This window comes from Streptomyces sp. PSU-S4-23, assembly GCF_055632315.1.
Window position 1 is genome coordinate 6,722,092 of the sequence record NZ_JBVMUU010000002.1, and the last position, 56,745, is coordinate 6,778,836.

A 56,745-nucleotide genomic window follows, 5' to 3' on the forward strand; every position below is an offset into this window, starting at 1 on the left:
GCGCCCCGGCGGCAAGCCGGTCGCCCTGCTCCCCGCCGCCGGTCCCGGCCCGGTCTCCGCCGTTCGCTGCACACTCGACGGCCATGACTGCACGCTGCTCTCCCAGCGCTCGGCCGACGGACGGGTCGCCTTCGCCGCCTATCCCACCGAACAGGAGTCGTCCGGTGCCTGGTGGACCGGGTCGGGCCCGCACCTGCCGGCGGGTGCCCGGGTGGCGGTGGCCGAGGACGCCGGGGGACGCGTCGTGGCCGCGTCGCTGACCGAGGACGGAGAGCTCCGCCTGGCCCGTCAGAAGGACGAGCCGGGGCTGGCACTGGCGGCCTGGCAGACGGTCTGACGGGCCCGACGGCAGAGCCCCCGCCACGGGCGGGGGCTCTGCCGCGTGCGTGCGGTGCCTACGCGGGAACCGACGCCATGCCCGGCGCCAGGAACTTCCTGCCGTTCACGCGCTCGGAGACACCCTCGCGGTCCAGGTACGGCGTGATGCCGCCCAGGTGGAAGGGCCAGCCGGCGCCCGTGATCAGGCAGAGGTCGACGTCCTGGGCCTCGGCGACGACGCCCTCGTCGAGCATCAGGCCGATCTCCTGGGCCACCGCGTCCAGCACCCGGGCGCGGACCTGCTCCTCGGTGAGGACGGTGTCTCCCTGCTTCAGCAGCGCGGCGACCTCCGGGTCCAGCTCCGGCTTGCCGCTGTCGTAGACGTAGAAGCCGCGCTTGCCCGCCTCGACGACCGCCTTGAGGTTCGGGGAGACCTTGAACCGGTCCGGGAAGGCGCCGTGCAGCGTCTGGGACACGTGCAGGCCGATCGCCGGGCCGACCAGCTCCAGCAGCACCAGCGGGGACATCGGCAGACCGAGCGGCTCGACGGCCTTCTCGGCGACCTCGACCGGGGTGCCCTCGTCGATGACGTTCTGGATCTCGCCCATGAAGCGGGTGAGGATGCGGTTGACGACGAACGCTGGGGCGTCCTTCACCAGCACCGCCGTCTTCTTCAGCTTCTTGGCGACGGCGAACGCCGTGGCCAGCGACGCGTCGTCGGTCTGCTCGCCGCGGACGATCTCCAGCAGCGGCAGCACCGCGACCGGGTTGAAGAAGTGGAAGCCGACGACCCGTTCGGGGTGCTTGAGCTTCGACGCCATCTCCGTCACCGAGAGGGAGGAGGTGTTGGTGGCCAGGATCGCGTGCGCCGGTGCGACCGCCTCGACCTCGGCGAACACCTGCTGCTTGACGCCGATCTCCTCGAACACGGCCTCGATGACGAAGTCCGCGTCACGGAAGCCCTCGGCCTTGTCCAGGACACCGGAGACCAGCGCCTTGAGGCGGTTGGCCTTGTCCTGGTTGATCCGGCCCTTGCCGAGCAGCTTGTCGATCTCGGCGTGGACGTAGCCCACTCCCTTGTCGACGCGCTCCTGGTCGATGTCCGTGAGGACGACCGGGACCTCCAGGCGGCGCAGGAAGAGCAGCGCCAGCTGAGAGGCCATCAGGCCGGCGCCGACGACACCGACCTTGGTGACCGGGCGGGCCAGGTTCTTGTCCGGGGCACCCGCCGGGCGCTTGCCGCGCTTCTGGACCAGGTTGAACGCGTAGATGCCGGCACGCAGCTCCCCGCCCATGATCAGGTCGGCGAGGGCCTGGTCCTCGGCGTCGTAGCCCTGCTGCAGGTCGCCGTTCTTCGCCGCGGCGATGATGTCCAGCGCGCGGTAGGCGGCCGGGGCCGCACCGTGCACCTTGCCGTCGGCGATGAAGCGGCCGCGCTCGACGGCCTGGTCCCATGCCTCGCCGCGGTCGATCACCGGGCGCTCGACCTCGATGTCGCCCTTGAGGACCTGCGCCGTCCACAGCAGGGACTGCTCCAGGAAGTCGGCGCCCTCGAAGAGGGCGTCGGCGATGCCGAGCTCGTGGACCTGCCGGCCCCTCAGCTGCTTGTTCTGGTTGAGCGAGTTCTCGATGATGACCGAGACGGCCTTGTCCGCGCCGATCAGGTTCGGCAGCAGGGTGCAGCCGCCCCAGCCGGGGACCAGGCCCAGGAAGACCTCGGGGAGCGAGAACGCCGGGAGCGCCTGCGAGACCGTGCGGTACGTGCAGTGCAGGCCGACCTCGACGCCGCCGCCCATCGCCGCGCCGTTGTAGTACGCGAACGTCGGGACCGCGAGGGCCGACAGCCGCTTGAAGACCTCGTGGCCGCCCTTGCCGATGGCCAGCGCGTCCTCGTGCCGCTGCAGCAGCTCGACGCCCTTGAGATCGGCGCCGACCGCGAAGATGAACGGCTTGCCGGTGATGCCGACGCCGACGATCTCGCCGGCCGCGGCCTCCTTCTCGACCTGGTCGATCGCGGAGTTGAGGTTCGCGAGCGACTGCGGGCCGAAGGTGGTCGGCTTGGTGTGGTCGAAGCCGTTGTCCAGGGTGATGAGGGCGAACCGCCCGGCCCCGAGCGGCAGGTCGAAGTGGCGTACGTGCGCCTGGGTGACGACCTCGTCCGGGAACAGCTCGGCCGCGCCCTTCAACAGCTCAGCGGTGGTGCTCACTTGTCCCCCTCGAAGTGCGGGTTTTCCCAGATGACCGTCGCGCCCATGCCGAAGCCGATGCACATGGTGGTCATGCCGTAGCGGACCTGCGGCTGCTCCTCGAACTGGCGGGCCAGCTGGGTCATCAGGCGGACACCGGAGGAGGCGAGCGGGTGGCCGAAGGCGATGGCGCCGCCGTACTGGTTGACGCGTTCGTCGTCGTCGGCGATGCCGTAGTGGTCGAGGAAGGCCAGGACCTGGACGGCGAACGCCTCGTTGATCTCGAACAGGCCGATGTCGGAGATGGACAGGCCCGCCTTGGCGAGGGCCTTCTCCGTCGCCGGGATCGGGCCGTAGCCCATGACCTCCGGCTCGACGCCCACGAAGGCGTAGGAGACCAGACGCATCCTGACCGGCAGGCCGTTCTCCCGCGCGAAGTCCTCGGAGGCGATGATCGAGGCGGTGGCGCCGTCGTTGAGACCGGCCGCGTTGCCCGCCGTGACCCGGCCGTGGACGCGGAACGGCGTCTTGAGGCCGGCCAGGTTCTCCAGGGTCGTGCCCGGGCGCATCGGCTCGTCCGCCGTGACCAGGCCCCAGCCGGTCTCGCCGCCGTCCGGGTCGGTGCGGCGCACGGAGACCGGCACCAGGTCCTGCTGGATCTTGCCGTTGGCGTACGCCTTGGCGGCCTTCTCCTGCGAGCGCACGGCGTACTCGTCGGCGCGCTGCTTGGTCAGCTGCGGGAAGCGGTCGTGCAGGTTCTCCGCGGTCATGCCCATGAACAGGGCGGACTCGTCGACCAGCTTCTCGCTCACGAACCGCGGGTTCGGGTCGACGGCCTCGCCCATCGGGTGGCGGCCCATGTGCTCCACGCCACCGGCGATGACGGCGTCGTACGCGCCGAACGCGATGGAGCCCGCCGTGGTCGTCACGGCCGTCATCGCGCCCGCGCACATGCGGTCGATCGAGTAGCCGGGCACGGACTTGGGCAGGCCCGCGAGGATGCCCGCGGTGCGGCCGATGGTCAGGCCCTGGTCGCCGATCTGGGTGGTCGCCGCGATGGCGACCTCGTCGATCTTGTGCGGGTCGAGACCCGGGTTGCGGCGCAGCAGCTCCCGGATGGCCTTCACGACGAGGTCGTCGGCGCGGGTCTCGTGGTAGATGCCCTTCGGGCCCGCCTTGCCGAACGGGGTGCGGACGCCGTCGACGAAGACGACGTCCCTGACGGTACGAGGCACGATGGCTCTCCTCCAGGGTGCGGGATGGCACAGCTGCCACGCGCTGAGCGCGCGCTCAGCACTATGCTACTTACGAGTAACCAGGCTGCCCAGTCCAGAGGCCCCAAGCGGTGAAGGTCACACCTCCGGCGGTCGCGCCGGACGGCGTCCGTGCCGCCGCGGCCCCCGCGTCCCTGCATGTCGTGCCCCTCGCGGACGCGCTGTCGTGCCGGTCACTCGGCGGATCCCGGCGTGATCCCGACGCCGGTGTTCCGCTTCCGGGCGTCCCTCCGCCAGCCGGGGCGCGGTGACGGCCCCGCCTCCGGGGGCGCGCCCGCCTCCGGGGGCGCGCCCGCCTCCGGGGGTGCGCCCGCCTCCGGGGGTGCGCCCGCCGCCGGGGAAGGGGCCGCCGCCGGGGAAGGGGCCGCCCCGCGGAGGCGACCCCGGTCCGGGCCTGCTCCGGACCGCCCGTCGCCCCCGGCCGGCAGGCGTCCCTTCAGGGGCGCACCGCCCTCAGTCCTTCCCGGACAGCGCCGCCACCAGAACCGGTGTGACCAGCTCGATCTGCCACTGCCGGGCGCCGTGGCCGAGCAGCGCGGCGGCCACCGTGTCGGGGTCGGCCGGCTTCGGCGGCTCCCAGCACACACGCCGCACGGTGTCCGGAGCGACCAGGTTCTCCTGCGGCATGTTCAGCCGCTCGGCCAGCGCCGAGACGCCGGCCCGGGCGGCGGACAGCCGCGCCGCGGCGGCCGGATCCTTGTCGGCCCACGCACGCGGCGGCGGGGGTCCGGTCACCGGCTGGCCGGGCTGCGGCAGCTCCGCCTCGGGCAGCGCCCTCGCACGGTCGATCGCGGCCTGCCACTGCTCCAGCTGCCGTCGGCCCATGCGGTGCCCGAAGCCGTTCACGGAGGCCAGGGCGTGCATGTTCGGCGGCAGGGCCAGCGCGGCCTCGATGATCGCGGTGTCGCCGAGCACCTTGCCGGGCGAGACGTCCCGGCGCTGTGCGATCTGGTCCCGGGTCTGCCACATCTCCCGGACGACGGCCATCTGCCGGCGGCGGCGCACCTTGTGCATGCCCGACGTACGGCGCCAGGGGTCCCTGCGCGGCTCCGGCGGCGGCGCGGAGGCGATCGCCTCGAACTCCTGCAGCGCCCACTCCAGCTTGCCCTGCCGGTCCAGCTCCTTCTCCAGGGCGTCCCGCAGGTCGACGAGCAGCTCGACGTCGAGGGCGGCATAGCGCAGCCACGGTTCGGGCAGGGGGCGCGACGACCAGTCGACGGCCGAGTGGCCCTTCTCCAGGACGAAGCCCAGCACGTTCTCCACCATCGCGCCCAGCCCCACGCGCGGGAACCCGGCCAGGCGGCCGGCCAGCTCGCTGTCGAACAGCAGCGTCGGCATCATGCCTATCTCGCGCAGGCACGGGAGGTCCTGGGTGGCGGCGTGCAGCACCCACTCCGTACCGGAGATCGCCTGGCCCAGGCCCGACAGGTCGGGGCAGGCCGTGGGGTCGATCAGCGCCGTGCCCGCGCCCTCGCGGCGCAGCTGCACCAGATAGGCGCGCTGGCCGTATCGGTATCCGGACGCGCGTTCGGCGTCCACGGCGACGGGGCCGGTGCCGGCGGCGAAGGCGGTGATCACCTCGTTCAGCGAGACATGGTCGGCGATCACGGGCGGAATGCCGTCCCGCGGCTCAAGCAAGGGGATCGGCGCCGCTTCGACATCGTCCGGAGGGGCGCCTCCGGTGGCTCGCAGTGGGATCTCTGCTGCGGTCTCTTGGGCGTCGGTCACCTGTCAAGGGTATCCGTGTATGGACCGCACCCGCCGACGGAACGTTCCGTCGGCGGGTGCTGGAGGGTCGTAAACCGGTCATGTGTTATGCGTGTCAACGAGGGTTCCGGTGTGGCAGGTGATCCGCGGGACGCGGGGGCGGCGGGGGATGCGGGGCGGGAAGAGGGGCGGCGGGTGGGGAAGTCGGGCGAGGGCGGGAGGGGGCCCGGAATCGGGTCGGCGGCGGCTCGACACGGACGCGGGCCGGGGCGTGCCGCGGGGCCGGGTCAGTGGATGATGCCGGTGCGCAGGGCCACGGCCACCATCCCGGCGCGGTCGCCCGTGCCGAGCTTGCGGGCGATACGGGCGAGATGGCTCTTGACGGTCAGCGCGGACAGGCCCATGGAGACGCCGATCGCCTTGTTGGACTGGCCCTCGGCGACCAGGCGCAGCACCTCCACCTCGCGGCCGGACAGCTCGCGGTACCCGCCCGGGTGGCTCGGGGCGCCCGGGGGGCGGCGGTGCAGACGTGCGGCGGCGGCGCCGATGGGGGCGGCGCCGGGGCGGGTGGGGAGCCCGACGTTCGTCCGGGTGCCGGTGACGACGTAGCCCTTGACTCCGCCCGCGAGGGCGTTGCGGACGGCGCCGATGTCGTCGGCGGCGGACAGGGCGAGGCCGTTGGGCCAGCCCGCGGCGCGGGTCTCCGACAGGAGGGTGAGCCCCGAGCCGTCGGGGAGGTGGACGTCGGCGACGCAGATGTCGCGCGGGTTGCCGATGCGAGGACGGGCCTCCGCGATGGACGACGCCTCGATGACGTCGCGCACTCCGAGCGCCCAGAGGTGGCGGGTGACGGTGGAACGGACCCGTGGGTCGGCCACGACCACCATGGCGGTCGGCTTGTTCGGGCGGTAGGCGACCAGGCTTGCGGGCTGCTCGAGGAGAACGGACACCAGGCCTCCTGGGGGTGCGGGACGGGGCCGGCTCTGGGGATGAAGCCGGGACGAACCGTGCTTTCAAGGTCACAGTCGTCTTCGGCATCAAACTCGTGCTCCTTTAGAGAATGATCACGATTTGGTGAGTAACAATCCGTGCAATTCGGACGCGCGAGCGATCGACTGAGACCGAGTCGGTTCGCTCCTTTATCGATATGGGGCCGAAAGTGGCCGTATCGACAAAGAGATGGCAAGGAGGCCCGTCCATGGGTTGACGCCGGGCGTCAGCGGGACTGCGGCCCCCGCCGCTGCGGCAGCGTCACCACCGAGCCGTCTCCGGGGCCCGCCGGGGGCAGGCCCGCCACCTGGGACAGCAGGTCGCACCAGGAGGCCAGGTGGGCGGCCGTGTCCGGGACGCCGCCGATGCCCTCCCGGGGCGTCCAGGAGGCGCGGATCTCGATCTGCGAGGCGGCCGGGCGCGCGGCGAGCCCGCCGAAGTAGTGCGAGCTCGCGCGCGTGACGGTGCCGCTCGGTTCGCCGTACGACAGCCCGCGGGACTGGAGCGCCCCGGTCAGCCACGACCAGCACACATCGGGCAGCAGGGGGTCGGCGGCCATCTCCGGTTCGAGTTCCGCGCGCACCAGCGTCACCAGGCGGAAGGAGCCCTGCCACGCCTCGTGCCCGGCCGGGTCGTGCAGCAGGACGAGGCGGCCGTCGGCCAGGTCGTCCTCGCCCTCGACGACCGCGGCCTCCAGCGCGTACGTGAACGGGGCGAGGCGCTGTGGCGGGCGCGTCGGCTCGACCTGGATCTCCGGCCGCAGCCGCGCGGCCCCCAGCGCGTCGACCGCGGCGCGGAAGGGCAGCGGAGCCGTGTCCATCGCATTCGGGTCCCCCTCCGTCGCGTCGTCCATTCCGCCAGCGCCGTCCGTCAGTCGTCCCTGAGCCGCAGCCATGCGGGGAAGAGTAAGGGCAGGAAAGCGGGTTCGCAGGGAGAGACACCCGTTGCCTGCGGCGGTTGGCCGGGAACGGCGGGATGCCGTTGCGGGCGTGTCCCGGCCCTCGGCAGCGCGCCGCCCCCGGCGCCCCTCACCCGCGCGGCGTGGGAGACTTCTGGCGTGAGTGTCAACGACCGCCCCGCGACGGGCCAGCCCACAGCGACGTACGACTCCGCCTTCCTCAGGGCGTGCCGGCGCGAGCCCGTGCCGCACACACCGGTGTGGTTCATGCGGCAGGCCGGGCGCTCCCTGCCCGAGTACCGCAAGGTGCGCGAGGGCATCCCCATGCTGGAGTCCTGCATGCGGCCCGAGCTGGTCACCGAGATCACTCTCCAGCCGGTGCGCCGGCACGGCGTGGACGCCGCGATCTACTTCAGCGACATCGTCGTCCCCCTCAAGGCCATCGGCCTCGACCTCGACATCAAGCCCGGTGTCGGCCCGGTCGTCGCCCAGCCGATCCGCTCCCGCGCCGACCTCGACCGGCTGCGCGACCTGACCCCCGAGGACGTCTCCTACGTCACCGAGGCCGTGCGGCTGCTCACCGCCGAACTGGGCGCCACCCCGCTGATCGGTTTCGCGGGCGCGCCCTTCACGCTGGCGAGCTACCTCATCGAGGGCGGCCCCTCGCGGACGTACGAGCACACCAAGGCGCTCATGCACGGCGACCCGCGGCTGTGGGCGGACCTGGTGGACCGGCTCGCCGACATCACCGCCGCCTTCCTGAAGGTGCAGATCGAGGCGGGCGCCTCCGCGATCCAGCTCTTCGACTCGTGGGCCGGTGCCCTGGCCCCCGCCGACTACCGCCGCTCGGTGCTGCCGGCCTCGGCCAAGGTCTTCCGCGCGGTCGAGGGGTACGGGGTCCCCCGCATCCACTTCGGCGTCGGCACCGGCGAGTTGCTCGGTCTGATGGGCGAGGCCGGCGCGGACGTCGTCGGCGTCGACTGGCGCGTTCCGCTGGACGAGGCGGCCCGCAGGGTCGGCCCCGGCAAGGCACTCCAGGGCAACCTCGACCCGGCGGTCCTCTTCGCCCCGCAGGAGGCCGTCGAGGCCAAGACCCGCGAGGTGCTCGACGCCGCCGCCGGTCTGGAGGGCCATGTCTTCAACCTCGGCCACGGCGTGCTGCCGTCGACCGACCCGGACGCCCTCACCCGGCTCGTCGAGTACGTCCACGCGCAGACGGCGCGCTGAGCCGCCCCGCCGCACCCGCTTCGGAGCACACCGCCCCCGCCGCACCCGCTCCGGCGCACACCGCCTCCGGCGCACACCGCCCGTCGGCTCACCAGCCGGGCCGCGCGCGCCTGCCCCACAGCAGGCCGCGCGGCTCGGGCGGCGGCGGGGTGCCCGGGCGCAGCGGCCAGGCCAGGGCCATGCCCACCACGAAGCCGACGACATGGGCCGCATAGGCCACGGTCCCGGCCGAGGAGACACCGCCCCCGGACGAGTAGACCGCCTGCAGCGCGAACCAGAAGCCGAGCACGATCCACGCCGGCAGCCGCAGCGGCAGGAAGATCAGGAACGGCACCAGGACCCAGACCCTGGCCCGGGGGTAGAGCACCAGATAGGCGCCCAGCACGCCCGCGATGGCCCCCGACGCGCCGATCAGCGGGTCGCTGGAGGTGTCGTTGAAGTACGCGAAGCCGTACGCCGCCGCGTACCCGCAGACGAGGTAGAACAGCGTGAAGCGGACATGGCCGAGGCGGTCCTCGACGTTGTTGCCGAAGATCAGCAGGAACAGCATGTTGCCCAGCAGATGCAGCCAGCTGCCGTGCAGGAACATCGCCGTGAAGACCGACGCCGGCGGTGACTTGTGGTACTCCGGTGGCGCCACCACACAGCCCGCGCCGTGCGGACCGACGCCGATCTCGCCGGTGGGGACGAGCCGCGGCAACTGGTCGTGGATCAACTCCCTCGGCACCGCCGCGTAGTGCTCCAGGAACGCCTGCAGGTGGCACAGCTGCGACAGATCGCTCCGGCCCGCCACCGAGCCCGCTATACCGGGGGTGAGCAGGAAGACGACGAAGTTGGCCGCGATCAGCGCGTACGTCACATAGGGCGTACGGCGCACCGGGTTCACGTCACGGACGGGGATGACCACAAGGAAGTAGTGCCCTGGACCGGCCGGACGAATCGGTGAACGCGGCGGCGCGCGCGTCCGTATGTCTCCTCAACCGCCCGCGGTGCGGGGAAGGCGTGTCGCGGGGACGACGTGAGGAACAGGCGATGAACGACCGAGTTACTCCTCCGATCCACGCTCTGCCCGACGGTGAGGCCGAGGTCGCCCTGGTGATCCGTCTGCCCTGGGAGGACGTCGCCCGGCTCGGTCAGGAGGCCGGGCGGCTCGCATCCCAGATGCAGCGCCCCGTGACCCTCGACGAGGCCGTCAGCCACCGCCTGCGCTCCACGCGGCCGGCGGCCCACGCCAAGCCGGCGGGCGCCCAGCCGCAGCCGGCCGCCATGGCCTCCAGCGCCTCCGTGTCGTCGTTGCCCGCCCGGCCGCCGGCCGAGCAGGCCCGGCAGGCGATCGAGCGGATCAACGGGGGCGGCCAGCACGAGACGGCCTGACCGTTCGCGGCCCCGTGACGTCGCGGTCCCGCGCGCACGGGGCGGCCCGGTCACCCGCGGTTCTTCCGCACCGCCGCAGCCGCCTTCCGCGCCGCCACCAGAACCGGGTCCCACACCGGTGAGAACGGAGGCGCGTAGCCCAGGTCCAGGGCCGTCATCCCCTCGACCGTCATCCGCGCGGTCAACGCGACCGCCGCGATGTCGACGCGCTTGGCCGCGCCCTCCCGGCCGACGATCTGGACGCCGAGCAGCCGTCCCGTGCCGCGCTCGGCGAGCATCTTCACGGTCATGGGCGAGGCGTTCGGGTAGTAGCCCGCGCGGCTGGTCGACTCGATGGTGACCGTCTCGTACTGCAGGCCCGCCCTGCGCGCGTCCTTCTCACGCAGGCCGGTCCGGGCGATCTCCAGGTCGCAGACCTTGCTCACCGCCGTGCCGACGACGCCGGGGAACGTGGCGTATCCGCCGCCCGCATTGGTGCCGATGACCTGACCGTGCTTGTTGGCGTGCGTGCCCAGGGCGATGTGCCGCTCGCGCCCGGAGACCAGGTCCAGGACCTCGACACAGTCGCCGCCGGCCCAGACGTCCTCGTGGCCGCGCACCCGCATCGCGAGGTCGGTGAGCAGCCCGCCGTGCTCGCCGAGCGGCAGCCCGGCCGCCTTCGCGAGCGCCGTCTCCGGGCGTACGCCGATACCCAGGACGACCACGTCCGCCGGGTACTCGGCGGCCTCCGTGCCGACCGCCCGGACCCGCCCGTCGTCCCCGGTGAGGATCTTGGTGACCTCCGCGTCGTTCACCATGGTGATGCCGAGGCCCTCCATGGCGCGGTGCACGAGCCGGCCCATGTCCGGGTCGAGCGTGGCCATGGGCTCGCTGCCGCGGTTGACGACGGTGACCTCGTGGCCGCGGTTGATCAGCGCCTCGGCCATCTCCACGCCGATGTAGCCGGCGCCGACGACCACCGCGCGGCGCCCCCGCGTGGCGGTCAGCGTGTCCAGCAGCGCCTGGCCGTCGTCCAGGGTCTGCACCCCGTGCACCCCCGGTGCGTCGACGCCGGGCAGGTCGGGGCGGACCGGCCGGGCGCCGGTCGCGATCACGAGTTTGTCGTACCGGGTCCACCCCTCGGTCCCGGAATCGACGTCCCGCGCGCGTACCCGCCGCCCCGCGACGTCGATCTCCACGACCTCGGTGCGCATCCGCAGGTCGATGCCGCGAGCCCGGTGCTCCTCGGGCGTCCGGGCGACCAGTTCGTCCCGCGTGGCGACGTCGCCGCCCACCCAGTAGGGGATGCCGCACGCCGAGAAGGAGGAGAAGTGGCCGCGTTCGAACGCCACGATCTCCAACTCGTCGGGGCCCTTGAGGCGGCGCGCCTGCGACGCGGCGGCCATGCCGGCCGCGTCGCCGCCGATGACGACCAGGCGCTCCCGCGAACGGTTCGTACGGCTCATGCTCATGCGGACACGCTACGGGGACGGGCCGTCTCAGTTCCGCTCACCCCGTTCTTCCCGCCGCTGGACGGGCCCGGGTGCCGTACCGGCCACGGGAAACGGGCCAGGCGCGGCCGGAGCGGCAGCGGCGGTAGCAGCGGCAGTGGCAGCGGCAGCGGGAACGGACGCGGGCGCCGGGCGGCGCGGCAGCCTGGGGCGCACGAACCGCACCCACACCACCGCCAGCAGGGCCGCGAACACCGCGAACGGAAGGGCCGCGCCGATCGCCAGGGCGATCCAGCGCAGCATCGTCACGAAGACGTCCCAGCCGCCCGCCAGCGCGTCCACGAACCCGGGCCGGTCGTCCTTCGACGCCTTCCTCACCGGCGTCTGCGACAGGGAGAGCGTGACGGTGGCCAGACTGGTGCGGTCCTTCAGCGACGCCTGCTGGGCCAGCAGCGCCTCCAGATCGGCCTCACGGGAGCTCAACTCCCCTTCCAGCGCGACGACATCACTGAGCCTGGTGGCCCTGTCCATGAGCTCGCGCACCCGCGCCACACTGGCACGCTGCGACGTGATGCGGCTGTCCACGTCGACGACCTGACCGGTGACGTCCTCGGCCCTCGCCGTGCGGTCGACCAGCCTGCCCGCACCCTGCAGCCCGGTGAGCACCTCGTCGTACTTCGCGGTGGGCACGCGCAGCACGAGCCGGGTGCGTTCATGGCCCTCGGCGTCGCGGCTGGTGCTCTCGCTGCCGACGAACCCGCCCGCGTTCTCGACGGTCGTCCGGGCCTCGTCGAGCGCCTTGGGCACGTCCTCGACCTGCACGGTGAGGGACGCCGTGCGGATGATGTCGTTCGCGGGCAGCTTCGGCGCGGCCGTGCGCGCCCGTGAGGCGCCGCCGCCGGCGCTGTCGGCGGCGCCCTGCCGCCGGCCGTCCGGCGCGGCGGCCTTGGCCCCGCCGCCACCGGCGGCGCTCTTGTCGTCGGCGCCGCCGGCGCTGCAGCCGGCGACCGCCAGCGTGGCGGCGAGCAGCGCCGCGGCCAGCATCCTGACCGGTCGTACCGAGCGTGGAGGAGTGTGCATGTGGTCCTACCCCCGAGGGTCGTCGTGACGGACGCCTCTTCGACGCCGGGCCAGCGCGGAACGTTGGCCGGATCCGGTCCCAATGGGGTCACGTTCGGGACTCGGCAGGGACACCTGGCCCATGGGGGAGGGCCTATCGGGTCTGAGAGGCTGGGGGCATGAGCGCTACGGAGAACCGCGCGGGCGCGCGGCATGTCGTCGTCATAGGAGGCGGGATCGCGGGCCTGGCCGCCGCCCACCGGCTGCTGGAGCGCGGTGCGCGCGTGACGGTGCTGGAGGCGTCGGACCGGGTCGGGGGCAAGCTGCTGCCCGGCGAGATCGCGGGCGTGCGCGTCGACCTCGGCGCCGAGTCGATGCTGGCGCGGCGGCCCGAGGCGGTGGCGCTCGCCCGTGAGGTGGGCCTCGCGGACAGCCTCCAGGCGCCGGCCACCGCCGCCGCCTCCCTGTGGACCCGCGGTGCGCTGCGCCCCATGCCCAAGGGGCACGTCATGGGCGTCCCCGGCACCGCGTCCGCCCTGGCGGGCGTGCTGTCCGAGGAGGGGGTGCGCCGCATCGAGCGCGAGAGGGAGCTGCCGCGCACGGAGGTCGGCGACGATGTGGCGGTGGGGGAGTACGTGGCGGAGCGACTCGGCCGCGAGGTCGTCGACCGCCTCGTGGAGCCCATGCTCGGCGGGGTGTACGCGGGTGACGCGTACCGCATCTCGATGCGCTCGGCGGTGCCGCAGCTCTTCCAGGCGGCCCGCACGCACGACTCGCTGACGGAAGCGGTCCGCGAGATGCAGGAGAAGGCGGCCGCGGCCCCGCGGACGGGCCCGGTGTTCATGGGCCTCCACGGCGGCGTCGGCACGCTTCCGCTCGCCGTCGCCGAGTCGGTGGCGGCACGGGGCGGCGACATCCAGCTGAAGACCACGGCGGACCGGCTCGACCGCACCCCCGACGGCTGGGAGGTGCTGGTCGGGAACGACCCGCTGCGGGCGGACGCGGTGGTCCTCGCGGTTCCCGCTCCCGAGGCCGCCCGTCTGCTGAGCACCGTGTCCCCCGGGGCCGCCGCGGAACTGCGCGCCGTCGAATACGCCTCCATGGCCCTCGTCACCCTGGCCTACGACCGCGCCGACGTCACCCTGCCCGAGGGCAGCGGCTTCCTCGTGCCGCCGGTCGACGGGCACACCATCAAGGCGTCGACCTTCGCCTCCCAGAAGTGGGGCTGGCTCGCCGACGAGGACCCGAACGTGGTCGTGCTCAGGACGTCCCTCGGCCGCTACGGCGAGACGGAGATCCTGGAGCACGAGGACGCCGACCTCGTGTCCGTCTCGCGCAGCGACCTGCGCGAGGCGACCGGCCTGGACGCCACGCCGCTGGAGACCCGCGTCACCCGCTGGCACGACGGCCTGCCGCAGTACCCGGTCGGCCACCACGCGCGCGTGGCCCGTGTCCGCGAGCACATCGCCGGGCTCTCGGGACTCGCCGTGTGCGGCGCGGCGTACGACGGGGTCGGCATCCCCGCCTGCATCGCGAGCGCGAACGCCGCCGTGGACCAGCTCGACGGCGACCTGGGCGGAGCGCGGGAGCTCACCGCCCACCCGGTGCAGAGCCTTCACGGCGGAGCAGGAGAATAGGCGCATGAGTGACGACGCCCCCACCACCGAGTCCGGCAGGATCCCCAACAAGGGCAAGCTGGCCAAGGACCTCAACGAGGTCATCCGCTACACGCTGTGGTCCGTCTTCAAGCTGAAGGACGTGCTGCCCGAGGACCGCGCCGGTTACGCCGACGAGGTCCAGGAGCTGTTCGACCAGCTCGCCGCGAAGGACGTGACCGTCCGGGGCACGTACGACGTGTCCGGACTGCGCGCCGACGCCGACCTCATGATCTGGTGGCACGCCGAGAGCAGCGACCAGCTGCAGGAGGCGTACAACCTCTTCCGCCGCACCAGGCTGGGGCGTGGGCTGACGCCGGTCTGGTCGAACATGGCGCTGCACCGCCCCGCCGAGTTCAACCGCTCGCACATCCCGGCGTTCCTCGCCGACGAGACGCCGCGCAACTACGTCAGCGTCTACCCCTTCGTGCGCTCGTACGAGTGGTACCTGCTGCCGGAGGAGGACCGCCGCCGCATGCTCGCGGACCACGGCAAGATGGCCCGCGGCTTCCCGGACGTGCGGGCCAACACGGTCGCCTCGTTCTCCCTCGGCGACTACGAGTGGCTGCTGGCCTTCGAGGCCGACGAACTGCACCGCATCGTCGACCTCATGCGCCATCTGCGCGGCGCGGAGGCGCGAAGGCACGTGCGCGAGGAGATCCCGTTCTTCACGGGCCGCCGCAAGTCGGTCGCGGAACTCGTCGCCGGGCTCGCCTGACCGCGCCCACCGGGGCACGGGCACCGTCCCGTGCCCCTGGCGTCCCGTGCCCTCGGCGCGCAGATCCGCTCCGCTCAGCGTCGCAGCAGGACCCGGCGAGCGGCTCGGGCCAGCCGGGCCGCGGGATGCCGGGACGGCGGGGTCGGGCCGGAGCGCTCCAGCCACCAGGCACGCAGCCGGCGCCGCGCCTCGGCGTCCTCGGGCCGCCCGGCGAGCAGCAGATGCCCGGCGAAGTCGAGGGCGTCACGGCGGTAGCCGCCGGTCATCGGACGGCCCTGGGCGTACGCCAGGAAGGCGTCCCGGTACGCCTCCTTGAGGATCCCGGGCAGCTCCGGCGCGATCTTCGCCACGACGCCGGCCCGCTTGGCGGCGAGGGCGCGCGCCTGCACCCCGAGCCGCACGCGGTCGAACCCCTCGGGCACGGGCGTGCCGGCGACGAGGGACGACAGCAGCGCGGCCTGGGCCAGCGCGATCCGCTGCCGGGCGGGGCCGGTGTCGCCGCCCGCGGCCGGCGCCGTGGTGCCGTCCGCCGTCCCCGGCGCGGCAGGCCGCCGTCCCTCCGTCACCACCGCCCTCATCACCGCCGTGTCCACCGCCGTGTCCACCGTCTCCCGGATGGCGGCCAACTCCCGCTCCAGTTCGGCCGCTTCGGGGAAGTTGTCGTCGCGTTCCAGGAGCACACCGGGCGGCGTGGCGCGGGACGCGAGGTCGGCCAGGATGTCGAGGACCGGCCGGGGCACGGGGTGGGCGTGGCTGTCGTGCCAGACGCCGTCGCGTTCGAAGCCGCCCGCGACATGGACGTACGCGATGGCCTCGACGGGCAGCTCGGCCAGCGCCCCGGCCGGGTCCTCACCCCGGTTGACGTGGTTGGTGTGGAGGTTCGCGACGTCGATCAGCAGCCGTACGCCGGTGCGGTCGGCCAGCTCGTACAGGAACTGGCCCTCCGTCATCTCCTCGCCCGGCCAGGAGATCAGCGCCGCGATGTTCTCCACGGCGAGCGGCACCGGCAGCGCGTCCTGGGCGATGCGTATGTTCTCGCACAGGACGTCCAGCGCGTCGCGGGTGCGCGGGACGGGAAGCAGGTGCCCGGCCTCCATCGAGGGCGACGCGGTCATCGGGCCGCCCGCCCGCACGAACGCGATGTGCTCGGTGACCAGCGGCGAGCCCAGCGCCTCGGCCCGCTCCGCGAGGGCGGCCAGCCGTGCCTCGTCGGGACGGTCGGCGCCGCCGAGGCCGAGGGAGACACCGTGCGGGACGACCGTGACACCGCGCTCGCGCAGGCGCCGCAGCGACTCGGGCAGGTGCCCGGGGCACACGTTCTCGGCCACGGTCTCCACCCAGTCGATGCCCGGCATGCGCTCCACGGCGCCGGCGATCTCCGGCCGCCATCCGATGCCCGTTCCCAGTCGCTTCATCGTCCCCTCCCACCACGGATCCACCGGGACGTGGGGTGCGGTCCCCGACCGCACCGCGGTGGCCCCACGTCCCCGTCGACGGGCTGCCGCTGCCGGTGTGACCGAGTCATGGCCCCGGCCGCCCGCCCCGAACCCCTCTGCGGGGACGTTCAGAGCAACATTTGAGGTTGCCTCCGCGCTGCCCGCCGCCGTACGGGTGCCGGCGGGTGCCGGAGGGCGGTGGTGCGCACCGGTGGCGCCGGAGCGCCGCGGGCCCGTCAGGCCCGGCGCAGGGCCGGATGGTCCGCCACCACCGTGCAGCTGCCGGGGGCGATCTCCGTGAACCCCGCGTCCCGCACCGACGGCAGCCCCGAGCCGGTGAGTTCGCGCCACCGCTCGGGGGCGGCGGTGCGGACGGCGAGGGCGAAGCCCGCGTCGCGCCAGGACACACGCCCCTCGTCGGGCAGGGCCCACCAGGCGAGTTGGGCGCCGTGGCCGGCCTGGGCCATCGCCTTGCCCGCCGACATCTCCAGCTCCGGGTTCAGCCACAGCACGGGGGTCTCGGGGCCGGCCTCGACCGGTGGCTCGGGGTCGTCCAGGTCCGTGCCCGACACCTGCAGCCGGGCCAGGTCCTTGGGCCAGCCGTCCAGCGGGACGGGCGGGAAGACGCGCACCTCCGCCGACTTGCCCGTCACGGTGATGCCCGGCAGCGCCGCGGCGCGCCGCCACTCCGCGCCCCGGGCCCGCCGCACCACCTTGCGGATCCGCGCGTCCTGCCAGTCCCGCATCGCCCGGGCCCACTCGCCCCCACCCAGCGAGCGCTCGTCGCTGAGGATCACGAGCACGGCGCGCGCCGCGGTCTCCAGCGCGTCCGTACGCGCCGGGGGAGCGGCGCGCTCGATACGCACGACCAGCGGCAGCACGAACTGCGGCGCCTCGTCGCGCGCGTTGTGCTCCGCGCGGACGGGGCCGTCCTGGGGGGAGGCCGCCGCGGCGGCCGGAGTCCGGTCACTGCTCACGGCCTCCAGTCTGCCAGGCGCAAGATCGGGCCATCGGGGCACGGAGGCGGCGCAATCACCCTGCGTACCTTCCTCCGGGTGCGCGAGGATGCCCCCATGCACCGTGATCTACGCCTGACGGGCGTCGGCCGCCGTTACGGCCTCCGCGGCCCCTGGGTGCTGCGGGGCGTCGACCTCACGGTGCCGCCCGGCTCGCTGGTCCGTGTCGAGGGTGCGAACGGCAGCGGCAAGTCCACGCTCCTCCGCGTGCTCGCCGGCATCGACGCGCCCACCGAGGGCCGCATCACCGGGCGTCCGCGCACCGCGTACGTCCCCGAACGCTTCCCGGCCGCCCTTCCTTTCACGGCGTCCGGCTATCTCACCCACCTCGGCACCGTCCACGGCCTGTCCCGGCCCGCCGCCGCCCGCGCCGCCGAGGAGTGGCTCGAACGCTTCGGCGCCGCCGTGTACGCCCGGACGCCGATGGCGGAACTCTCCAAGGGCAGCAGCCAGAAGGTCGCCGTCGCCCAGGCCCTGCTGGCCGGGCCCGACCTGCTCGTCCTGGACGAGGCATGGACCGGTCTGGACGCCGCCGCCCGCGCGGAACTGGACCGCGCGGTCGCCGAGCGCACCGCCGCCGGCGCCGCGGTCGTCTTCGTCGACCATGATCCGCACCGGCTCGCGAGGGCGGCCGACGCCGCGTACCGCGTGGGTGGCGGGGGACTCGATCCGCTGCCGGACCACCGGACTTCGCCGTCCCCGGCCGGACCGTCCGTGGTCGTCGAGACTCGGGGAGCGGCCGACGCCCAACCGCCCGCCGACGCGCTGGCGATGACGACGTCGGTGGCCCGGACCCCCTCCGGCACCCTGCGTCTCACCGTGCCGGCGAGCCACTCCGACGTGCTGCTGCGCGCCCTGCTGGGCGCACGGCCACCCTGGCACGTGGTGAGCCTCGGCCCCGCCGCACCCCTCCTTGCCGACGCCGCACCCCGCGCACCAGAACCAGAGGCCGACGACCGCCGATGATCCCGCTCCTGCGCTACCAGACCGCCCTCCTTCTGCGCTCCCAGCGCTGGCTTCCCCCGTTCCTCCTGTACGCCGTCTTCCTCGCGATCGGCGTCCAGGGCGGGCAGCCGGTGCTGGACTCACTCGGGTACGCTGCCGCCGCCCTGTTGCCCGTCGCTGCCTGGCTCGTCCGCATCTGTGTGACCAACGAGCCGCCCGCTGCCCGGAGTTGCCTCGGCGCGGCGGCCGGGCCCGGGCGCGCCCACCTGGCATGTCTGCTCGTCGCGCTGGGCGCCTCGGCCGCCCTCGGCACGGCTGCGACCGCCGTGGTCACGCTCATCAGCAGCCATACCGGCGCCGACCACCGGATCCCGGTGCCCGCGATCGGGTCCGCCGGTGCCGGACTGATCGCGGCGGTGGTGTGCGCGCTGCTCGGCACGGCTGTCGGCGCGCTGACGACCTGGCCGGTGCTGCGCTCGCGGGGGCGCGCCGTCCCCGCGCTGATGCTCGCGGCCCTGCTCGCGCTGGTGGTGAGCGGCTCCCCGGCGCACGCGGCGGTCGGCGCTCTGGTGACCGGCTCGCAGTGGTCCAGGGTGCCGGTCCCGCTGCTGCCGCTCGCCGCCGCCGCGCTGGGCGCGGCGACGGCCATGGCGGTGGCCTGCTCGCTCACCAGGCGCCGCGCGTCCTGAGGACCGCGCGGTCACCCGGAGCAGGCCGTGCGCTGCGCCTCCTGCCACTCGCAGACCGGGCACAGCGTGATCCCCCTGGACGACTCCGGGTACTCCGTCGGCTCCCGGCACAGCACGCACTCGGCGAACGGCGTCCGGTCCGGCCCGTCCGCCACTTCGCCCGCCCCCGTCGCGCGGTCATCGCTCATGGCCCCAGCGTAGGCCGCCGCGCCGGTCCCGTGCCGCCGTCCCCGTCCCCGGCCCCGTCCCCGTCCCTGGCCCCGTCCCCGGCCCCGCCCCTGTCGCCCCCCTACCGCCGTCCGCGCGACGCCCCGATCAGCGCGGAGACCTTGACGAAGCGGTAGCCCTGCTTGCGCAGTTCGGGCACGACCGTGCGGACCGCGTCCTCGGTCACCGGGGCGGCGCTGCGCGTGCAGTGCAGGACGACCACGGAGCCGGGCCGTACCCCGTCCAGCACCTGCTGCGCGACGGCGTCCGCGTGCGTCGCGAACGCGTCCCCGCTCACCACGTCCCACTGCACCGCGGTGACACCGAGCGCGCCGATCGCCCGCAGCGCCTGGTCGTCGTAGCAGCCGCCGGGGAAGCGGAAGTACGGCATCGGATGGCTCACGCCCGCGGCGCGCAGGGCCGTGAAGGCACGCTCCACGTCGGAGCGCATCCGCTGCCGCGGCAGGACCGGGAGCCCGTAGCAGCTCGGGGTGAAGGAGTAGTGGCTGTAGGAGTGGTTGCCGACCTCGAAGAGCGGGTCCGCCGCGATCGCCCGGGCTTCATCGGGGTACTGCTCGGCCCACCGTCCCGTCATGAACACCGTCGCCGGCACCTTCAGCGCCCGCAGCGCGCCGATCAGCCCGGGGTTGTCGAAGTGCTCGCCGGCCGCCGCCCGGGGACCCTGGTCCGCGGTCATGTCCGCGTCGAAGGTGAGGGCGACCGTCTTGTCGAGCCGTGGCGCGTTCGTGAAGACGGGCGTCAGTCCACCGGGTCCGGGCGCGAGCGTGGCCGTCCTGGGAACGGCCGCCGCGGAGGGCGCGGCCGGAGCGGCGGTGCGCTGGGGCGTGCCGGAGGCCCCACAGGCGGCCAGTGCCGCGCCGAGGACGCACACGGCGGCGGTACGTCGTACAGATGTGATCACCGGGCGAACGTAACCAAGAAAATCCGATCAGCATCCCACTCTTCGCGGATGCCGGACGGGAACATCCATGACGTCACCCGCCCGGCCGATGCCCGGCCCGCCGCCCGCCCGGCCCGCCCCGCCCGCCCCTCCGGCCACTCGTCCGCCCCGGACACCGGGTCCCCGGGTCGCGTACCGGTCCGGCCCTGTACTCAATGGTGACGGGATCCGTTCGCGCGCCGATTGCCGGCCGGCAGGGAGGAGACCGGGCCCATGACCGCAGAGGGAAGGACGCCGCAGGAGGGTCCACGGGCGTACCGGCGCCGGGCTCACGCCACCGCCGCGCGCGGTGCCGTGATGACTCCGGCCGGGAGCCGGGCCCTGGCCCTGCTGCGGCTCGCACTCGGCTTCGTCTTCCTGTGGGCCTTCGCCGACAAGGCGTTCGGCTGGGGGTACGCCACCCCCTCCGAGAAGGCCTGGTTCAAGGGCGGGTCCCCCACCAAGGGCTACCTCGGCCGCGTACAGGTGGGGCCGATGGAGTCCACGTTCCACGACTGGGCCGGCGCCGCCTGGGCCGACTGGCTGTTCATGATCGGCCTGATCGCCGTCGGCGTGGCCTTCGTGGTGGGAGTCGCGCTGCTGCCCGCGGCCGTCGCGGGCGCCGCGATGCTGGTCCTCATGTGGATGGCCGAATGGCCACCAGCGCGGCACACCTCCGCCGGGGCGCCGAGCATGTCGACCAACCCCGTCGTCGACTACCACGCGGTCTACGCCCTGGCCCTCATCGCCCTGGCCCTGACCTGTTCCGGCGACACCTGGGGCCTGGGCCGGGCCTGGGCACGGTTGCCGTTCGTCCGGGGCAGGCGCTGGCTGCGGTGAGCCGCCGGCGCGCTCGCGTGCCGCTCAGGACTCCTTCAGCAGCCGCGCCCGGCACTCCGCCACGTCGAGGTCCGCCTCGGGGTAGCGGGGGTCCAGCTCCCGCAGGTGTTCCAGCAGCAGCCCGGCGACGGCCCAGTTGCGGTACCACTTGTGGTCGGCGGGGACCAGGTACCAGGGGGCCGCGGGGGTGGCGCAGCGGGTCAGGGCCGTCTCGTACGCCTGCCGGTACACCGGCCACAGGGCCCGCTCCTCGATGTCGCGGGGGTCGAACTTCCAGCGCTTGTCCGGTCTGTCGAGGCGCCGCAGCAGACGGCGGCGCTGCTCGTCGTAGGAGATGTGCAGGAAGCACTTCACGAGCGTGACACCGTCGTCCGCCAGGGCCTCCTCGAAGGCGTTGATCCGGTCGTAGCGGCTCTCGATCTCGTCCCGCGGGGCCAGGGAGCGGACCTTGGCGATCAGGACGTCCTCGTAGTGCGAGCGGTCGAAGATGCCGATCTCGCCGGGCTGCGGGAGCGCCTTCTCGACGCGCCACAGGAAGTCGTGCCGCCGCTCCTCGGGCGTCGGAGCCTTGAAGGCGCGGATACGGCAGCCCGCCGGGTTGAACAGACCGGCGACGTGCTTGACCGTGCCGCCCTTGCCGCTGGTGTCCATGCCCTGGAGCACCAGCAGCATCCGGCGGCGGTCCCCGGCGGTCGACGCGGCCCACAGGCGTTCCTGCAGACCGGCGAGGTCCTTGCCGAGCCGGGCGGTGGCCGCGCGCCCGGCGGACTTGCCCGCGGGCCCGCCGGGGGTGGCGCGGGCGTCGTGCGCGGACAGGTCGACGGACTCCCCGACGGGAAGCCGGAGCAGATCACGCAGGGGAGTCTCGTCGTGCTTCTTCGCCATCGTGGATCTCTTCCCGTCGCCTCCCCCGATGGTGCGCCGGGCCGGCGGGCGCGCGCTAGCGGTCCCAGAGGCGGGTGTCCCGCCGGGCGACGAGGGCCTCGATGCGGCGCAGCACCTCCCCGGCGGGCTGGGGGGTCAGGCGGCGGCCGTCGCGCAGCCGCAGCGCGACATGCTCGCCGGTGGCCTCCTCGGGACCGATCACCGCCTGGTAGGGAACCAGGCGCGCCGCCCGGACGCGCGCGCCCAGGGTGCCCTCCCCGGGGGCGGCCAGCCGGGCCCGCAGACCCCGGTCGGCACAGCGGCGCACCAGCCGCACGGACTGCTCCGACTCGGCGTCCGAGACGGGCAGGACCACCACCTGGGTCGGCGCCAGCCAGGCCGGGAAGGCCCCGCCGTGTGCCTCCAGCAGATGGGCGACGGCACGCTCCAGGCTGCCGATGACGCTGCGGTGGACCATCACCGGGCGGTGCCTGGCGCCGTCGGCGCCGATGTAGCGCAGGCCGAAGCGCTCCGGCTGGTGGAAGTCGATCTGCACGGTGGAGAGGGTGGACTCGCGGCCCGCCGGATCGGCGATCTGCACATCGATCTTGGGGCCGTAGAACGCGGCCTCGCCCTCCGCGGCCTCGTAGGCGATGCCACCGCGGTCCAGGACCTCGCGCAGCATCGCCGACGCCCGGCGCCACAGTTCGGGGTCCGCGACGTACTTGCCGCCCGGGCCGGGCAGCGACAGCCGGTGGCGGGCCGCCCGGATGCCGAGCGCCGCGTACGCCTCGCCGATCATCCGCAGTGCGCTCTCCGCCTCCTCGACCGCCTGCTCCAGGGTGCAGAAGACATGCGCGTCGTTGAGCTGGATCGCCCGTACGCGGGTCAGCCCGCCGAGCACACCGGAGGGCTCGGAACGGTACATGCCGCCCAACTCTGCGATACGGAGCGGCAGTTCACGGTAGCTGCGGGCGCGGGAGCGGTAGATCAGCGCATGGTGCGGGCACAGGCTGGGGCGCAGCACGACCTGCTCGCCGCCCAGTTCCATGGGAGGGAACATGTCCTCGCTGTAATGCGCCCAGTGCCCGGACAGCTCGTACAGCTCGCGCTTGCCGAGCACCGGCGAGTACACATGCCGGTAGCCCGCGCGGCGCTCGGCATCCCGGATGTACTCCTCCAGGGCGTGCCGGACGACGGCGCCGTCGGGCAGCCAGTACGGCAGGCCCGCGCCCATCAGCGGGTCGGTGCCGAACAGCTCCAGTTCGCGGCCGAGGCGGCGGTGGTCGTGCATGGCTCGGGTCTCCTCTCGGTGGCGGGTGGTACCCCGCTGCTCGGGCGAAGCCGGGAGATCGGGAGATCGGGGGAGAGTGCGGCCACACGGCGAAGCCCCGGGGCACTCGCCCCGGGGCTTCGGACTCGATCAGCAGTCAGCGCGCCGGGACACTCTCCGGCGTCGTCGTGCACATGGGGGCGCGCTGCATACCGGTGACACTAACGGCGGCCGCCCGGCGGCGCGCGGCATTTTCCGGCGGGTGCCGCGCGCCGGGCCCCGGCCCCGTGCCGGAGGGCGGGGCGGCGGGTGCCTCGGGCGGTCAGTCGCCGGGCGTGTCGGTCGTGAGGGACACGGGGGCGGCCTCGGAGGCCGGTGCCGGTGCCTCCACGGAGGGCGCCGGTGCCGAGCGCGTCGCGTCGCTCACCGAGGGCGCCGGTGCCGAGCGTGTCGCGTCGCTCACCGAGGGCGCCGGTGCCGAGCGTGTCGCGTCGCTCGCGGGGACCGCCTCGTGCTCATGGGTCGACCGCTCCAGGAACCGCAGCAGCTCCACCGGGAACGGCAGCACGAGCGTGGAGTTCTTCTCGGCCGCGACGGCCACCACCGTCTGCAGCAGCCGCAGCTGGAGCGCGGCGGGCTGGTCGGACATCACCGCGGCCGCCTCCGCCAGCTTCTTCGACGCCTGCAGCTCCGCGTCCGCGTTGATGACGCGTGCCCGGCGCTCGCGGTCCGCCTCCGCCTGGCGGGCCATCGACCGCTTCATCGTGTCCGGCAGGGACACGTCCTTGATCTCGACCCGGTCGATCTGCACGCCCCACCCCACGGCGGGGCTGTCGATCATCAGCTCCAGGCCCTGGTTGAGCTTCTCCCGGTTGGACAGCAGGTCGTCCAGATCGCTCTTGCCGATGATCGAGCGCAGCGAGGTCTGCGCCATCTGCGACACCGCGAACCGGTAGTCCTCGACGGTGATCAGCGCGCTCGCCGCGTCGACCACCCTGAAGTACACGACGGCGTCCACCCGCACGGTCACGTTGTCCCGCGTGATGCCCTCCTGCGCGGGGATCGGCAGTGTCACGATCTGCATGTTGACCTTCTGCAGCCGGTCGACCACGGGGATCACCGTGGTGAAGCCGGGCGGCCGGGGGTCGCCGAGGAGCCTGCCGAGACGGAAGACCACTCCGCGCTCGTACTGTTTGACGACCCGTGCCGCCGCCCAGAAGTACAGGAGCCCGACGGCACCGGCCGCCACGAGGGCACTCACCAGGTCCTGGAGCATGACGACCCCCTCACCGAGAGGTCTGGCAATGGTTGTCCCTTGTGCCTGCCCTTGCCACGATATTCCCCCGGGTACGGGGAAGCGAGGGACGACCGGTACCGCCCTTCAGCGGCCGGGCGTCAGCCGTACGGGCTCCGTGCCGTCCCCGCTGTGCCGGTGCGCCCAGTCGACCAGGGCCCTGCGGACGGCGTGGTCCAGGTGGTGCAGCCCGGACAGGTCGAGTCGGACCGGCCGGTCCCGCGGCAGCGCCTCCAGGCTGTCGAGGATCTTCGGCAGCCGCAGGAAGGTCGCGTTGCCCGACAGGTACGCCAGCACGGGACCCGCTCCCTTGTCGACGACCTCCAGCTTGATGTGCGAGGCCTGCCACGCGGTCTTCACCACGGACAGCGCCAGACCGATGAGCACGCCCTCGAACATCCCGACGGCGACGATGGACACCGCGGTGACCACGAGGATCAGCGCCTCACCCCGGTACTCGCGCCACAGTGCCACGATCTCCCGTACGGGGATGAGCTTGGCGCCCGAGTACACCAGGACGCCCGCGAGGGCCGGGACCGGCAGATACGCCAGCGCGGACGGGAGCAGCGCCGCGAACAGCAGCAGCCACACGCCGTGCAGTACCCGGCTCGCCCTGGTCCTGGCGCCCGCGTGCACATTCGCCGCGCTGCGCACGATCACCGCGGTCATGGGCAGCGCGCCGAGCAGCCCGCAGACGGTGTTGCCCGCGCCCTGCGCCATCAGTTCCCTGTCGTACTCGGTACGCGGACCGTCGTGCATCCGGTCCACGGCGGCCGCGCTGAACAGCGACTCGGCGGACGCGATCAGGGTGAACGCGACGACCGTGCCGAACAGGCCCACGCCGGCCGACTCGCCGAAGGCGCCCAGCGGCGGCGGCTGGACCGCGCCCAGCAGACCCCGCACCTCGACCGTGGCCACCGGCAGGCCGGACACCGCGGCGACGAGCGCGGCGAGACCGACGGCGGCGAGCGGTCCGGGAACCGAGCGCACCCGGCGCGGCACGCACCGCCATGCCATGAGGACGGCGACGGTGCCCGCGCCGAGCGCCAGCGAGGCGAGCGCGCGCGGGCTCGTGGCGGCGTCGGCGAGCACCCAGGGCAGCCCCGCCAGTTTCCGCAGGCCCGAGGCGGGGGCCCTGGACCCGGCCAGGGAGTAGAGCTGCCCGGCGATCAGGACGAGACCTATGCCGGCCAGCATGCCCTCCACCACGGAGACCGAGATGGCCCGGAACCAGCGCCCCAGCCTCAGCGCGCCCAGCAGGATCTGGAGCACTCCGGTGGCGAGCACGAGCACGCCGAGGACCGGCAGCCCGAACTCCCGGACCGCCTCGAAGACCAGCACGGTCAGCCCGGCCGCCGGCCCGGAGACCTGGAGGCTGCTGCCGCGCATCAGCCCGGTGACGATGCCGCCCACGACGCCGGTGACCAGCCCGAGTTCGGCGGGCACGCCGGAGGCGACGGCGACGCCCACGCACAGCGGGAGCGCGACCAGGAACACGACCAGGGAGGCGGCGACGTCCTGCCTGAGATACGGAAACCGCCTGGCAACGGTGAGATCGACGAGAGGCTGCATATGTCAGTTCCTCCTGGCGCGCCCGACGGCGCGTCGGTGTACGAGAACGTGGCAGATGCGGGTACGACGGCATGACCCCGCGTCGGCGCGCTCGGCCGACGGGGCGTGGGTGAGGGAGGGGAGCGGTCAGCCCGTACCCGGTGAACCGCTCAGTGGCGGGACACCCGAAGTGCCGCGGGAGCGGCGGGGGGTCTGGATGTCGGCGGGGGGACGGGCCGGGCGGCACGCGGGGCGGGGGCGGGGGCGGGAACGGGGATCAACGGGGCCGGAAGGACGGCGGAGGGAATCGTCGGGGCGAGCCGGACCGTCGTACCTCGTACCATGCGCCTCCCTCCCCGCTCGGGGCGTCCGCCGGTGGGCCTCGGTGCGTGCGCCGAGGGGCCGCCGCGGCACCACGGTATCCCGGCCGGCCCGTTTGCAGGGCCGGCTTTGCGCTGCGGGTAAAGAAGAGCCCAAAAACCGAGGTGGGAATGACCGGAACTCGTCGATGGCGTACGAGTGTTTGACTCTGCTACGCCGGGACGAGGCCCTTGGCGTCACGGGCGAGGGCGGTGAGGCGGGAGATGGCCCGGAAGTACTTCTTGCGGTAGCCGCCCCTCAGCATCTCCTCGCCGAACAGCCGGTCGAACGGCACTCCGGAGGCGAGCACCGGCACCTCGCGGTCGTAGAGCCGGTCCGCGAGCACGACGAGCCGCAGGGCCGTCGACTGGTCCGGCACCGGCCCGACGCCGGTCAGGCACACGGCCCGCACCCCGTCGGTCAGCGCGCCGTACCGGCTCGGGTGGACCCGGGCGAGGTGCTCCAGCAGGTGCGAGAAGTCGTCGAGCGAGGCGCCCTCGGTGGCGTACGCCGCCTTCGTCACCTGCTCCTCGCCGTACGGCGCCGGCGCCTCGGGCAGCCCGCGGTGGCGGTAGTCCTCGCCGTCGATGCGCAGCGTGCGGAAGCGGGCCGACAGGCCCTGGATCTCGCGCAGGAAGTCGGCGGCGGCGAAGCGCCCCTCGCCGAGCCTGCCCGGCAGGGTGTTGGAGGTGGCGGCGAGCGCGACACCCGCGTCGACGAGCTTGCCGAGCAGGGTGGAGACGAGGACGGTGTCACCGGGGTCGTCGAGTTCGAACTCGTCGATGCACAGCAGACGGTGGCCCGAGAGCGTCCGGACCGTCTGCTGGAAGCCGAGGGCGCCGACCAGGTTCGTCAGCTCCACGAAGGTGCCGAACGCCTTGAGGGCGGGCTCGGCGGGGGCCGCGTGCCAGAGGGAGGCCAGGAGGTGGGTCTTGCCGACGCCGTAGCCGCCGTCGAGGTACACACCGCGGGGCCCGGCGGGCGCCGTGGCGGCCTTCGTCTTCCCGAAGCCGAAGAACGACCGCCGCGCGGGCGCCGCCTGCGCACCGCCGAGACCGGCGGCGAAGCCGTCGAGCACGCGCACCGCCTCGCTCTGGCTGGGCCGGGCCGGGTCCGGGATGTACGTCGCGAAGCGGACCGAGTCGAACCGCGGCGGCGGCACCATCTCGGCCACGAGCCGGTCGGCGGGGACGTGCGGCTCACGGGCGCACAGGGACAGCGGGGCCGCTTCGGTTATCGGTGCGGTCCGGGAGGCGGCGGTGGAAGACGACACGGTTCACCACTCTAAAGGCCGTGACACACTGCACGGCATGCGACGCCTGTTCCCTGTGACCGACGAGACAGCGGCCCGGCCGGCCGCGCGTCCCGGAGACGGTCTCGTCGACCGCGACTGGACCCTGGAGGAACTGGCGGCGGCGTACGCCTACCCCGAGCCCGCTCCCGGCGGCCGGGAGCCCTGGCTGCGCGCCAACATGGTCTCCACGCTCGACGGCGCCGCCCAGCACGAGGGGCGTTCCCAGCCCATCTCCGGCGCCGCCGACATGCGGATCTTCGGCGTGCTGCGGGGGCTCGCGGACGCCGTGATCGTCGGCGCCGAGACGGTACGGCAGGAGCGGTACCGCCCGGCCCGCGCGCGTGAGGGTTTCGCCGCGCTGCGGAAGGCGGCCGGGCAGGGCCCCGCGCCCGCGATCGCCGTGGTGAGCGCGAGCCTGGAGCTGGACTTCTCGCTGCCGCTGTTCACCTCGCCCCTGGTGCCCACGCTTCTGCTCACCGGGGCCGCGGCCGCGCCGGACCGGGTCGCGGCCGCCGAGCGGGCGGGCGCCCGGGTGGTGATCGCCGGGGACGGCATGGGGGTGGAGCCGGCCCGCGCCGTCCGCGCCCTCGCGGAGCTCGGCCTGACCCGGCTGCTGACCGAGGGCGGCCCGCGCCTGCTGGGGCAGCTGGTCGCCGCCGGGGTGCTGGACGAACTGTGTCTGACCGTGTCCCCGATGCTGACGGCGGGCGACGCGCAGCGGATCGCCGGGGGACCCTCGGTCGCGGTGCCCAAGAGGTTCGCGCTGGTGTCGTTGCTGGAGGACGAGGGGTTCCTGTTCGGCCGCTACCAGCGGACCTGAGGGCCGTCACCGCCGGACCTGACGGCACGGAGCGTGACCGTCACGGCCGTTTGTTCCGATATGCGCCTGTATATCCGTGACATCGTGGAATTACCCGTTCCGTTCGATCTGTGGCGGGCACACTGAAAAGCCGCAGATCCCGTGCCCTCACGGGGCAGGATGGTTTCCGCAGGGCCTCGACGGCCCACGGAGGAGAGAGGCCCCGGGCCTCGAAGGAGAAAAGGGGCGCCTGTCGTGTTCACGAGCGTACTGATGATCGAGAAGGCCCTCACGTCCGCCGACGTGGAGTTCGTCACCACGTTGCACGGGGAGGAAGCCGTTTTCTTCCACGTCCTGCTGCAGCCCCGCGGCGACCAGGCGGACCGCCTGCTGCGGGCCATCGACGACATCGCCATGGGCGAGCTGGACGAGGCGGCGCACGAGCGGGAGACCCCGGAGGGCGAGCAGGCCGCGGCCCTGGGACGGCAGGCCCTGGAGGTGTCGCTGTCCGCGCTGCGCGCGGCGGGCAGCGAGGCGGAGGGCCGCATCGTCGAGGACCACCCCCTGGACGCGCTCAAGTCGCTGGTCGAGGAGGTCGAGGCGGACGAGGTGCTCGTACTGACCGACCCGCACTACGTGGAGGAGTTCTTCCACCGGGACTGGGCGTCGAGGGCCCGGCACAAGGTGGGCGTGCCGGTGCTGAAGCTGTTCTCGCACCGCAAGGCGTAGCGGGCCGTCGGTGTACATGATCCCCGGTGCCACGGCATAGGCTGGGCCGCTGAACCCACGCCGTACCAGCACTCAGGAGACATGCATGGCACCCGGCCTCCCCACCGCCATGGACCGACCGCACTTCATCGGCATCGGCGGCGCCGGAATGTCGGGCATCGCGAAGATCCTCGCGCAGCGCGGGGCGAAGGTGGCGGGCAGCGACGCGAAGGACTCGCCGACCGCCGCGGCCCTGCGGGCGCTGGGCGTGACGGTGCACATCGGGCACGCGGCCGGGAACCTCGCCGACGACGCCACCTGCGTCGTCGTCTCCTCCGCGATCCGTGCGGACAACCCGGAGCTGGCGCGCGCGGCCGAACGGAACATTCCCGTGGTCCACCGCTCCGACGCCCTGGCCCGCCTGATGGACGGCCTGCGCCCGATCGCGGTCGCCGGCACCCACGGCAAGACGACCACGACGTCGATGCTCGCGGTGTCCCTGACCGAACTGGGCCTGAACCCGTCGTACGCGATCGGCGGCGACCTGGACGCCCCCGGCTCGAACGCCCTGCACGGCGACGGCGAGATCTTCGTCGCGGAGGCCGACGAGAGCGACCGCAGCTTCCACACGTACGCCCCGGAGGTCGCGATCGTCCTCAACGTCGAGCTGGACCACCACGCGAACTACGCGTCCATGGAGGAGATCTACGAGTCCTTCCAGACCTTCGCGGGGCGGATCGTGCCCGGCGGCACGCTGGTGATCTCCGCGGACCACGAGGGCGCGCGCGAGCTGACGCGGCGGCTGGACGGCTCGGTGCGGACGGTGACGTACGGCGAGTCGGAATCCGCCGACGTGCGCATCCTGTCGATCGTCCCGCAGGGCCTGAAGAGCCGGGTGACGGTGGACCTGGACGGCTCGGAGCGGACCTTCACGGTCTCCGTCCCCGGCCGCCACTACGCGCAGAACGCCGTGGCCGCGCTGGCGGCGGGCGTCGCGCTGGGCGTCCCGGCCGCGGAACTGGCCCCGGCCCTGGCCGCCTACACCGGGGTGAAGCGCCGCCTCCAGCTCAAGGGCGAGGCGGCCGGCGTACAGGTCGTCGACTCCTACGCGCACCACCCCACCGAGATGACCGCGGACCTGGAGGCGATGCGGGCCGCCGCCGAGGGCCGCATCCTCGTGGTCTTCCAGCCCCACCTCTTCTCCCGCACCCAGGAACTGGGCAAGGAGATGGGCGAGGCGCTGGCCCTGGCCGACGCGTCGGTCGTCATGGACATCTACCCGGCCCGTGAGGACCCGGTCCCGGGCGTGACGAGCGAGCTGATCATCGAGGCGGCCCGGGCGGCCGGCGCGGACGTGCAGGCCGTCCACGACCGGGAGGAGGTCCCGGCGGCCGTGGCGGGAATGGCCAAGCCCGGCGACCTGGTTCTCACCATGGGCGCGGGTGACGTCACGGACCTGGGCCCGCGGATCCTGGACCGTCTGCCGAAGTGAGGGGCTGACACGCATGACGTACGACGTCGAGAAGCCGGACGAGCAGTGGCGCGCGGAGCTGACCCCGGCCGAGTACGCGGTCCTGCGCCGGGCCGGCACGGAGCCCGCGTTCAGCGGTGAGTACACGGACACCAAGACCGAGGGCGTCTACTCCTGCCGCGCCTGCGGCGCCGAACTCTTCACCTCCGACACGAAGTTCGAGTCCCCCTGCGGCTGGCCGAGTTTCTACGACCCGCGCGACACGGAGGCCGTGGAACTCGTGCCCGACCATTCGCACGGGATGGTGCGGACGGAGGTGCGGTGCGCTCGTTGTGGTTCTCACCTCGGCCATGTCTTCGAGGGCGAGGGGTATCCGACGCCGACGGACCAGCGGTACTGCATCAACTCGATCTCGTTGCGGCTGACGCCGGACGAGGGATGAACGCAATCAGCTGACGATGGACCGGATGATGCCCGTAACAGGGGGTTCTGCGCGGGCATCGTCACGTCACGTCGCGCCGGTGGTCGAGGCTTCGGGGTATCGCTCGTCCGGTCTGACGGCCGTCACGAGCGCGCTTGCCGGGCTGGTGCTGCATCGAGCCGGCCCGCGCAGGCGGCGCCGGGGCCACCTCCGGCCGACGCAACGAGCGCAGGCCGGCGGCGCTCGTGCGGGTGCCGGCCGTGTCGGACGACGCTTCTGACGCCGGGGGATCCGGCGGGCGAACAGATCGCCGCCGGCCCGCGCGAGTTGCCGCCGAATCGGCGGCGTGTGCCCGTGCTCGTCCTCGGAACGACCTCAGGAGTACCGCGGCCTCGGACCCTGGTGCACGCTCCCCACCAAGCAGTTGGTAACCCCCCGGCCGACCGCCGAACGGACCGAAGAGGGTGGCATCAGGCAGTACCGCAGCCAAGGCGTTGCCGCCCGGGGATACCGCTCGCCCCTCGACGGCGAGGAGTGGGACAGCGGTTGGTGGACTACCCGGAGCAGCACGCCCGCCGTGCTCGCCGCGCAGCACCGGTTCCCGTGGGTTTCTGCCACGCCATCCTGTACCGCACCTCACAAGAGCGGCTGTTGCCACCGTGGTGGAGGCGAACTCATCGCCTGGCGGAGAGCACTCGCCGGGACTTGTTCGGTGCTGGGCGGCGGGCCCCAGGCCCGGATCACACTGCTCTGTCACCCGGGTTGCCGGGCGTAGGGTTCCAGATCGTCCAGGAGGGTATCCGCCATGTGTTCTTCGAGGACGGCCGTGCCGCACCGGCGCAGGGCGGGCATGAGGTCCGGGTCCCAGGGGGCGTCGGTGAGACGGCCTGGCGGCGGGCCGGCCGGGAAGAGCGCGCGAGCCGAGCCGTAGTCGGCTGCGGACATGCGCCAAGTGCTCGCTCCCGTGGCCGCGAGGACGTGTGCGGCGATGCGCAGGCCTTCGCCGTCGAAGTCGCCGTGGTAGTGCAACGGGGCGCCTGCGGCGGCGAGTTGGCGCAGGAGAAGGACAACCGCGCTGTTCGGCCAGCCCGCCGTGCACACCAGGGGCGGGCAGGCGGGGCCGTAGCGGCGCAGCGCCAGGGCGAGGATGCTCGGGTTCTCGGTGATATGGACGGCCGTCGGACGCAGTCGCAGGTCGCCGGGGTCGCGGAGCTGAGCCAGGGTGAGGCGCGTGGCGTGGCCGGCTTCCGCGTACGCGGTGAGGGCGCGGGCTACCGGGCCGGTGCCGGCGGGGCGCAGGCCGGCTGTCAGGGCGGTGGTGGACAGGGCGTCGTCGGCGATGCCGGCCCTGCTCCACAGGGCCCGGCGGTCGGCGGCAGAGGCGGACGGGTCGGTGCCGTGCAGGGCGGCCAGGGCGCGCAGCACCACGCCGGCCAGCCGGGTGCCGTCGTCCAGGGCATGGGCGTCGCCCAGGCGGGCGGCCGCGAACACCGGCAGCGGATCACCGGGGGCGGGGAGGGCCGAGAGGACGGCCAGGGCGTCCCGCAGGAGGAGGCGGGTTGCGTCGACCGAGCCCCGTACGAGGCCCGAGCGGCGCAGGTGTGCCGTCCACGGGGCGAGCGCGGGCTGGGCCGTGACCACGGGATGGGACTCCAGCCACTGCCACAGCGCGGCGCGGTCGGCGCGGTCGGCCTCCCGGTCCGCCGCGCGGTCGCCCAGCGGGCCGAGGACGGCCTCGGCCACGGCCCGGCTGTCCGCGCCGACGCCGGCGAGCAGCGCCTCGTCCAGGCGGGCCAGCGGCACCGTCGTACGGGCGTCGGGCAGTCGGTCCAGGCCGAGCAGATCGGCGAGCGCCTCCCGGGCCGGGAGGTCGAGCGGGCCGACCGTCACACGGCTGACCGGGCGGCCCGAGGACAGCCGGTCGTGCACCGCCCGCCACAGGGCCGCGAGTTCGGGGCGGTCGAGCTCATGTCGGGCCCGGCGGCTCATGCCGGGGCCTCGTCCGGCAGCAGCCCGGTGCCGTCCCACACGAAGCGGGCGGTGGTCACGGCGTCGTCGTCCTTGTCGGTGATCAGCTGGTGGACGGCGATGCCGTCGAGTTCACGGTAGGTGCACCACTCGTGGTCGGAGGTGAGCAGCAGGTCCAGGTCGAGGGAGCACAGCAGAGCGAAGACCTGCCCCCGGTTGGTGGCGTCGACGCCGACGAACACCTCGTCGAGCAGGATCAGCCGGGGCGCCTCGGGCACCGCGTGATAGTGCGCGGCGACCGCCGCGAACAGCGGCAGATGCAGCGCGATGGCCTTCTCGCCACCCGACAGAGCCCCGTGCAGCTTCTTCGTCAGCAGCTGCCAGCCGTGGCTGCTGGCCCGGTCGAGCCGGACCACGAACTGGTGCCAGGCCGTGTAATCGAGGACCTGCGCGAGTTGTTCCTCCCAGCTGCCCGCCGTCTGGCTCGCCCTGGCCTCCTCGATGCGTTCGCGAAAGAACCGGTGCAGCGCCTCGTGGTCGGCGTCGGTGAGCCGGACCGGGTCCTTCAGCAGCAGGTCGCGGGCGGCGCGGGTGCCGGGCGGCAGCGCGGGGTCGACCTGCCACACGAGCTGCACGGCGACCCGGGAGGCGGTGCGCACCCGCTCCAGGCGGGCGTTCATGGTGTCGACCAGCTCGTTCGCCTGCCGGATGCGGGAGGCGAGATGCCGCCGGGTGTCCCCGGTCAGGATCCGGTCGAACAGGCCGCGCTCCCCGGCAGTGATGTCGTCCTGCCCGCGGTCGCGTTCCTCGGCCAGCGCGGCGAGCAGACCGGACGCGCCCAGCAGCGTGCCGTCGACCGAGGCGGTGAGGACGTGCAGGTCCTCCTGCGCCTCCAGATGGACGTCGGCGCGCTCGCCGATCGTCTCGGCGGTGGCGTACCGGGTCTCGGCCAGGCGCTCCAGGGCGTCCGCGATGTTCTTGGGGGAGTGCGGTACGGCGGAGAAGCGAGCGGCGGTCGCCCGCGCGGCCTCCAGTGTGGCCGTCACCTTCGCGTCGGGTGCCAACACGACTCCGTCCAGGTCGGCGTCGGTGCCCAGACCGAGCGCCAGGCAGCGGCGCAGCCGTTCGGCGGCCGTGTCGCGGACGGTGATCGCCGCATCGCGCTGCTCGGCCGCAGTGGTGCGCTGGCTGTCCAACGAGCCGATGATCGTGGCCAGTTCGAGGAGCGTCTGGTTCAGCTGCCGACCGGTGCGTTCGAGCCGGCCGGCCTCGGTGCGCAGTTCCTCGATACGGGTGAGGACGTCCTCGTACTGAGCGCCCGCGGTGCGCTCCGCCTCTTCCAGGGCGGCCGTGAGGGAGCCCACCTCGGCCTCCGCTCTCCGGGTCTCGGCCTCGCGTTCCTCGGCGCCGCGTCCCGCGCGCTCGGCACGCCTGTCGACCTCGGCGGCAGCGTTGAGCAGGGCGGCCAGCCGCACCGAGGCCAGCAGCCACTGGTCCGCCGCCTCGCGCAGCGTCTCGGTGTGCTCGACGAGCCGGCTCAGGGCCTTCTCGTCGGCGGGCAGGCCGTGTTCCGCGGCGAGCGCGTCGAGGGCCTGCCGGGCCAGGGCCACCTCGCGCTCACGGCCGGCGAGCACCGCGGTGGCGGTTCGTACGGCGTCGTCGCGGGCGGCGGCATCCGCCTCGGCCCGGTCCAGCGCACGGCGGGCCGCGGTCACCGGACCGTGGCCGGGGCGGCCGTGCCGCTCCAGGTCCAGGGTGCGGCGGCGGTCGGCGAGCAGCGCGATATCGGTCTCGCAGGACCGGATCGATGCGTCCGACTCCTTGATGCGGGCGACGAGTTCATCGATACGGCGACGGCGGGCGCGCTCGCGTGCCGCGGCTCCGATGTGGGCCGACTCGGGCTTGGCCCAGCTGCCGGTCACGGCGGCGAGCCGCCAGGTGCCGTCCGCACCGACGGCGGCCGCCGGGCCGTCCGGGAGCGTGTCGCCGTACGCGATCGAGGACAGCAGCCGCTCGATCCGCGCGGCATGTACGGGGGCGTCGGGCTCCGGCCGCAGGACCTCCGTCAGGTTCCGGCCGGTCACGGCCGCCGGGGACCACTCCGCCTCCGCGAACGTGTCGTGCCCGACGGCCACCAGCCCGCCGAACGGTCCGACCCAGGCGTCCAGCAGCCCCGACGCCTCCAAGGCGGCCTCGACGGCGGCCTGTTGGGCGGTCGGTACGGTGTCGTGGAAGGCGACCAGCCGCCACAGGGGAGCCCCTGGCAGTGCGCTGCGGTCGGCAGTGCGGGTGCGCGGCGGCTCAGGCGGCAGATCGGTCGTCGCCTCCAGGCGGGCCGCCTTCTCGGCTGCCGATGCACGCTCGGCGACGAGGATCTGGTGGCGCTGCCCCGCTATGGTCTCGGCGGTGGTCAACTCCCTTTCCACGGAACGTGCCACGGCCTCCGAGATCGCCAGCACCTCGGCCTCGGAGGCAGCCTGCTCCGCCAGCTCCCGGACGGCGGCCTCGCCGAAGCGCAGCTCCGTGCAGCCGCGCGCCCACTCCTCCAGCCGTACGGCCTGCGCCTCGACCTCCGTCGCGTACGTCCCGGCCGTCACCTCTCGCCGAGTGCTCGCCTCGGCCAGCGCCGCCCGCGTCACCTCCAGGGCCTCCTCGGCCGCCGTCCGGGCCCGCAGTGCGCCCCGGTGCGTCTCCACCGTGCCCCGCACCTCGGCGATCTGCCCGAGCCGGCCGCGCACCGCGCCGGAGATGAGCTGCCGGGCACGGTTGACCTCGCCGTCCGCGAGCACCGTCGCCGTCTCGGCGCAGGCCGTGGTGAGACCGGCCGCCCGCGCGGCCTGCCAGGTCTCCTCCTCGGCGGCGCGTGCCCGGCCCTGCTGGGCGTCGGCCTCCCGACGGGCCTGAGCCGCGCGGCCCGCCTCCTCCTCCGCCTCGGCCTGTGCCGCGTCCGCCGCGGCGCGCCGCTCCTGAGCGGTGGCCCGGGCCTGGCCGGCCTGGCGGCGCAGCCGGTCCAGTTCACGGCCTTGGCGGTACTCCTCCGAGTCGGTCAGTACCTCGATCCGGGACACCAGCTCCCCGGCCAGCTCCTGTACCTCGGTCAACTGCCGTTCTGCCACGGCTCGTTCGGTGACCGCGCGCTCGAAGGCATCCTCGGTCTCGCGGGCGCTGCGGGTGCGGTTGTCCATCTCCGTGGTCGCGGAGATCAGTTCGGCGGCGCGGGCCCGCAGGACGCGCTGGGCGTACGCGCGCTGGCGTGCGGCGAGCCGCCCGGCGGCCTCCACCCGCTCGTCCATGCGCGCCAGTTCCTCCCGCCGACGGTCCAACCGCTCGAAGCCGTCGGCCAGTTCGGATATCTCGTCGCGGTCCAGTGGCGGCAGGGCGCGCGAGAGCAGCGTGGACAGCAGGGATGGGTCGAGCCGCTCGGAGAGTTTCGGGGTACGCAGCTGCAGCAGTGCGGTGATCAGGGCGTCGTACCGCTGCTCGGGCAGCCCGGGGAACAGCGTCTGCCGCACCGCCGCCCGGTAGTCGGCGGCCGTGTCGTGCACCTCGCCGCGACCGGCCAGCGCCTCCTTCAGGGCGGCCACGGACAGCGGCTGTCCCGCCTCGCCCACCAGCGGCAGCCCGTCGTCCGGGGCGATACGGGCCCGTACGGTGAAGAAGTCGACGCCGACCGACGTCGTACGTGAGGTGGCCTGGAGTCGTGCCCCGATGGTGAACCATCGGGGGCCGTCGGCCGTGTCAGTGCGGAACTCCAGCCACACGTAGCCGACCCGGGTGACGCCTGCGGCGCCCTCGCCCATGAGGTTCCAGTGCATGGTGCGCTCGCTGCCGCCGAACGTGGACAGCCGGTTGGGCTTCAGACTCGCGTCGAACAGGAAGGGCAGCAGCACCTCCAGCGCCTTCGACTTGCCCGTGCCGTTGGGCCCGCGCAGCAGCAGGCGTCCCCGGTGGAAGGTGAACACCTCGTCGTAGTACCGCCACACGTTGAGCACACCGGCCCGCGACGGGCGCCAGCGCCCCGCCTCCTGGCGGCGCGAGCCGGGGACCCCGGCCAGCTCGGTCACCGTCATCGCCCGGTCCTTTCGTCACGCTGGTCGATGCCCGACAGCCGGTAACGCGCCGCGCCGGGACGGGCGGTGACCCTGCCCGCGTCGCTGTGCGCGAGACCGAACCGGACCAGGACCCGTACGGCGTCCTCGGCCAGCCGCGCGGCGCCGTCCTCGGAGCGATACGCCTTGCCCCAGGCCGGGAAACGGGCAAGGAGGCCCTCCGCCTCGACGGCCAGCCGTGCGGCGGAGCAGCCGTCGGCCGTCTCACCGATTGCGTCGAGCAGGAGCAGGGCGGCGACCTTGGCGTGCGAGGAGTCGTCCGGGAACTTCTCGTCCGTGGCCACGGCCTCCGGGTCGGCCAGCAGCCAGCCCTCGGCACGCTCCTCCAGCACGAACCCCGCCTGCTCGGCGGCCCGCCGCATGACCTGCCGTCCCGTCAGCGAGGACAGATAACCGAGCTGAGCGTCCGTCAACTCTTCCCGGTACACGACCGGATCGTCGAAGAGCCGGCGCAGCACCGTGTGCCGCAGCCACAGTGTGTGCTGCGCCGCCGACGCCTCCTCCTCTCCGCTGCCGTACCGCCGCTCCTTGGTCAGTGCGGTCAGCAACTCCCCGAAATTCCCTGGTATCTCGCCGGAACCGGTCCCGGTCGCGGCGGAGATCCGGGAGGGACTGCCCGGTGCCGCGAGCAGTCGCACCAGCACACTCGCCTGCACGCGGTACAGCACTTTCGCGTCGGCCGACTCCGTGTACGACTCGGTCGCCCCGTCGAGCACCGTGACCGCCCCGTAGGACTCCAGCAGACGCAGGACGTCGACGAACGCCATCCGCTCGCCGCGCTGCGCGGTGTCGAACGCGGGCAGTGCCTCGTCGGCGGACAGCGCCCGTGCCACCCGGTCGGCGAGCAGCCCCACGGTCGTCACCGGCACCGACAACAACTCGGCACAGGTGACGCAGAGCAGCACGTAGCGGCGGCGGTCCAGCGGGGCTCGGCCCGACCGCAGGCGGAGGGCCGGACGGTCCCCGCCGGCCGCGGTGCCATACGTGCGGACCTTGGACAGGCGGGCGTAGCCCTGGCGGGCCTCGACCACGAGCGGCCAGCCGAGCGTGTAGTCGAACCACCGGGTCAGCGGCTCGCGGCGGCGGCGCACCAGGTCGAAGGCGACCGGGTCGTCCTTTTCGGTGAGCAGCGGACGGGCCAGCAGGGTGCGGATACCCCGGGCCACCTCCTCACGCTCGGCGACGACCAGTTGGTTGGCAAGGTTGCTCATCCGGCTCTGCGCTCCGACTGAAGACCCCCGCCGGGTCTGCGATGCGGCGCTCCGCCCGCCGGGCGGATCTCGACCACGTAGTCCGGGGCCGTCAACCGCCCGTGCGTGGTGCGCAGGACCGCTCGGCCCGGCCCGTCCGGCGGGCGGAGCAGCACCTCCACCCGGCCGTCCCCGGTGACCGCGCGCCGCAGCCCTTCGGGGTCGGAGCGCACCGCCAGGGCCCGCCCCAGCAGATCGAGGAGCCGCTCGAACACCCGGTGGTCCAGCTCCCCGAAGTGTGACAGACGCACCGGCGCCGAAGTGCCGAGCAGATCCCAGGCGGCCTCCAGCTCGGCCCGCTCCGCCCTGGCCCGCTCCGCGCGGGCGGCCTTCACCGCTGCCACGTCGCGCACCCGGCCCGTCCGCGTGAACCGCTCCGTACGTCCGCTGGAGCGCAGCAGTGCCGACACCTCGACCGGCGGGGCCTCGCCCCAGCCCATCGAGGCGGGCACGACCTCGGGGTCGGGGTGGACGAGGTGGGCGTGGCGGGCGGAGCCGAGCCCGAACGCCGTCGCCCACAGCATGTGCAGGTCCTCCTCCGCCGGGGCGAGGGCGAACCAGCGGGCCAGCTCCCGGAAGTCCTCAGCGGCGCTCGACGCCCTCAGCCGGGCCTGGTTGATCCGGTCCAGGACCTGCAGCAGCGTCACGATCGCCCGGCGCGCCACATGGTGCAGCTGCTCCACCCGGGCCGGGGCACCGTCCTCCGGCAGGAACCAGGCACGCAGCCCCTCCCAGCGGGCCCGCCGCGCCTGCAGCCAGGCGGGCGCCGGGTCACTGCCCGCGAGCGGCGGGAGCTCGGCCCCGGCCATCGCACGCCCGTGCAGCACGTCCACGCCCAGTTCCTCGACGCGGGCCACCGCCGCGGCGACGGCGTGCGCGCGCTGGTCGAGGTGGCTGAGGAACTCCTGCAGATACGCCACGGTCGCCGCCTTGACCTCGCGGAAGACGCCCATGTCCGCGCCGTCGGCGTGCAGCAGTCGCTGCAGTTCGCCGTTGAACTGCCTGGTGTTGGAGCGCAGCGCGTCCAGGTGCCCTTCCAGCTCCTGCAGCGTCGTGAAGACCTGCCGGTCGCCCGAGGAGGGATCCGTGAGCAGCGCCGCCAGGGCGTGCAGCCGTTCGGCGATCGCGTCCAGAACAGCGGTCTGCAGGGCACCGGACGAGGCGAGCACGGCCAGCGCGTGCTGCACTCCGGCGAACGCGGCCTCGCCGCGGCGGGTCAGGGAGTACTGCAGGTTCCGTCGCTCGTACTCCTCGGCCGTGCGGTAGTTGCCCGCGTGATTCTGTACGGCGTCCAGCAGCCGCCACTCCCGCAGCTGCCGCAGGGCCGCCACCAGATCCTCGTCGCCGAGCGCGTCGAACCAGCCCACACCGCGCAGGCGTTCGCGCACCTCGTCGAGGGACAGCGCGGTCACCAGCCGCTCGTTCGCCTCCCCGAAGGCACGCAGGATCGCGCTGTACAGCGGCGCCCGCTCGCCCGTCGTGAACCGGAACATGTCGGCCGGAACCCGCAGTGCCTGATCCACCCCGACCTCGCCGCCTCCTGTTCCTGTCCTGGTCATGTCCCGACCAGAGTACGGCGAGGGGCTCAGCATCCGCGCCGGTACATGCCGGCCCGGGGCCGGAACTGGCCGCGGAGCGGTCCGTCACCCGGACGAGGCATGCGGCTGCACTGGCCTTGGCGAACTGACAGGAAGGGCCCGATGCGTCACCGATGAGTGTGCATGCGAGAAGCACAGCGGCTGGCCGAGCTTCTACGACCCGCGCGACACGGAGGCTGTCGTGATGGTGTCACTGGTGCGAGTGGCCCAGCGGCATGCCGGCCCGACGAGTTGAGTGCCATCGACGCCTTGTCGATGTCGGGGCCCACCCCGGGCCGTCCGCCTGTGGGCCGGATCAAGGGCGCGGAGCCGCATCACATGAAGAAGTCCCACGCCTCTGCCGTCCCCTCGACGCGATGGCACTGCGGGGCCTACCTTCGAGGTCTCCCGTCCTTCCCGCGCAGGGGGACTCAGATGCCGTCGCTCAGACCGGGGCCGCTCACGGCGGTGCGGTTGCTCTTACGCCTCCAGATGAGGTTCTCGGGAGGCAAGATGCCAGGCCACCCCTGGCCTCTCGCGGACGCGCGCCTGTGGATCTGTACGGCTGAGGGGTGCCGCTGGGCCCGGTTCCTGCTCCATCCCACGGCCCGTGACCACTGTCTGGATCACGGTCTGAGCACCCGCGAACCGGCCGAGCACGGTGACCGGGACCTGGACGTGAAGTGCCCGGAGCCCGAGTGCACGAAGGAAACGTACATCGAAAGCTACGACGAGGCGCGTCACCATGCGTCCTTCTTTCGCTGTGCCAGTCATGAGGAGAACGGATGAGCCAACTGGGTGCGCTGGGAGTCGTGGACGCCGACCTCACCCCCAGGCTGAAGTTCGTGAACATCCTTCCCTCCGCCCTGCTCATCACCGTGGTGGTCGCGCTGGTCCTCGGCGGTGCGCCTTCCCACGCCCCCGGCATGCACCGGCTTCTCGACAATGCCCGTTCATACGGCTGGACCGGTGCCGTGGTCGCAACAGCCGGCGCGCTCATCGCCGGGTTGCTGCTGCAGCCGCTCGAACTCGCCTCCATCCGGCTGCTGGAAGGTTATGTCAGCCCCACAGGCCCGCTTGGGCCGCTGGCCCGGCTGGGCACATGGGTGCACGAGAACCGCAGATCCAGGCTTGCTTGGCAGAAGGACCACCTGCCCGAAGACCCGAGCACCGAGATCGCGCGGTTCCGGCTCGCTCTCATGCCACACCAAGCGCCCGTGCTGCCCACCACCCTGGGCAACCGGCTTCGCGCGGCGGAGGAACGGGCCGGCCGCCCCTACGACCTCGACGCCCTGCTGGCATGGCCCCGCCTGTACTACGTCCTTCCCCAAGACGTGCTGCGCTCGATCTCGGACGACCGCAACCAGCTCGACACCGCAGCCCGGCTGTGCCTCTCCTTCGCTCTCACCTCGGCCGCCACGACCGGGCTGCTGCTGTTGCACCCCCGGTGGCTGGTGCTTCCGGCGCTCTTCGCCGTGCTGTCGTGGTGTGCTTACCGGGCTTCCGTCCATGCGGCCACGACATACGGGGAATCGGTTGCGGCCGTGTTCGACGTCTACCGGTTGAAGCTGTTGCAGGAGATGAACCTCGGTCTTCCGGCCGACACGGCGAAGGAACGCGCGCTCAACAAGCGGCTCATGGCCTACTGGTCCCGGGACGACGACACTCCACGGCCCCGCTCGCTCACGTACGACACCGGCGACAGCGGCTCCGGCGGGCAGAGCGGCTCAGGCGGTTCCTGACGTACCGTCAGAGGTGCGGATCTCGATCCCGCCGAGCAGCGAGAGCCCCTTGACGTGGAGGGTCGGCTTCGCCGGTGGACCGGGATCGAGCGGCCGCGGTCGGCGCCAACGGGCGGAGTAGCGTTCGACCTTCAGATCCCAGTCCGCCGGGACCACTATGTCGATCCCGCTGAGCACGGCCGTCACGTCGAGTCTGGCCTCGCGTCCGACCCTGCCGTTGCTGTCGACGGTTTGGTGGAGTTCCGCTCCCCGCAGGTCGATCACACACCCGCTGGCGACCGCCATGACCGTAGCGAGGGAGAACTCTCCGCGCGGCCATACGACCCTCCTCGCCTCCGCCACCGAGACCAGGCGCGTCACGAGCAGCCCGTCGGCGGAGGGCTTCGCGATCGCCATGCCGACGAGCATGAACGTGCCTGCGAGAAGCAGGACCAGTGGCCACAGATAACGGTGGACGGAGTCGGGGAAGGGGTCACGGGTCAGGAGGAGGAGCAGCCCGCCGACGAGGGCGACGGCCAGGGGACCGCGGAGGACGTTCTTGGTGGCGAGGAGAAGGCGGAGGGCGCCGCCGAGTCCCAGGGCCACGAGGGCGAGGGGCCACCAGTCGCGCAGGACCGCAAGGACGTGTGCTGTGGGAGCGAGCCTGTCCACCAGGGTGGTGAGACCGGCGGCGGACAGCGCCAGTGCGATCCATATGCGCAGATGGCTTCTCACGGAAGCGAACGTTAGTACATGGTTCGCACGTCAAGTGCGAGCGGCGGCCGCACCGCTCGGCTCCCGTCGTCCCGGGAAGAACGGGCCCTGGGTGATCAGCACGCAGCCGGGAGGGCGGCTCCGACTGCGGGCTTGCAGGCTCCCGTACCGACGACGCCTCCAGGCTGGTCTCACCGCACAGCACATTGCTCGCGAGGAAGGAGAGGATCACCACCGCGGACCCGGGAAACATCCTCGCGCAGCCGGTCGTGCATGATTGCTCCGCGTGCCGCGGATCACGCGCGGGGGTACGGACGTCACCACGGGGCGCCACAGGAGGATCGGGATGAAACGTCGCTGGGTCAAGGTCTTGGCGATCACGGTTGTGGTGCTGGCCGTGCTCTTCACGGTCGCCGACCGCGTCTGCGTGCACTACGCGAACGACGAGGCCGCTCAGCTCGTCAAGGAGAAGTACGGCTACGGCAACACCACCGACGGCCGTCTGGACGTGTCGATCGAAGGCTTCCCCTTTCTGACGCAGGCGTTCGCCGAAGACTTCAGCCACGTCAAGCTGACGGCGCAGCGGTTCTTCGTCAGCACCACGAGCAACGCCCCGGGCGGCTACCTGCACATCGAGCGACTCCGGCTCGACCTGCGGGGTGTGAGGGTGACATCACTGACGGCACGTCGTGCGGAGGCGAACCTCGCCACCGGCACGCTGACCCTGTCGTACGAGGAACTGTCCGGTGTGGTGACGCGGTTGGCGGGCAACGGGGGGTCGGTCAGGGTGTCACAGGCCCCGGGGTCGGCCGGTCAGGCGGCACGCGTCAAGGTCACCGGCACGGCCGGCGGGACGGCCCTGAACAGCACGGGCACACTCCTGGCCCAGGGCACGGAACTCTCCCTGAACGTACCCGGCGCCGAACGGGCGTCGGCCGTGTGGCGGGTCCGGCTCCCGGAAGGCGTCGGCTTCACGTCGGCGCGCGCCACCGCCGACGGGGTCGAGATCGGCATGGTCGGTCATCAGGTGAACCTCGGCTCTTCGCGCTTCACGGGATGAGCCCGTCCCGCCGAGCGGGAGCGGCGGCTCGGGACGCCACGCTGAACCGGTGCCCTGGCGCCCCCTTGACATGTTTTGCATAATGCAAAACTAAGGAGGGGGAAGTGATGCGTGCCATCGAGGCGGCCAAGGACACGAAGCGAACGGAACGGACGACAAGCCCTGAGACGAGCGACCTCATGCCTGCGCAGGCGTTCGCGGCTCTGCGTTCCGCCTCCTGGACCCTGATGGCGCTCGCCGTGGTCGTCGGCGCGGGAGCCGGTGTCGGCTCGGTGGTCTTCCGGTGGTGCATCGAGACCTTCACCCGTCTCTTCTCCGGCCATGCCGACTACGCGGCCTCCCCCGGCACGGGCAATCCGCACGCGCCGTGGCTCGGCCCGTACTTCGTGCTCCTCGCCCCGGTGCTCGGCGGCCTGCTGTACGGACCGCTGGTGAACCGGTTCGCCAAGGAGGCGCGCGGCCACGGGGTCCCCGAGGTGATGCTGGCCGTCACCCAGCGCGGCGGCCGTATCAGTCCGAAGGTCGCCCTGGTCAAGACGCTCGCCTCCGCGCTGACCATCGGCTCGGGCGGCTCCGTGGGCCGCGAGGGACCCATCGTGCAGATCGGCTCCGCGCTCGGCTCCACCCTCGGCCGTGTGACCAAGGTGACCGAAGGGCGGATGAAGCTCCTGGTAGCCTGCGGCGCGGCGGCCGGCATCGCCGCGACGTTCAACGCCCCGCTGGCCGGGGTCTTCTTCGCCATGGAACTGATCCTGGGCACCTTCAGCGCGGAGGCGTTCGGCGCGACGGTACTGGCCAGCGTGACGGCGAGCGTGATCGGACGCGCCGCCTTCGGTGACGCCGTCTTCCTGCGCCTGCCGGACTTCCACGTCGACCATCTCACCCAGTACGGCCTGTTCGCGCTGCTCGGCATCGTCGCCGCCGCTGTCGGAGTGGGCTTCTCACGGTTCCTGTACCTGATCGAGGACGCCTGCGACTGGATCTGGCGCGGCCCGGAGTGGCTGCGCCCCGCGGTCGGCGGGGTGGCACTCGGCCTGGTGCTGCTCGCCCTGCCCGAGATGTACGGGGTCGGTTACCCGGTGCTGCAGAAGGCGACCCACGGCGGGTACGCGGTCGGCTTCCTGCTGTTGCTGCTGGCGGGCAAGATGCTGGCGACCAGCCTGACCATCGGCATCGGCGGCTCGGGCGGGGTGTTCGCCCCCAGCCTGTTCGTCGGGGCCATGCTCGGCTCGGCCTACGGAGTGGGCGTCCACCATCTGCTGCCCCAGTCGGCCGGCGCAGCGGGCGCGTACGCCCTGATCGGGATGGGCGCCGTCTTCGCCGGCGCGGCCCGCGCACCGATCACCGCTGTGGTCATCCTCTTCGAGCTCACCGGCGAGTACTCGATCATCCTGCCGCTGATGCTCGCGATCGTGCTCGCCACCGCCACCAGCCGCCTGCTGACCCGCGACACCATCTACACGCTCAAGCTGCGCCGACGCGGCATCGATCTCGAAGGCCCCGCCTCCGGCGCGCAGATTGGCTCCCAGCGCGTCGGCACCGTCATGGAACCCCTGCCCTCGCCCCTGCCGGCGTCCACCTCGCTCGCGGACGCCGCCGACCTGCTGAGCCTGTCCGGCCACGGTGCGCTGCCGGTGGTCGACGACGCCGGCGCGTACGTCGGCATCGTCACCGCCCAGGCAGTGGCCGAAGCCCTTGCCGAACAACCAGAGGCAGCGCCGACGCTCGTCGGGCAACTCGCCGAACCGCCCGCGTCGGTGGCGGCGGACCAACCCCTCTCCCAAGCCCTGCGCACTCTCATCTCGGCGGCGGGCACCGGAGTGCCGGTACTGGACTCCGCGCACGGCACACCGGTCGGTTGGCTCAGCCACCAAAGCGCGCTCCGCGCGGTCCACGCCTCCGCCTGATGCCCGGCGGCCGTCCGTGTTCGCCGCGCCCGCTCCTTCGCGTGTCTCGACTGCGGACACGGCTGGGAAGCCGCGTATGACATCGATGTGACCCTGGGCGAGCGCGCCCGGATCAGCGCCGCGTACCACCTGGACGGCAGGCGCGTGCCCTCGCCCCTGACCTCTCCACGCTGCCCGGCCTGCGAGAGTCGCACCATCCGCATCATGCGGCCGGGACGGGTCGCATCGGTCCGCCTGCGTCAGGCGTGAGGACCGCACCGCGGCCCCTGGCGGTCGTCGGCGCGGGCCGGTGCGAACCATCGCGAGCGGCGTGAACCGGCCGCTTGTGCTTGGCATCACGCAATCTTTACCTGGGGCAAAGGTTCCGGCATGCGGTGCATCCGTACCCCCGGACGTCCATGCTGTCCGCAACGGGAGGCAGCATGCGCATATCACGCACCATGGCAGGAACCGTCTTCGTGGGCGGCGCGCTGAGCACCAACACCGCACGCGTGATCGCCAACACCCGTTACGGCCCGCTCACCGAGGCCGACCGCGACTTCGTCGTCAAGGTGCGCTCCGCCGGGCTGTGGGAGTTCCCCTCCGGAGAGATGGCCCTGCAGAAGGGCACGACCCCGGCCGTCCGCACCGCCGGTCAGCACCTGGTGATCGGGCACTCGGCGCTCGACGCCACCTGCCGCAGGATCGCACCCGAACTGGGCATCACCCTGCCCAACCAGCCCACCCCCCCAGCAACAGGGCTTCGTGGTGCCCCTGAAGTCGGACACCGGGAAGCAGTTCGACACCGACCTGGCCAACATCCTGCGGGTGACGCACGGGCAGATCTTCCCGGCCATCGCCAAGATCCGCGCCACCACCACCAACACTCTGGTCCGCCGACTGGCCGATCAGGCCAACGACATCGTCCTGGACCACATCACCGTGCTGGAGCGCACGGGCCTGGTCAACTTCGGCCAGGTCGACTTCTAGGAGACCACTCCGCCCAAGCTTCCCTCCGGCCAGGTCACCCCGCCCGTGCCCCAGTCGGGGGAACCCGTCGTCGTCCTCAGCCCGCCTCCCGGTGTACCCACGAACGGGGTGCCCACGGGGAACCCGTGAACACCGCCGCTCCGGCACCGTCCCCGGCGGCCTGGTCAGCTGCGATCGGCGCCGCCCCGCTCTGAAGGCGTCAGGGTGTCGGACGGCCCGGACATCCGGTAGGAGCGCACGACCGCGACCATGCTCCCGGCCATGAGAGCGGCGGCCCACCCGGCCAGGCCGCGCAGCGGCCCCGGCACCCCTGCCCCGGCCTCCACGCCGCGCGGGAGCACATGCCCCTCGGGGTCGTAGACGACGGACAGCGCGTCTCCCGGGCGGGTCGTCTGCCGGCATCCTCGCCATATGCGGACCTTGAGTGGTACGCCGTTGCGGTCCTCCACGGAGCACAGGTAGCGGTCGTGCCCGTCGGCCCTCACCCCACCTTCCCGAACCGCCGTCACCACCACGGACTGCACCCGCCCCCGTTCCGCCAGCACCACGCCCGCCGCGGCCTGCGGGGCCTGGAGCGCCAGGCACACACCCAGCAGCGCGACGATGCCGATCAGCGCGCGTCCGGCCCGCACCAGAACCAGATACAGGGCGAGGGCGGCCGCGCACACGAGGCCGGCCTCGCCGTCGGCCAGGGAGGGTCTTCCGGTCCAGGCGCCGACCAGCGTGCTGCCGACGATCACCCCGACAGCGAGGAACCCGGCGAGGAACCCCTCGCCGATCAGCCACCACGGCGGCAGGCCGACGAACTCCGCAGGCCCCCACACCGCAGACCGAAGATGCGCCATCAGACGCGTGTCCGCCGCGGACGGGAGCCGATGCCGTCGTCGCACTCGCGTCTCACCCCAGTGTCGTTCCCGTCCGTCTGCGGCTTCACATGCTGCCGCCGGGGGAGGAGGACACCTGTCCGGCGGACACCTGTGGGGCCGGCAAGCATCGTGGTCCAGCTGCGAAGCCTCACGTTCCACGTGTTGCTTGCATTATGCAAAAAGACCGCGGGCTGGAGAAGGCCGGCCCGGGATCGGACACCGCACATCACGGAGCGTCACGCCTCGTGCGCCACCGCGCCGTCCATCACCCAGCCCAGCGGATGCGGCTCCGGGTCGTCCACCGCGGGCGCCGGGGGCTCCCCGCCCGCCTCGTTGAACGCGTTGAGGGCCTCGACCAGTGCCAGCCGCTCCATCGGGCGGAGTCGTTCGACGATCGCCGCGATCTCGGCGCGACGCCGGGCGGTGACGTCCTCGACGATGCGCCGTCCCTCCTCGGTGAGCTGCAGCAGCGTCTCACGACGGTTGTCAGGATTGGCCCGCCGGTCGGCGAGGCCGGCCGCGATGAGCCGGTCGACCATGCGCATCGCCGTCGACGGCGCCACCTGCAGCAGATCGGCAAGCGCGACCAGTTTGGTGGCACCCCGGGTGGACAGCACCACCAGCATCCGGAACTGGGGGACGGTCACCCGCTCCTCGACCTCGGCGAGGGAGCGGGCGGAGACCGCGATCAGCAGCCGGGAAGCGGTCAGCACCGCTCGGGTGACCGCATCGACATCGTCCATGGTCCCTGCGGGGTTCGTGCGTTCCGGCATGCGTCCTTTCTATCGCGTCCTGTTCCCGGCCCGATGGCGCAGTGGGAAGGGATTCTCCCTCCGCATGGGCGTGGCGCCGGAGCAGGAGCGTCATCGCGTGCTCGCGTCATCGCGGGGCGGCCCGGCGGCATGCCGCACAAGGCCCTCGCGCACGCCTCCGTTCCCGGCGCCCGCCTCCTGCGCGAGTGCGATCACGACCGAGGGGGGTGACGAGTGTGTCGCCGGCGGCGAAGATGCCGACGCGCGCCGGCCGGTGCAAGGTGGTGGACGGAGGCGACCAGGGAGGGCGGACCAGGCCCATGGCCATCACGCTTTCCGATCGGCAGACCGTCCGGGGTGCGGCTGTCCCCGGCTCGCCCTCGCGGTCGGCGCCGGCCGCATCGCCCTCGTCATGGGGCGTCGAGGGGGTGCGGCCTCGTGAGCGGTGAGGGCGGGCGGGCGTCGGAGGAGTTGGCGCAGGCGCCGCTGCCCGCCGTGTTCGCCGCACTGGGCTCCTCCGCGCGGGGGCTGAGCAGCGCACAGGCACGCACCCGACTGGAGCAGGCGGGCCCCAACGAGATCGCCGAGAAGCGCCGCAGTGCGCTGCTGGTGTTCCTGGGCTACTTCTGGGGGCCGATCGCGTGGATGATCGAGGCGGCGCTGGTGCTGTCGCTGCTGGTGCGGCACTGGACCGACGCGGCGATCATCGCGGTCCTGCTGGCGATGAACGGCGGTGTGGCGTTCGCCGAGGAACACCAGGCGGCGAGCGCGATCGCCGCGCTCAAACAGCGTCTGGCGACCACGGCGCGGGTGCTGCGGGACACGACTTGGGCCACCGTGCCGACGCGGGAGCTGGTGCCCGGCGACGTGGTCCGTCTCCGGCTGGGGGACGTGGTCCCGGCGGATGCCCGCCTTCTCGGGGCCACGCTCCAGGTGGACCAGTCGGCGCTGACCGGTGAGTCGCTGCCGGTGGGCCGTGGTGCCGGGGAGGTGCTGTACTCGGGGTCGGTGGTGGTGCGCGGCGAGGCCGACGCCCTGGTGTACGCCACCGGGGCGGCCAGTTTCTTCGGCCGTACCACCGCACTGGTGCAGGCGGCGGGAACGACCGGCCACTTCCAGCGCGCCGTGATCAGGATCGGCCAGTACCTGATCGTCGCCGCGCTCGTGCTGGTGGCGTTGACCGTGGCGGTGTCGGTGGCGCGCGGCAACGCGGTGCTGACCGTGCTGGAGTTCGCCCTGGTCGTCCTCATCGCCTCGGTGCCGGTGGCACTGCCGGCGGTGCTGTCGGTGACCATGGCGGTCGGCGCCCGCCGGCTCGCCCGCCGACAGGCGGTGGTCTCCCACCTGCCCGCGGTGGAGGAACTGGGCGGCATCGACGTGCTGTGCTCGGACAAGACCGGCACCCTCACCCAGAACCGGCTCGCGGTGCAGAGCCCCTGGCAGGCGCCGGGTGTCGAGGCGGCCGACCTGCTCGGCGCGGCGGCGTTGGCGTCCCGTGCGGAGGACCGCGATCCGATCGACCTGGCTGTCCTCGCCGCGGCGCCCGATGGCCTGCCCCGCGGCCGGGTGGTGGTGGAGTTCGTGCCGTTCGACCCGGTCACCAAGCGCACCGAGGCCACCGTCACCGACCCCGGTGGGGCACGGTTCAGAGTCAGCAAAGGGGCGCCGCAGGTGATCGCCGCCCTGTGCGAGGGCGATCCCGCCGCACGACGACTGGACACGGTGGTCCAGGAGTTCGCCTCCCGCGGCTACCGTTCGTTGGGCGTGGCACGCACCGACGCCACGGGCAGCTGGCTGCTGCTGGGGGTGCTTCCGCTGGCCGACCCGCCCCGGGACGACTCGGCCGCGACCGTCTCCGCGGCCCGCGCACTCGGGCTGAAGGTGAAGATGGTCACCGGCGACCAGGGCGCCATCGGCCGGGAGATCGCTCGCCGTATCGGCCTCGGCGAGGACATCCTCCCGGCCGGCACTCTCGCCGCGCCCGGCCCGGCGGAGGAGAGCGTGCAACGGTCCGCGTCCTCGGCCGTGGTGGAGTCCGCGGACGGATTCGCCCAGGTGTTCCCCGAGCACAAGTACAGGATCGTGAAGCTCCTGCAGGCCAGGGGCCACATCGTGGGGATGACCGGCGACGGCGTCAACGACGCGCCCGCACTCAAGCAGGCCGACGCCGGGATCGCGGTGGCCGGTGCCACCGACGCCGCCCGCGCCGCCGCCGACGTGGTCCTGCTCGCCCCCGGCCTGTCTGTCATCGTCGACGCCATCCGTCAGGCCCGGGAGATCTTCGCCCGTATGATCAGCTATGCGACCTACCGCATCGCCGAGACCATCAGGGTCCTTCTCCTGATCGCGCTGGCGATCGTCGCGTTCGACTTCTTCCCCGTCACCCCCGTGATGATCGTGTTCCTCGCGCTGCTCAACGACGGCGCGATCCTCTCCATCGCCTACGACCACGTGCGCGGCGCGGACAAGCCCGCGGCCTGGGACATGCGCACTGTACTGACCATCGCCACGGCGATCGGCCTCATGGGGGTGGCCGAGACCTTCCTGCTCTTCGTCCTCGCCGACCGGGCCATCGGCCTGGACCGGGGGCTGATCCGCACCCTGGTCTATCTGAAACTGTCCGTCTCCGGGCACCTCACCATCTTTGTCACCCGCACCCGCGACCCCTTCTGGACCCGCCCCGCGCCCGCCCCGGTCCTGCTGGGCGCGGTTCTCGGAACACAGCTGATCGCCACCCTCATCGCCGTCTACGGCGCACTGATGACCCCGCTCGGCTGGGCCTGGGCGGCCGCCGTCTGGGGCTACGCCCTGATCTGGTTCCTGGTCGAGGACAGGGTCAAGCTCGCCGCCCACCACTGGCTCGACCGCCACCCACGCCACGCCCCGGTGGCGCAACCGCCACGGGCGTGACCGGTCCGCCCGACCCCGTGTCGTGGCCGGTCGCCGGGCCGGACGGGGCAGGCGTCTGGGCCGAAGGTCCCTTTCGGGCGTGCCCTCGCCGGCAGGAGTCTGAAGCGAGGGAGAACGTGCGGCACGGAGAGGTGAGGGCATTGGACGGCGCAGCATCCCGGGAAGTGATCGTGGTGGGGGTGGACGGATCGGACTCCAGCAAGTCGGCGCTGCGGTGGGCCGCTCGCCAGGCAGAGCTGACCGGTGCGGAACTGCGTCCCGTACAGGCGTGGCGCCTGCCGGTCACCTACGGGATGCCCGTGGACTACTCGGGCGGGGATTTCGAGGGCCGGGCCCGCGAGGAGCTGCGCCGCACCATCGAGGAGGTACTGGGGGAGCACTCCGGCATCCCGGTCGTCCCGATCGTCGTGGAGGGCCACCCGTCGCTCGTCCTGACCGAGGCGGCCAGGAACGCCGACCTGCTGGTGGTCGGCAGCCACGGACACGGGGCGTTCGCCGGAATGCTCCTCGGTTCGGTCAGTCAGCACTGCGTCCAGCACGCGACCTGCCCGGTGCTCGTGGTGCGCACCGCCGACAACTGACCCCCACAGACACGGGCTGAACGATTGTTTAGTATGCTGTACATGCGTTCAATCCGTGACGACCGGACCACGCGTGCGGTCATCCGTGACGAGGCTCTGCGCCTGTTCGCCGCGCACGGTCCGGAGACGGTGTCCGTGCGGCAGATCGCCGCCGCCGCGGGAGTGTCACCCGCTCTTGTCGTGCATCACTTCGGGTCCAAGGAAGGGCTTCGCCAAGAGGTCGACCACCATGTGCTGGGCGTCTTCGAGGCGATGCTCGGCGAACTGACGGGAGAAGGCGGAGCCGAGCTGCTGGATCCCGGCGCCGGAGCGGGCTCACTGGGTGAGGCGTTCGCGCGGCATCTTCCGCCCGGATCACCGCTGCCGGATTACCTGCGACGGCTTCTGCTGTCCGACACGGGTGCCGGGCGGCTGCTGTTCAGGCGGCTGTTCGACCTGAGCCGGGTGGCGCTCGACGGCATGGCGGCCGCCGGACTGGCAGCGCCGGGGCGCGAGCCGGCGGTGCGTGCCGCCTTCCTGCTCGGCAACGACCTGGCTGTCTTCCTGCTGCGTGACCGTCTCACCGAGGTCCTGGGCGCGGACCCGCTGTCGGCCGAGGGCATGGCCCGCTGGGCCCCCGAGGTGCTGAGCATCTACGCGGGCGGGCTGAACGCGACACCGCAAGGAGCACAAGGGGACGACTCATAGGGAGACCGCGCATGGCGACGGGTTCGACACCAGCACCATCCCCCGTACTTCAGGCCCGCGACATCCACAAGTCCTACGGCAGACACCCTGTGCTGCGGGGCGCCGACCTCACGGTCGCCCCCGGGCAACTGGTCGCCGTCGTCGGCGAGAACGGCGCCGGCAAGTCGACGCTGCTGAAGGTCCTGGCCGGGACCCTGCCCGTCGACCGGGGCGAGGTCACCCTGTCCGGGGCCCTCGGCTACTGCCCCCAGGACCCGGTCCTGAACGCCAACCTCACCGTCGAGCAGCATCTGCGCTACTTCGCCGCCGCCCACCGTCTGCCGGACCTGGACCGCGGCCATGAACTCGTCCGTCTCCTCGGCTACGAGCGCTACGCGCGGGCGGCCGCCGGCGATCTGTCCGGCGGCACCCGGCAGAAGCTCAACCTCACCCTGGCCCTGCTCCACGACCCGGACGTGCTGCTTCTCGACGAGCCCTATCAGGGGTTCGACTGGGAGACGTATCTGCGGTTCTGGGATGTCGTCGACGGCCTGCGCGCCCACGGCAGGGCCGTCGTGATCATCACTCATCTCGTCTTCGAGCAGGACCGCTTCGACCTGCTGGCCGATCTCGCCGACGGCCGGATCACCCCGCGTACGTCATCGAGGGAGCAGCACGATGTCCGTGCCTAGCACCGTCCCGCCCCGGCCGCTGCTGGGGCAGTTCCCCACCGCCCTGCGGTTCTGCGTCCGCGACCAGACCCGCAACCGCCTCGCCGGGCTGCTGCTCGTGCTTTTCGTCCCCGTGTGGTACCTGCTGATGGACGCCATGGCCGGGCACACCCCGCTGAACTTCAGGCTGTACTCGACCGGCGACGTGCTGCATGTCGACGGCGGCCGTCTGACCCTGGTCTCGGCCGGTTTGAACTCCGTCACGATGATCGCCGGGTTCGTCGTCTTCGACGCCGTCCGCAAGGCGCTCGTCTTCGACCGGCGCCTGGTCTTCGCAGGGTACCGGCAGTCCACCCTGGTCGGCGCCAAGTCTCTGGCCGTCGCCGTGGTCGCCACCGCGATCGCCCTCTACACGGCGCTCGCGATGCTGCTCTTCTGGCGACCGGGCCTCGCCGGCTGGTTCGCCGTACTGGCCGGGTTCACGGTCATCGCCCTCACCTACGGCGCCCTCGGCCTGTTCCTCGGCGTCCTGGTGAAACACGACCTGGAGGGTTTCTTCCTGATCATCATGGGCGGCCTGATGGACACCTTCCTGCAGAACCCGCTGGGCAACCCGCTCGCCAACAAGCCCGTTCTGCAGTGGTTCCCGTCCTTCGGCCCGATGCAGTTCGCCGTCGGCGGCGCCTTCGGGGAGACCGCGCTGTGGGGCCACCTCGCCCTCGGCCTGGGCTGGGCGGCCGCGTTCGGCGTGGTCGGACTGGCCATCTTCCGGATCCGGACCCGCAACCGCACGCACACGGGATCACCGACGGCGGCCGTACTCCCTCCGCGGTGACTCGCCGGTTCCCGCCGAGGGGACCACGCGGAGGCGGGCGGGTTCAGGCCGGACGAGAGAGCATACGAAGCAGGCTGGTGCGGAGGACGTCCCGTGCGGCCTCGGCGGACAGCCGGCCGGCTTCCTGCTCCTCGCTCGCGGCGTGGCCGAGCCTGATGGTCACCGCCACCAGCCAGTCGAGGGGAAGCCGGTCGTCGAACTCTCCGGCCTGCCGGCCGCGTTGGATCACCCGCCTGATCCGGTCGGCGACGGGCGCGTGCCGGTCGTGGTCGGCCTGCGGGCTGACGGGGTGGGCGCTTGTCAGTTGCAGCAGTACGGGGTAGCGGCCGGTCACCTGCGCGCCGGCATCGAGCATGCGCATCAGGGAGTCCGCGGCGGGGCCGGTGTCGAGGTCGGCGGCATCCATGGCGGCGACAGCCTCATCGGTGATCCGGTCGACGACGGCCAGCAGCAACTGCTCCCGTGAGGGGAAGTGGGCGTAGACGGTCGGGCGGGTCACGCCCGCAGCGCCCGCGATCGTCTCCAGGCTTGCGCCGGGTTCGGCGTTGAGGACCCGGGTCGCGGCATCCAGGATGGCGGCCTTGCTGCGGCGGGCGTCGGCACGGCGGCTGCGGGCGGGGAAAGACGTCACCTTTGACATGTTGCCAAACTTATCGGGGCATGTATTTTTTACAGTACGTAAAAAATCGTGTGTGAGCATCGACCGGCGGGAGTGACATGCGCCCACTCGGCAACACCGACCCCAAGCAGTTCATCGCCGACTTCTTCACCTCCTTCACCGAGGACCTGCTGCAGACGGACGAGGACGCGGCACTGATCGTCGACCGCTACCACACCCCGGACATCGTCGAGATCGCCGACGGACACCGGATCGACCGCGACAAGCTCATTGCGCACGCGCGCCCGGTCCGCAAGAACCGGCCCGCCATCCGCATGGAGGTGCACGAGGCCGTCGCCGACGGCGACCGGATCGCCGCCCGCTACACCCTCCACTCCTCTCAGCGCGGCAGAGACCTCGCCACAGAGGTCTACTTCTTCGGCCGGTTCTGCCCTGACGGCCGGATGCGGCAGGCACACATGACCACGCGCACTGTCCCCGTGAACGGCTGACGAGGGCGCCACGCACATCGGTGGGCGATCAAGCGGTCATCCGCGGAGCACCGTCGCGTAGTTGGCGACCGCGACACCGCCCATGTTGTGCACGAGGCCGGTTCGAGGCCCGTCGAGCTGCATCTCGCCCGCTCTGCCGGAGAGCTGGAGAGCCACGAGCGCGTGCTGCGACACGCCGGTCGCTCCGACGGGGTGCCCCTTGGCCTTGAGCCCCCCGGAGACGTTGACGGGGAGTCGGCCGTCCCGGTGCACCCAACCCTCCTCCACGGCGCGTCGGCCCTGTCCCCGGGGCGTGAGTCCCAGCATCTCGTAGACGAGGAGTTCGGCGATCGTGAAGCAGTCGTGCACCTCGGCGAGATCGAGGTCGTCCACCTCGATCCCGGCCATACCCAGGGCACGCTGGACGGCGAGTCGGCCCGCGGCGAATTCGAGGACGTCGCGTCGGTGGGCGCCGAGGTGGTCGTTGGCGTGCCCCACCCCGGCGATGAGAGCGAGCGGGTCGGCCGGGTCCCGGCGCAGGACGAGGGCGGCGGCTCCGTCGCTGACGGGTGAGCAGTCCGTGCGTCGAAGCGGCCCGGCCACCAGGGGATTGGCGTCCGAGACGGCCGAGCAGAACTCGATGCCGAGGTCCTTGCGGATCTGCGCCCACGGGTTCGAGCACCCGTTGCGGTGGTTCTTCGCGGCGATCGCAGCGAGGACATCGCCGAGCCAGTCGTCGGCGGCGTACCGCTTGGCATAGTCCTGCGCGACGTCCGCGAAGAGGCCGGCGAAGCCGGTGGGCGAGTTCGTCCCGGCGAGCTGAGGGTCGGCTCCCAGCAGTGCCCGGGCCACTTCGGGACCCGTCGCATGGGTCATCTTCTCGACGCCGACGACGAGCACGGTGTCGGCGAGCCCGGAGAGGATGGCCCGAACGCCCTGGTGCACGGCGGCCGAGCCGGAGGCGCACGCGTTCTCGACCCGTGTCATCGGCCGCCCCCAGAGCCCGCCGGCAGCCCCGATCGGGAGGGAGGACGGGAACGCGAACGGCGTGAGGCCGCTGTTGAACTGTGCGACGAAGACCTCGTCGACCTCTTCGGGCTCGATGCCCGCGTCAATCAGGGCTTGGGACGTCACCGTCTCGACGAGACTGCCCACCGTCTCCGCCGGCAGCCTGCCGAAGGGGGTGTGGGCCGTACCGACGATGCCGATGCGGGCGGGCAGGGGCGGAACCGCAGTCATGGTGCCCTACTTTCTTCCCATGGGTCTGGACTGGTCCTTCGTGGGATCGGCGGCTCCAGCAGGGTCCCGGACATGAGTGTCCCGGACATGAGTGTCCTGGACGTGGACGTGGACGGAGCCGGAGCAGTTCCCCGGGGGAGCCGGGGAGGTCCCCTCGGGTCCCGGGGTGAGGCGGAAACGGCGGATCTTCCCGACGGAGGTGCGTGGCAGTGCGTCCACGACGGTCCAGGCCCGGGGCCGCGAGGCGGGGGTGAGATGGTCGGCCGCCCAGGCGTCGAGCCGGGCCCCGGTCGGCGGGTGTCCGGGGTCGCTCGGGACGACGTAGGCGACCGGGACCTGATCGCGGACGGGGTCCGGAGCGGCCACCACCGCGGCCTCCAGCACCCCGGGGGCTTCGGCGAGAGCGGCCTCGACCTCGGTCAGGGAGACGTTCTCGCCGGCGACCTTGATGACGTCGTCGACCCTGCCCACGAAGCTGAACCGGCCGTCCGCCTCCCGGCGGACGAGATCCCCCGTGCTGAACCACACCTGGCCGCTCTCCGGCACGGGGAGACCGAGGCCGGGGAAGGCACGGGCGTTCGCGGCCGGGTCGTCGAGATACCCCTGGAACAGATCCTCCCCGCGGCGCCCGGCCAGTGTGAGCACCCCCGGCTCCCCGTCCGGCACCGGCCGGCCGGTGACCGGGTCCAGGAGGACGACGTGGCGTCCTGGGACCACGGCGCCGATGCGCGCCGGGTCGGGGCCGTCGGGCGGGGCGGCCGTGACCACGGCCAGGGTCTCGGTCATCCCGTAGATCTGCCGGGGCGCCACACCGCACAGCCCGGCCAGTTCGGTCCACTGCCCGCGGGCGAGGTTCTGCGCGAACCACACGTGTCGCAGCGCGAGGGCCGGCGCGTCGGCGCGCCGCCGTGCCAGGA

At 72.8% G+C, this 56,745-nt stretch carries 47 protein-coding genes and 2 pseudogenes (2 of these 49 cut by a window edge); 22 read left to right on the plus strand and 27 right to left on the minus strand.

The features are described from left to right. Positions 1 to 337: the final stretch of a hypothetical protein gene (locus ACZ79I_RS30545; protein WP_471501450.1), read on the plus strand. The gene continues 677 nt to the left of window position 1, outside the view; only the last 337 of its 1,014 coding nucleotides appear in the window; its start codon lies beyond the left edge, outside the window; the stop codon is at positions 335 to 337. 58 nt (positions 338 to 395) lie between these two features. On the opposite strand, the gene ACZ79I_RS30550 is transcribed toward ACZ79I_RS30545, so the two are convergent. From ACZ79I_RS30550 to ACZ79I_RS30570, 5 genes are all read right to left on the minus strand, one after another. Next, complete coding sequence (locus tag ACZ79I_RS30550; RefSeq protein ID WP_471501452.1) at positions 396 to 2,525, minus strand: 3-hydroxyacyl-CoA dehydrogenase NAD-binding domain-containing protein; 2,130 nt, start codon at positions 2,523 to 2,525, stop codon at positions 396 to 398. Beyond that, positions 2,522 to 3,739: a thiolase family protein gene (locus ACZ79I_RS30555; protein ID WP_471501454.1), complete on the minus strand. Its 1,218-nt coding sequence runs from the start codon at positions 3,737 to 3,739 to the stop codon at positions 2,522 to 2,524. The genes ACZ79I_RS30550 and ACZ79I_RS30555 overlap by 4 nt, the downstream gene beginning before the upstream one ends. Positions 3,740 to 4,231: 492 nt before the next feature. Next, positions 4,232 to 5,506 (minus strand): HRDC domain-containing protein, encoded by a 1,275-nt coding sequence (locus ACZ79I_RS30560; RefSeq protein WP_471501456.1) that lies wholly within the window; start codon positions 5,504 to 5,506, stop codon positions 4,232 to 4,234. Between the two features lie 266 nt (positions 5,507 to 5,772). Further along, positions 5,773 to 6,435, minus strand: a complete 663-nt coding sequence (locus tag ACZ79I_RS30565) for a response regulator transcription factor (protein WP_003993737.1) — start codon at positions 6,433 to 6,435, stop codon at positions 5,773 to 5,775. A 266-nt stretch (positions 6,436 to 6,701) separates the two neighbouring features. Beyond that, positions 6,702 to 7,328, minus strand: a complete 627-nt coding sequence (locus tag ACZ79I_RS30570) for a DUF3000 domain-containing protein (RefSeq protein WP_471505318.1) — start codon at positions 7,326 to 7,328, stop codon at positions 6,702 to 6,704. Between the two features lie 204 nt (positions 7,329 to 7,532). Between ACZ79I_RS30570 and hemE the strand changes: the two genes are divergently transcribed. Further along, positions 7,533 to 8,600: a uroporphyrinogen decarboxylase gene (gene hemE, locus ACZ79I_RS30575; RefSeq protein WP_471501458.1), complete on the plus strand. Its 1,068-nt coding sequence runs from the start codon at positions 7,533 to 7,535 to the stop codon at positions 8,598 to 8,600. 88 nt (positions 8,601 to 8,688) lie between these two features. Here the strand turns inward: hemE and ACZ79I_RS30580 are convergent, their stop codons facing one another. Next, positions 8,689 to 9,507, minus strand: a complete 819-nt coding sequence (locus tag ACZ79I_RS30580; RefSeq protein WP_471501460.1) for a rhomboid family intramembrane serine protease — start codon at positions 9,505 to 9,507, stop codon at positions 8,689 to 8,691. 125 nt (positions 9,508 to 9,632) lie between these two features. On the opposite strand from ACZ79I_RS30580, the gene ACZ79I_RS30585 reads away from it, so the two are divergent. Next, positions 9,633 to 9,974, plus strand: a complete 342-nt coding sequence (locus ACZ79I_RS30585; RefSeq protein ID WP_381078085.1) for a hypothetical protein — start codon at positions 9,633 to 9,635, stop codon at positions 9,972 to 9,974. Between the two features lie 50 nt (positions 9,975 to 10,024). On the opposite strand, the gene ACZ79I_RS30590 is transcribed toward ACZ79I_RS30585, so the two are convergent. Both ACZ79I_RS30590 and ACZ79I_RS30595 read right to left on the minus strand, forming a co-directional pair. Next, on the minus strand, positions 10,025 to 11,425 hold the full coding sequence (locus tag ACZ79I_RS30590; RefSeq protein ID WP_471501462.1) for an FAD-dependent oxidoreductase: 1,401 nt from the start codon (positions 11,423 to 11,425) through the stop codon (positions 10,025 to 10,027). 27 nt (positions 11,426 to 11,452) lie between these two features. Further along, positions 11,453 to 12,484, minus strand: coding sequence for a DUF4349 domain-containing protein (locus ACZ79I_RS30595; RefSeq protein WP_471501464.1), 1,032 nt, complete (start codon positions 12,482 to 12,484; stop codon positions 11,453 to 11,455). A gap of 158 nt (positions 12,485 to 12,642) precedes the next feature. Between ACZ79I_RS30595 and hemG the strand changes: the two genes are divergently transcribed. Both hemG and hemQ read left to right on the plus strand, forming a co-directional pair. Further along, positions 12,643 to 14,100: a protoporphyrinogen oxidase gene (gene hemG / locus ACZ79I_RS30600; RefSeq protein WP_471501466.1), complete on the plus strand. Its 1,458-nt coding sequence runs from the start codon at positions 12,643 to 12,645 to the stop codon at positions 14,098 to 14,100. Positions 14,101 to 14,104: 4 nt separating this feature from the next. Next, entirely contained in the window at positions 14,105 to 14,836 is a 732-nt protein-coding gene (hemQ, locus tag ACZ79I_RS30605; protein ID WP_471501468.1) for a hydrogen peroxide-dependent heme synthase, read from the plus strand. Positions 14,837 to 14,910: 74 nt separating this feature from the next. Here the strand turns inward: hemQ and ACZ79I_RS30610 are convergent, their stop codons facing one another. After that, positions 14,911 to 16,251: a multinuclear nonheme iron-dependent oxidase gene (locus ACZ79I_RS30610; RefSeq protein WP_471501470.1), complete on the minus strand. Its 1,341-nt coding sequence runs from the start codon at positions 16,249 to 16,251 to the stop codon at positions 14,911 to 14,913. Between the two features lie 257 nt (positions 16,252 to 16,508). After that, complete coding sequence (locus ACZ79I_RS30615; RefSeq protein WP_471501472.1) at positions 16,509 to 17,249, minus strand: peptidyl-tRNA hydrolase; 741 nt, start codon at positions 17,247 to 17,249, stop codon at positions 16,509 to 16,511. A gap of 96 nt (positions 17,250 to 17,345) precedes the next feature. Here ACZ79I_RS30615 and ACZ79I_RS30620 point away from each other — a divergent pair, with 96 nt between their 5' ends. Next, a complete protein-coding gene (locus ACZ79I_RS30620) occupies positions 17,346 to 18,254 on the plus strand; it encodes an ABC transporter ATP-binding protein (RefSeq protein WP_471501474.1) in 909 nt (302 codons plus the stop codon). Further along, positions 18,251 to 18,922 carry an ABC transporter gene (locus ACZ79I_RS30625; RefSeq protein ID WP_471501476.1) on the plus strand — a complete coding sequence of 224 codons (672 nt, stop codon included), beginning with the start codon at positions 18,251 to 18,253 and terminating at the stop codon, positions 18,920 to 18,922. The genes ACZ79I_RS30620 and ACZ79I_RS30625 overlap by 4 nt, the downstream gene beginning before the upstream one ends. An 11-nt stretch (positions 18,923 to 18,933) precedes the next feature. Here the strand turns inward: ACZ79I_RS30625 and ACZ79I_RS30630 are convergent, their stop codons facing one another. Next, positions 18,934 to 19,110 carry a hypothetical protein gene (locus ACZ79I_RS30630; RefSeq protein WP_471501478.1) on the minus strand — a complete coding sequence of 59 codons (177 nt, stop codon included), beginning with the start codon at positions 19,108 to 19,110 and terminating at the stop codon, positions 18,934 to 18,936. 101 nt (positions 19,111 to 19,211) lie between these two features. Further along, the gene (locus tag ACZ79I_RS30635) at positions 19,212 to 20,051 is read right to left on the minus strand and encodes a polysaccharide deacetylase family protein (protein WP_471501480.1); all 840 of its coding nucleotides are present in this window, start codon (positions 20,049 to 20,051) and stop codon (positions 19,212 to 19,214) included. Positions 20,052 to 20,303: 252 nt separating this feature from the next. Between ACZ79I_RS30635 and ACZ79I_RS30640 the strand changes: the two genes are divergently transcribed. Continuing rightward, positions 20,304 to 20,909 carry a hypothetical protein gene (locus tag ACZ79I_RS30640; protein ID WP_471501482.1) on the plus strand — a complete coding sequence of 202 codons (606 nt, stop codon included), beginning with the start codon at positions 20,304 to 20,306 and terminating at the stop codon, positions 20,907 to 20,909. 24 nt (positions 20,910 to 20,933) lie between these two features. Here ACZ79I_RS30640 and ACZ79I_RS30645 read toward each other — a convergent pair whose 3' ends face one another. From ACZ79I_RS30645 to zapE, 5 genes and pseudogenes are all read right to left on the minus strand, one after another. After that, positions 20,934 to 21,794, minus strand: coding sequence for a PPK2 family polyphosphate kinase (locus tag ACZ79I_RS30645; protein WP_471501484.1), 861 nt, complete (start codon positions 21,792 to 21,794; stop codon positions 20,934 to 20,936). 55 nt (positions 21,795 to 21,849) lie between these two features. Continuing rightward, positions 21,850 to 23,142 (minus strand): annotated as a pseudogene (thrS, locus tag ACZ79I_RS30650) (threonine--tRNA ligase); the annotation flags it as partial. A 226-nt stretch (positions 23,143 to 23,368) separates the two neighbouring features. Beyond that, positions 23,369 to 24,322, minus strand: a complete 954-nt coding sequence (locus tag ACZ79I_RS30655) for a slipin family protein (RefSeq protein WP_471501486.1) — start codon at positions 24,320 to 24,322, stop codon at positions 23,369 to 23,371. A 105-nt stretch (positions 24,323 to 24,427) separates the two neighbouring features. After that, positions 24,428 to 25,912 carry a SulP family inorganic anion transporter gene (locus tag ACZ79I_RS30660; protein ID WP_471501488.1) on the minus strand — a complete coding sequence of 495 codons (1,485 nt, stop codon included), beginning with the start codon at positions 25,910 to 25,912 and terminating at the stop codon, positions 24,428 to 24,430. A gap of 511 nt (positions 25,913 to 26,423) precedes the next feature. Further along, complete coding sequence (zapE, locus tag ACZ79I_RS30665; RefSeq protein WP_471501490.1) at positions 26,424 to 27,524, minus strand: cell division protein ZapE; 1,101 nt, start codon at positions 27,522 to 27,524, stop codon at positions 26,424 to 26,426. Between the two features lie 37 nt (positions 27,525 to 27,561). Here zapE and ACZ79I_RS30670 point away from each other — a divergent pair, with 37 nt between their 5' ends. The 4 genes from ACZ79I_RS30670 to msrB all read left to right on the plus strand — a co-directional run bounded on the left by ACZ79I_RS30670 (position 27,562) and on the right by msrB (position 30,965). After that, complete coding sequence (locus ACZ79I_RS30670; RefSeq protein ID WP_471501492.1) at positions 27,562 to 28,365, plus strand: pyrimidine reductase family protein; 804 nt, start codon at positions 27,562 to 27,564, stop codon at positions 28,363 to 28,365. 234 nt (positions 28,366 to 28,599) lie between these two features. Then, positions 28,600 to 29,073 carry an indole-3-glycerol phosphate synthase gene (locus ACZ79I_RS30675; RefSeq protein WP_471501494.1) on the plus strand — a complete coding sequence of 158 codons (474 nt, stop codon included), beginning with the start codon at positions 28,600 to 28,602 and terminating at the stop codon, positions 29,071 to 29,073. A gap of 85 nt (positions 29,074 to 29,158) precedes the next feature. Continuing rightward, positions 29,159 to 30,544: a UDP-N-acetylmuramate--L-alanine ligase gene (murC, locus tag ACZ79I_RS30680; protein ID WP_471501496.1), complete on the plus strand. Its 1,386-nt coding sequence runs from the start codon at positions 29,159 to 29,161 to the stop codon at positions 30,542 to 30,544. A 13-nt stretch (positions 30,545 to 30,557) separates the two neighbouring features. After that, a complete protein-coding gene (gene msrB, locus ACZ79I_RS30685) occupies positions 30,558 to 30,965 on the plus strand; it encodes a peptide-methionine (R)-S-oxide reductase MsrB (protein WP_471501498.1) in 408 nt (135 codons plus the stop codon). Between the two features lie 732 nt (positions 30,966 to 31,697). Here the strand turns inward: msrB and ACZ79I_RS30690 are convergent. Genes ACZ79I_RS30690 through ACZ79I_RS30705 form a run of 4 tightly spaced genes read right to left on the minus strand, consistent with a single transcriptional unit; the run spans position 31,698 to position 39,830 of the window. Then, entirely contained in the window at positions 31,698 to 32,933 is a 1,236-nt protein-coding gene (locus ACZ79I_RS30690; RefSeq protein ID WP_471501500.1) for a TIGR02679 family protein, read from the minus strand. Next, positions 32,930 to 36,982, minus strand: a complete 4,053-nt coding sequence (locus ACZ79I_RS30695) for a TIGR02680 family protein (protein ID WP_471501502.1) — start codon at positions 36,980 to 36,982, stop codon at positions 32,930 to 32,932. The genes ACZ79I_RS30690 and ACZ79I_RS30695 overlap by 4 nt, the downstream gene beginning before the upstream one ends. After that, entirely contained in the window at positions 36,979 to 38,232 is a 1,254-nt protein-coding gene (locus ACZ79I_RS30700; RefSeq protein WP_471501504.1) for a TIGR02678 family protein, read from the minus strand. Before ACZ79I_RS30700 ends, ACZ79I_RS30695 begins: the two co-directional genes overlap by 4 nt. Beyond that, complete coding sequence (locus ACZ79I_RS30705) at positions 38,229 to 39,830, minus strand: TIGR02677 family protein (protein ID WP_471501506.1); 1,602 nt, start codon at positions 39,828 to 39,830, stop codon at positions 38,229 to 38,231. Before ACZ79I_RS30705 ends, ACZ79I_RS30700 begins: the two co-directional genes overlap by 4 nt. Positions 39,831 to 40,633: 803 nt before the next feature. Between ACZ79I_RS30705 and ACZ79I_RS30710 the strand changes: the two genes are divergently transcribed. After that, on the plus strand, positions 40,634 to 41,590 hold the full coding sequence (locus tag ACZ79I_RS30710) for a hypothetical protein (RefSeq protein WP_471501508.1): 957 nt from the start codon (positions 40,634 to 40,636) through the stop codon (positions 41,588 to 41,590). On the opposite strand, the gene ACZ79I_RS30715 is transcribed toward ACZ79I_RS30710, so the two are convergent. After that, positions 41,576 to 42,304, minus strand: coding sequence for a hypothetical protein (locus ACZ79I_RS30715; protein WP_471501510.1), 729 nt, complete (start codon positions 42,302 to 42,304; stop codon positions 41,576 to 41,578). The genes ACZ79I_RS30710 and ACZ79I_RS30715 overlap by 15 nt on opposite strands. Before the next feature lie 325 nt (positions 42,305 to 42,629). On the opposite strand from ACZ79I_RS30715, the gene ACZ79I_RS30720 reads away from it, so the two are divergent. From ACZ79I_RS30720 to ACZ79I_RS30730, 3 genes and pseudogenes are all read left to right on the plus strand, one after another. Further along, a complete protein-coding gene (locus ACZ79I_RS30720) occupies positions 42,630 to 43,343 on the plus strand; it encodes an LmeA family phospholipid-binding protein (protein WP_471501512.1) in 714 nt (237 codons plus the stop codon). 227 nt (positions 43,344 to 43,570) lie between these two features. After that, positions 43,571 to 45,250 carry a chloride channel protein gene (locus ACZ79I_RS30725; RefSeq protein ID WP_471505320.1) on the plus strand — a complete coding sequence of 560 codons (1,680 nt, stop codon included), beginning with the start codon at positions 43,571 to 43,573 and terminating at the stop codon, positions 45,248 to 45,250. A 422-nt stretch (positions 45,251 to 45,672) separates the two neighbouring features. Then, positions 45,673 to 46,348 (plus strand): annotated as a pseudogene (locus tag ACZ79I_RS30730) (DUF4142 domain-containing protein). 35 nt (positions 46,349 to 46,383) lie between these two features. Here ACZ79I_RS30730 and ACZ79I_RS30735 read toward each other — a convergent pair. Then, a complete protein-coding gene (locus ACZ79I_RS30735; RefSeq protein ID WP_471501514.1) occupies positions 46,384 to 47,064 on the minus strand; it encodes a hypothetical protein in 681 nt (226 codons plus the stop codon). A gap of 257 nt (positions 47,065 to 47,321) precedes the next feature. Next, a complete protein-coding gene (locus ACZ79I_RS30740) occupies positions 47,322 to 47,858 on the minus strand; it encodes a MarR family winged helix-turn-helix transcriptional regulator (RefSeq protein ID WP_471501516.1) in 537 nt (178 codons plus the stop codon). 417 nt (positions 47,859 to 48,275) lie between these two features. Here ACZ79I_RS30740 and ACZ79I_RS30745 point away from each other — a divergent pair, with 417 nt between their 5' ends. The 5 genes from ACZ79I_RS30745 (at position 48,276) to ACZ79I_RS30765 (ending at position 53,500) form a co-directional block, all read left to right on the plus strand. After that, a complete protein-coding gene (locus tag ACZ79I_RS30745) occupies positions 48,276 to 50,747 on the plus strand; it encodes a plasma-membrane proton-efflux P-type ATPase (protein WP_471501518.1) in 2,472 nt (823 codons plus the stop codon). A gap of 140 nt (positions 50,748 to 50,887) precedes the next feature. Continuing rightward, positions 50,888 to 51,328, plus strand: a complete 441-nt coding sequence (locus tag ACZ79I_RS30750; RefSeq protein WP_471501520.1) for a universal stress protein — start codon at positions 50,888 to 50,890, stop codon at positions 51,326 to 51,328. A 42-nt stretch (positions 51,329 to 51,370) separates the two neighbouring features. Then, complete coding sequence (locus tag ACZ79I_RS30755) at positions 51,371 to 52,015, plus strand: TetR/AcrR family transcriptional regulator (protein ID WP_471501522.1); 645 nt, start codon at positions 51,371 to 51,373, stop codon at positions 52,013 to 52,015. A gap of 11 nt (positions 52,016 to 52,026) precedes the next feature. Continuing rightward, the gene (locus ACZ79I_RS30760) at positions 52,027 to 52,686 is read left to right on the plus strand and encodes an ABC transporter ATP-binding protein (RefSeq protein ID WP_471501524.1); all 660 of its coding nucleotides are present in this window, start codon (positions 52,027 to 52,029) and stop codon (positions 52,684 to 52,686) included. Then, entirely contained in the window at positions 52,673 to 53,500 is an 828-nt protein-coding gene (locus ACZ79I_RS30765) for an ABC transporter permease (protein ID WP_471501526.1), read from the plus strand. Before ACZ79I_RS30760 ends, ACZ79I_RS30765 begins: the two co-directional genes overlap by 14 nt. A gap of 43 nt (positions 53,501 to 53,543) precedes the next feature. Here the strand turns inward: ACZ79I_RS30765 and ACZ79I_RS30770 are convergent, their stop codons facing one another. Further along, positions 53,544 to 54,140, minus strand: a complete 597-nt coding sequence (locus tag ACZ79I_RS30770; protein ID WP_471501528.1) for a TetR/AcrR family transcriptional regulator — start codon at positions 54,138 to 54,140, stop codon at positions 53,544 to 53,546. Between the two features lie 77 nt (positions 54,141 to 54,217). Between ACZ79I_RS30770 and ACZ79I_RS30775 the strand changes: the two genes are divergently transcribed. Next, entirely contained in the window at positions 54,218 to 54,610 is a 393-nt protein-coding gene (locus ACZ79I_RS30775; protein WP_471501530.1) for a nuclear transport factor 2 family protein, read from the plus strand. Positions 54,611 to 54,646: 36 nt separating this feature from the next. On the opposite strand, the gene ACZ79I_RS30780 is transcribed toward ACZ79I_RS30775, so the two are convergent. Together ACZ79I_RS30780 and ACZ79I_RS30785 are read right to left on the minus strand one after the other, a co-directional pair. Next, positions 54,647 to 55,828: a thiolase domain-containing protein gene (locus ACZ79I_RS30780; protein ID WP_471501532.1), complete on the minus strand. Its 1,182-nt coding sequence runs from the start codon at positions 55,826 to 55,828 to the stop codon at positions 54,647 to 54,649. A 6-nt stretch (positions 55,829 to 55,834) separates the two neighbouring features. Then, positions 55,835 to 56,745, minus strand: partial view of a class I adenylate-forming enzyme family protein gene (locus tag ACZ79I_RS30785; protein ID WP_471501534.1) — the 3' portion only. It continues 802 nt past the right edge of the window; the window shows 911 of its 1,713 coding nt (coding positions 803–1,713); its start codon lies off the right edge, out of view — the gene reads right to left on this strand; the stop codon is at positions 55,835 to 55,837.

Excerpts from the sequence above, each read along its gene's own strand:
- ACZ79I_RS30660 (WP_471501488.1), bottom strand. The coding sequence starts at position 25,912 with ATGCAGCCTCTCGTCGATCTCACCGTTGCCAGGCGGTTTCCGTATCTC.
- ACZ79I_RS30780 (WP_471501532.1), bottom strand. The coding sequence starts at position 55,828 with ATGACTGCGGTTCCGCCCCTGCCCGCCCGCATCGGCATCGTCGGTACG.
- ACZ79I_RS30625 (WP_471501476.1), top strand. The coding sequence starts at position 18,251 with ATGATCCCGCTCCTGCGCTACCAGACCGCCCTCCTTCTGCGCTCCCAG.
- ACZ79I_RS30595 (WP_471501464.1), bottom strand. The coding sequence starts at position 12,484 with ATGCACACTCCTCCACGCTCGGTACGACCGGTCAGGATGCTGGCCGCG.
- ACZ79I_RS30760 (WP_471501524.1), top strand. The coding sequence starts at position 52,027 with ATGGCGACGGGTTCGACACCAGCACCATCCCCCGTACTTCAGGCCCGC.
- ACZ79I_RS30630 (WP_471501478.1), bottom strand. The coding sequence starts at position 19,110 with ATGAGCGATGACCGCGCGACGGGGGCGGGCGAAGTGGCGGACGGGCCG.
- ACZ79I_RS30585 (WP_381078085.1), top strand. The coding sequence starts at position 9,633 with ATGAACGACCGAGTTACTCCTCCGATCCACGCTCTGCCCGACGGTGAG.
- hemG (WP_471501466.1), top strand. The coding sequence starts at position 12,643 with ATGAGCGCTACGGAGAACCGCGCGGGCGCGCGGCATGTCGTCGTCATA.
- ACZ79I_RS30620 (WP_471501474.1), top strand. The coding sequence starts at position 17,346 with ATGCACCGTGATCTACGCCTGACGGGCGTCGGCCGCCGTTACGGCCTC.
- ACZ79I_RS30735 (WP_471501514.1), bottom strand. The coding sequence starts at position 47,064 with ATGGCGCATCTTCGGTCTGCGGTGTGGGGGCCTGCGGAGTTCGTCGGC.
- murC (WP_471501496.1), top strand. The coding sequence starts at position 29,159 with ATGGCACCCGGCCTCCCCACCGCCATGGACCGACCGCACTTCATCGGC.
- ACZ79I_RS30710 (WP_471501508.1), top strand. The coding sequence starts at position 40,634 with ATGAGCCAACTGGGTGCGCTGGGAGTCGTGGACGCCGACCTCACCCCC.
- ACZ79I_RS30755 (WP_471501522.1), top strand. The coding sequence starts at position 51,371 with ATGCGTTCAATCCGTGACGACCGGACCACGCGTGCGGTCATCCGTGAC.
- hemQ (WP_471501468.1), top strand. The coding sequence starts at position 14,105 with ATGAGTGACGACGCCCCCACCACCGAGTCCGGCAGGATCCCCAACAAG.
- ACZ79I_RS30655 (WP_471501486.1), bottom strand. The coding sequence starts at position 24,322 with ATGCTCCAGGACCTGGTGAGTGCCCTCGTGGCGGCCGGTGCCGTCGGG.
- ACZ79I_RS30725 (WP_471505320.1), top strand. The coding sequence starts at position 43,571 with ATGGCGCTCGCCGTGGTCGTCGGCGCGGGAGCCGGTGTCGGCTCGGTG.
- ACZ79I_RS30610 (WP_471501470.1), bottom strand. The coding sequence starts at position 16,251 with ATGAAGCGACTGGGAACGGGCATCGGATGGCGGCCGGAGATCGCCGGC.
- ACZ79I_RS30590 (WP_471501462.1), bottom strand. The coding sequence starts at position 11,425 with ATGAGCATGAGCCGTACGAACCGTTCGCGGGAGCGCCTGGTCGTCATC.
- ACZ79I_RS30670 (WP_471501492.1), top strand. The coding sequence starts at position 27,562 with ATGCGACGCCTGTTCCCTGTGACCGACGAGACAGCGGCCCGGCCGGCC.
- ACZ79I_RS30740 (WP_471501516.1), bottom strand. The coding sequence starts at position 47,858 with ATGCCGGAACGCACGAACCCCGCAGGGACCATGGACGATGTCGATGCG.
- ACZ79I_RS30720 (WP_471501512.1), top strand. The coding sequence starts at position 42,630 with ATGAAACGTCGCTGGGTCAAGGTCTTGGCGATCACGGTTGTGGTGCTG.
- ACZ79I_RS30645 (WP_471501484.1), bottom strand. The coding sequence starts at position 21,794 with ATGGCGAAGAAGCACGACGAGACTCCCCTGCGTGATCTGCTCCGGCTT.
- ACZ79I_RS30775 (WP_471501530.1), top strand. The coding sequence starts at position 54,218 with ATGCGCCCACTCGGCAACACCGACCCCAAGCAGTTCATCGCCGACTTC.
- ACZ79I_RS30695 (WP_471501502.1), bottom strand. The coding sequence starts at position 36,982 with ATGACGGTGACCGAGCTGGCCGGGGTCCCCGGCTCGCGCCGCCAGGAG.
- ACZ79I_RS30705 (WP_471501506.1), bottom strand. The coding sequence starts at position 39,830 with ATGACCAGGACAGGAACAGGAGGCGGCGAGGTCGGGGTGGATCAGGCA.
- ACZ79I_RS30640 (WP_471501482.1), top strand. The coding sequence starts at position 20,304 with ATGACCGCAGAGGGAAGGACGCCGCAGGAGGGTCCACGGGCGTACCGG.
- ACZ79I_RS30770 (WP_471501528.1), bottom strand. The coding sequence starts at position 54,140 with ATGTCAAAGGTGACGTCTTTCCCCGCCCGCAGCCGCCGTGCCGACGCC.
- msrB (WP_471501498.1), top strand. The coding sequence starts at position 30,558 with ATGACGTACGACGTCGAGAAGCCGGACGAGCAGTGGCGCGCGGAGCTG.
- ACZ79I_RS30765 (WP_471501526.1), top strand. The coding sequence starts at position 52,673 with ATGTCCGTGCCTAGCACCGTCCCGCCCCGGCCGCTGCTGGGGCAGTTC.
- ACZ79I_RS30570 (WP_471505318.1), bottom strand. The coding sequence starts at position 7,328 with ATGGACGACGCGACGGAGGGGGACCCGAATGCGATGGACACGGCTCCG.
- ACZ79I_RS30700 (WP_471501504.1), bottom strand. The coding sequence starts at position 38,232 with ATGAGCAACCTTGCCAACCAACTGGTCGTCGCCGAGCGTGAGGAGGTG.
- ACZ79I_RS30690 (WP_471501500.1), bottom strand. The coding sequence starts at position 32,933 with ATGAGCCGCCGGGCCCGACATGAGCTCGACCGCCCCGAACTCGCGGCC.